The sequence below is a fragment of the Salinispora pacifica DSM 45544 genome (assembly GCF_000378845.1).
Taxonomy (GTDB): domain Bacteria; phylum Actinomycetota; class Actinomycetes; order Mycobacteriales; family Micromonosporaceae; genus Micromonospora; species Micromonospora pacifica.
This window is the reverse complement of the sequence record NZ_KB905359.1, coordinates 850,602-907,117: the sequence shown is the minus strand read 5'-3', so window position 1 is coordinate 907,117 and position 56,516 is coordinate 850,602. Positions and strand designations below refer to the sequence as shown.

The following is a 56,516-nucleotide window of genomic DNA, read 5'->3' as shown; positions in this document are numbered from 1 at the left end:
CAGAACCCCGATGTCGTCTGGCTCGGCTGGAACACCCAGGATCCCCGAGTGATGCAGAGTATCGACCGTGGTGTCACCCTCTCCTTGCTCGGTGTGACCGGCCCGGGGGCCGTCACGACCTTCCTGCAGTCGGGGAACTTCTCCGCACCCGAGCCGCTGTGGCGCTCGGTCGAGCCGAAGGCACAGCCGTTCTGGGCCGAGGTCAATACCCACACCCACGCCAACTGGGTCTTCACCGAACCGGGTGTCTACCTGATCGCCGTGCAGATCTCCGCCGATCTGATCAGCGGTGAGACAGTGTCGGCGACCCGCGCGTTGCGCTTCGCGGTGGGCGACGCCACCAGCGTCAACGAGGCGTACGCCGCCACCGCGGATATCCCCGGGTCGGTGGAGCAGGCGTCGCCGGTCAGCGACCGCGCCGGGGCTGGCAAGGCGACTGATGAGCCCGGGACTCTACTCCTCGCGGTGCTGGTGGCGCTGGCGGTCCTGCTCGCCACCGGACTGGTGCTTCTGCTGCTGCGGGGACGCAGTGCCAAGCGGCAGGCCGAGCGAGCAGGCGGGACCCCGCTGCCCGGAGGTGACCGTTGAGCGAGCTCAAGGTTGACCAGCTGGAGGTGGACCTCGGTGGCCGACCGGTGCTGCGGGACATCCACCTCTGCCTGGACCGAGGGGAGTTGGTCGGGCTCCTTGGCCCCAACGGTGCCGGTAAGACCACCCTGCTCCGGGCGATCCTGGGGTTGACCGGTATTCGTGCCGGCCGGGTGCTGGTCGGGGGCAGGCCGTCACGTCCCGGCCGCTGCGAGATCGGCTATGTCCCCCAACGTCACGAGTTCACCTGGGATTTTCCCATCTCGGTCGAGCAGGCCGTGATGAGTGGCCGGACCGGCCGCCTGGGCCTGTTCCGCCGCCCTGGCGTCAGCGACTGGCAGGCGGTCAATGAGGCCCTGGACCGGGTACAGCTCGTTGAGCTGCGTCGTCGACCGGTTGGTGAGTTGTCGGGTGGCCAACGCCAACGCGTTCTGGTCGCTCGCGCGCTCGCGCTCGCGCCACGGATCCTCCTGCTCGACGAGCCGTTTACCGGGCTGGACATGCCCACCCAAGAACTACTGGGTGAGTTGTTCACGAGGTTGGCCGATGAGGAGCACGCGGTACTGATGACCACCCACGACCTCGTAGCCGCGGTGGACACCTGCAGCCGCCTGGTCTTGCTCAATGGACGGATCATCGCCGACGGACACCCGACAGACCTACAGGACGCCACGTTGTGGACGACAACGTTCGGCGTGAGTGACACCTCCCCGCTACTGAAGCTCGTGAAGGCGATCTGATGTCGATCACCGATTTCCTCACCGACCTGTTCAACCCCAACCTCGCGTTCCTGCCGAAGGCGCTGGCGATCGCGGTCATGTCGAGCATTGTCTGCGGCGTCGTGGGCTGCTACGTCGTCCTGCGGGGCATGGCCTTCATCGGTGACGCTGTGGCCCACGCGGTCTTCCCGGGGATCGCGGTCGCCTTCGTTCTGCAGGGCAGTCTGGTCTTGGGCGGTGCCGTCGCCGGGGTCGCCACCGCCCTGCTGATCGCGATCTTTGCGCAGAATCGACGCGTCAAGGAGGACTCGATCATCGGTGTCTTCCTGGTTGGTGCGTTCGCCCTCGGCATTGTGATCATTTCACAGGCCCCGGGCTACGCCGGTTCCCTGCAGCAGTTCCTGTTCGGCTCGATCACCGGCATTCCCGACCGGGACCTCTACGTCGTCGGTGGTGCCGGCCTGGTCATCCTCGGCCTGGTGCTCGCCCTTCACAAGGAATTCGTCGCGGTCTGTCTTGACCGGGAGATGTCGCGCTCGATGGGGCTTCCGGTCTTCTGGCTCGACATCGTGCTCTACGTTCTGGTCACCCTCGCCGTGGTGATCTCTCTGCAGACGATCGGCAACATCCTCGTCCTCGCCCTGCTGATCACCCCTGCGGCGGCGGCTCGGCTACTCACCGACCGACTGGGCGCGATGATGCTGCTCTCTCCGGTGATCGGCGGTCTGGCGGCGGTCATTGGTCTGTATCTGTCGTGGAGCTACGACACGCCGGTGGGCGGCACCATCGTGCTGATTGCCACGGCCATCTTTCTCACGGCGTGGTTGCTCGCGCCTCGGCACGGGCTGTTGGCCAAACGATGGCGGCGGGTGGGTGGGCCGGGTCGCACTGATGTCGCCCGCCGTTCATCACTGTCCACTCCCGCCTCCGCACCGGCACCGTAAACGGCTCGCCGGTAGATCGTCGTGACCGACCCCACCCGACAGCCCCTTCCTCCAGTTAACTGAAACGACTATCATTTCCAATAACCACGGTCCAAGGGGGACCGCGGGGAAGGAGTTCCTACGTGCGCAAGCCCATCCGCCTGCTGCTCGCCTCCGGAGCGGTCACCACGGCGCTGCTCGCAGCTGCGCCACCAGCGCAGGCATCACTGGTGACGTTCAAGTCCGGGCACATCGACCTGGTTGACATCGCCTACGAAGCCGGCGAACTGGAGCTCGGCGTCCACGACGAGGACAACGACGTCGAGTACGCCGCCAACGAGGTCAAGATCGTCGTCGGGCAGCAGGCTGAGGTCACGGTCCCCAACGACCCCGCCTTCGGATTCCTCGGCACCCCCGGGATATCGACGGTCTGGGTCCTGCCCGAGATCCAGAACACCGACCTCGTGTGGCCGGGCATCGCCACCGAAGAGGTCGAGGATGGCATCTTCACCGCCGATGAGCTCACCCTCACGATGCAGTCCGTCCACGGGCCCGGGGAACTCGCGATCTACACCGAGAACGCGGTCGGACAACCCAACGTGCTCATGGACAGCGGTGACGCCCTGCCCGACACCATGGCCCTGACCGCTGGCCAGCACCAGCACGCCAACTGGGCCTTCGACCGTGCCGGCACCTACTGCGTGACCTTCCGCGCCACCGGAACCCTCGCGGCCACCGGGCAGCAGGTCACCAGTGACGCGGCCACCCTGCGCGTCGTGGTGGAGGGATGATCACCATGCCCGTCCGGCGCCGATTCTTCACCGGCCTCGCCCTCGCCGCCGCGCTGCTCGCCAGTACCGCCGCTCCCGCTGCCGCAACGCCGGTGGTGATCTCCAGCGGCCACGTTGACGTCCTCGACGTCGACTACGCCGGGGGCGCCCTGACCGTCAACCTGCTCGACGACGCGTCGGTGGAGCGCGACCCCGCCGATGTGATCCTGCGCGTTCCCCATACCGCCAAGGTCACCGTGCCCAGCGGTGGTGAATGGTCGTTCCTCGGCACCGACAACCAAGCGTGGGTGCTACCGCAGGCCAGCAGCTCCGAACTGCTGTGGGCCGGCTGGAACACTGCCGAGGTGCCCAGTGGCGTCTTCCAGAACAATCGGGTCACCTTCAAGCTCACCAACGTCACCGGGCCGGCCGGCTTCAGTGCCTATACCGTTTCCGGCGGCACCCCAACGGTGCTCTTCGACAGCGGCGACGGCCTCCCCGACAGTCTGAATGTCAACCACAACACCCACGCCCACGTCAACTGGGGCTTCGACGCCGCCGGAACCTACGGCGTCACCTTCGAGGTCACCGGCGTGCTTGCCGCCAACGGCACCACCATCAGCTCCGGTGCCAAGACCTGGACCTTCGAAGTCCTTCCCTGATGCCCTTCCCCGAAGGAGCCAACCCGGACGCCCACAAACGGGGAGTCGGTAGCGGCTGAACCGGCCGGCGCGAGACCACCACCCAGGCCTCGCGCCGGCCACTGCATCCCAGTGAGCCCGTCTGGCCGACGGGGACAAAGGGGCTCAGCGCCCTCAGAGCGGTCTGCCCGTACTGCTCGGCGTGGGCCCGCCGTGGCGGGAATACCGGTCAGGGGCGTTCGACCCGCACCGGATCGCCGCGGACCAGTTCGTCGTGGCTACGCCTTCGGGCGGCCACCAGCACCCGCCCGGCCGCCTCGTCGTCGGCCGTGAGCCGTTGCCGTAGCAGCCGCAGCGCGAGGCTGCGGTTGAGGCTGAACCGTCGTTCGGTGTCGACCACAATGACGGTGCCGGTCGGGCGGTGTGTGGCCCGTACCGCGGTACTGGCCTTGTTGCGGTGCTGACCGCCCGGCCCACCCGTGCGTACGGCAAGCACCTCCACGTCCGCCTCGGCGAACGGGGTGACCGGGGCGTCCACCTCGCATCGTCGGGCTGCGACGTACCAGTTCTTCCTGCCCTGGACGGCGCGGTATGGGCTGGGCGCCTGCCAGCACAACGTCCCGGTCCAGCCGTCGGCGAACGCCTCCACACCGGTGCCGGTGAGTCGGAGTAGCACGGACCGGTAGGTGCCGGGTTTGTCGCCGACGACGCTGTCCAGCCGTACCACGTCCACGTTGTTGCGGCCGGCGTCGGCCTCCAGCCGGCGCAGCAGCCGGGCCAGCGCCCACGCGCACTCCTGGGGACCCCGGCCAGCCGACAGCAGTAGGTGCAGGTTCACCGCTGCCCCCGGCGCCGGCGCTCGGGTCGTCGCTCGCCGTGCGGGGTGACCCCCACGTCCGGGGTCTTGTAGGTGACCAGTGGGACCGTGGTCGTCACCGGGGTGGCGAGCCCGTGGGCGACCAGGTCACCCACCACCTGCTCGATCCGCTTGTACGCGGTCGGCGCCTCCTCGAAGAGCAGTTGCCGGTCGCCGCAGACCACCAGCGAACCCAGCGGGGTACGGCGTAGCTCCCTGACCGTGTGCTTGGCCCGGCCCCGGCGTAGCGCGTCCGCCCGGGACATCTTGCGGCCCGCCCCGTGCGCCACCGAGTGATTGGCCTGGGTGCCCGCGTCTGCGGCCACCAGGTACGACGGGGTGCCGCGGGTGCCGGCGACGAGCACGTCCCGGCCGTCGCCCGGCGCCGCGCCCTTCCGGTGCAGGTAGTGTCCGTCGCGTACCTCGACCAGGTTGTGGCACTGGTCCACGATCGGCTCCGTCGGCTCGGCGCCCAGCGCGATCGCGGCCCGGGCGGCCAGCAGCCGCCGGTTCAGCGAGCCCCAGCGCACGGCGTCGTCGTGTCGCGCCAGGTACGCGGCCGGGTCCTCGGCGGGCCCGGCGCCGTGCTGCTCGGTGTGCGTACGCAGAATCCGCTCGCCGAGGCCGCGGGACCCGCTGTGAACGACGAGGACCGTGTCGCCGGCGGTGAGCCGGAGTCGCGCGGCGTGGTCCGGGTCGAGGACCTCGCCGACGCGGGCGAGCTCAACGAAGTGGTTGCCCCGTCCGACGGTACCGAGACCGTCGAGGTGGCCGGCGGGGATGTCACCGTCCAGCACGGACCAGGCCGGGTCGTCGGCGTCTCGGTCCGGGGCGAGCGGGCGGTCCAGGTTGGGGAAGCGGGCGGCGAGCCGCTCGGGTACGACCCGCTTCAGCGCGATCGGGAAGACGGCGATGCCACAGCCGATGTCCGAGCCCACCAGGTGGGGGTAGAGCACGGTCGAGGTCATCGCGGCGCCGATCGGGGCGCCCTTGCCGGGGTGCAGGTCCGGCATGCCGGCGACGTGGACCATGCCGTCCAGGGCGGCGACCTGGTGGCACTGGTCAACGGCGTCGGACTCGACCCAGCTGGTCGGGGAGGCGAAAACGGTAACGGTGGCAGGGGCGGGTGCCGGCCGGGATTCCGACTGGGCCGGTGGAACAGACAAGGACGCTCACTTCTCGCCAGGGGTTGGTGGACGGCCGCCGGTCGCGATGGCGTGGCGGCGACGAAGGTGCTGCCCTCACAACGACATGCGGCCAAGCCTCCCGGACTGCGCTGTCGCCGACAACCGACTTTTGGAACTCGCCGGCGCCGGCGGATCCCCCGCCGCCGGAGTAGGGCAGCAAGAACGTCTCGGCGTGGGCCGACGCATCCGGGTAGACCCGCGACGGCTAGTTGAATGGGGTAGGTCGCGGGCATACCATTTTCCTAGGATGCTCTACGGTGCGCGGCGTACGTTACCCGTATCGACGGACACCGGGTGCGATGACGGATAAACCGCCGATCCGCGGATGCTGGAGTCGCTCAGCGTCGCTCGCCCTGCTGTGCAGCGGTGCCCATCGGCGTACAGCAGGGGGCTGGTAGGGCCATCTCCGGTGGGATTGTGGTCACCAATGGCGGTTTCATGCCGGTTTGGGGTGTGGTCGGGGGCACGGTGGTGGCGGAATCCCGGCGGCCGTCGGGGCGTTACACCCTGTGTACGGCCGTGGAGGTGCCCCGCGTGGGCGGGTGACACCGGGTGTGGGTTGCCGGGAATGACGGTGGCCGGCCGGTCGTTACATCTGGACCCGGCGCCGTGCGTGTCCCCCTTGTGAGACCCGCGGTCGCCGAACCCCCTTTTCTTCTCTGTTTTGTTGAGCGCCGGACGGTGCTTGCACCCGCCTTTTGCCGCCTGAAGGCCCCCCTTTTCCTTCGGGCGTGCGTGTGGGTGTCGACCCCCGAATGGAGCAACCCCCATGATGAACACGATTCTGCGTCGTAGCGTCCTTGGTATCGCTGGTCTGGCCCTGTCCACCGGTGTCGTCGCCGGCCCCCTGGCCACCCTCACCACCCCCACCCCGGCCGCTGCGGCCGTTCAGGTCGCGAAGCCGGACATGGACACGCTGATCCCGCACGGCACCCAGGGCAAGCAGTCGCGTATCGACCTGGGTGATGAGCAGACCGCGAACGTGAAGGCCATCATTGAGGCCACGAAGAAGGCCGGTATGGACGAACGTGCCGCCGTGGTGGCGATCGGCACCAGCCTGCAGGAGTCGAAGCTGGAGAACCTGGGTCACCTGGGTGCGCGTAACGACCACGACTCGCAGGGCCTGTTCCAGCAGCGCCCGTCGTCTGGTTGGGGCACGGTGGAGCAGATCACCGACCCCGCCTACTCCACCACCGCCTTCCTNNANGGNNTNNAGCAGGTCGAGGGCTGGCAGGACATGCCGTTGACCGAGGCCGCGCAGAAGGTGCAGGTGTCGGCGTATCCGTTCCACTACGCCCAGTGGGAGACCCAGGCCGCTGACCTGGTGGCCGAGCACTGGACCAGCTGACCCCACCCACACCACCCACAAACAAACCCCCACAGACCTGACCCACACAAAGGGGGAAAGAAACTGTTGGCCGGCACCCGAACCGGGTGCCGGCCAACAGCCATGTCCGGGCCTCCCGGCCCCTTCGGTGGCTACCAGTGCCTTCGGATCAACCGATGGCGAGCTTTGCGCGGGTGCTCATCAGCGCGAATCCGAGGAGGTTAGAACCGCGCCATCGGGCGGGATCAGCCGCGCGCGGGTCCGCGGCGGGTAGGCCGATACCCCAGACCCGATCCACCGGGCTGGCTTCCACCAGGACCCGGCTTCTTGTGCGCGACAGGTACTGCCCGAGGTCACGGTGCTGGCTGAATTTGGCCACGTTGCCCGCGACGACCAGGTCGAAGCAGTGGGTATCCCAGGTGGCCTGGTCGAAGTCACGGACCCGCCGGCCCAGGGCCTTGACTGCGCCCGGATGCGACGTGGTAAGCATCTGCGTGGCGACCTTGTCGTCGCCGAACAGGCGAGCCTTGCCGATCATCATGTAGTGCTCGGCCGTGGCGTATCGGACTCCGTCAACGATGAAGGGAGCGGGCCACCACTGGCTGAGGCACCCCGCTCCGATGCTGTCGTCTGGCTGGGGTTGGTGTCCCCAGAAAAACAGGTACTTGAGCCGCCTGCCCGCATTGGCGAGTGCCCGCAGCTCGGGCAGGCTAAGCGGCAGCGAGGCGGTCTCCGGCATATCCAGCAGGATGTCAGAAGCGGACGGTGGCACACCAATGGGTTTGGCAACCCTGCTGCCCCGAGTCCTGGGTCTCGAACCATCCACTCAGTCTCTGGACGGGGTGCCAGGTGCGTACGGCGCGGCCGGCTGTGATGCCCCAGGGCAGGGTGAGAGCAACGGCGATGAGTGGGCGGTGGTGATCGCCTCAGTCATCATGTTGGCGGCGTCGCGATATCGAGCCGTACGAGATCGAAACGGACACCCGGGGGATGCCACTATGTCCTGCCGATTACTGCCATGGGAATGGAGGCGAATCCTGACTGCACCTAGGATCGCGATATGTCTAGCATTCCTCGGGCGTTGAAGATCGTAATTGCCGGTGCGACGTTGGCAGCCGCCGCCTTTGTGGTGCCCACATCTGCTGCCGCGCTACCCACTCAGACAGCTGGGGGAAGCTCCTCCGGCGGGCTGGATCGGGGTGAGTTGCGCACCGCGCTCGCCGCGGTACCCGAGGCTGGCGTTCCGGGTGCGTTGGCAGCCGTGCGCGATGGCCGGCACGACTGGCGCGGCAGTGCCGGTCAGGCGTACCTGACCAGCCCCCGACCGATGCAGCCACAGCTGCGGCACCGCATCGGCAGCATCACCAAGACGTTCGTCGCGACCACCGTGCTGCAGCTTGTTGACGAGGGCCGGCTGGGCCTCGACGACCCGATCGGGGAGCTGCTGCCGGAGATTGTGCCGGGTGAGCGCGGTGCCGAAGTCACCGTCAGGATGCTGCTGAACCACACCAGCGGCATCGGGAACTACACCAACGCGATGCTCGACTCGTGGGCGGCGATCGACCAGATGCAGGTCACGACGTACGCTCCGGTGGACCTGGTTGCGATGGGCCTGGCTATGCCGCCGACCAACGCGCCCGGGGCTGGGTTCAGCTATTCGAACACGAACTACATCCTGGCCGGCTTACTGATTGAGTCGATCACTGGTAACCCGGCGGCGGCCGAGGTGCAGCGGCGCATTCTGCGGCCGCTGAAGCTCACCGGGACGTCGTTCCCGGGCACTGATCCGACTATTCACGGCCCACACAGCGGTGCCTACTTCGCCCCGTTCGGGGTTCGTGACCTCAGCGAGTTCAACATGAGCTGGGGGTGGACGGCGGGCGAGATGATTGGGACCACGGCGGACCTGAACACGTTCTTCCGGGCCCTGCTCGGCGGTGATCTGCTCAGCCCGGCCACCCTCGATGAGATGCTCGCCGGGGTGCCGATGTTCCCGGATGTGCCCGAAGCCGGTAGCTATGGTCTGGGTATTTACTCGCTTCCTACCCCGTGCGGTGAGTTCTTCGGCCATGACGGTTTGGTGATCGGTCACCAGATGTTCTCGTTGCACAGCCGGGATGGCGGGCGTCAGGTATCCTCCGGGATCAACCTCAGCCACCATCAGATCGGCCTGCCCGAGGCGCATCCGATCGACCTGGCCTGGCAGTCGTTTCTGCTGATGGCGATGTGCCCGACCAGCGAGACGAGCGGCCGCTCGGCAGCGGACGTGCTGCAGCTGCCCAGCGTGACCCGGATGCCGGGCAATGATGCGGCAGTTGCGGGGCTCTGACAAGCACGCAGGGGCGAGGCCGACTGCCCGATGGCAGCCGGCCCTGCTGCTGAGAAGGTGAGGAGGACATCCCTGATTCGGGCGGCAAGACAGTCGGAGCTCGATGATCTGGCTCGGCTTGAGGTCCAGGCTGGCCAGCTCTTCCATACGGTTGGCATGTCAGAGATAGCTGATCATGCCGTGGATCGACAGGCCCTGAGGCGACGCCAGTGGCAGGGGCTGATCTGGGTTGTCGAGGAAGGCGACCGGACGGTCGGTTACGTCACTGCGGCGGTGCTGGATGGCAACGCCCACATCGAGCAGGTGTCGGTGGCGCCCACGCACGCTCGGCGCGGGCTTGGTCGGCGGCTCATCGCACACGTCGAGGGATGGGGGAGGCGTCACGGTCGTCCGGCGACGACCCTGACCACCTTCCGCGATGTGCCCTGGAACGGCCCCTACTACCGGAGGCTTGGGTATCGGGAGCTGCCCAACGCGGAGCGTGGCCGCGAGTTGACCGCCACCATGCGACACGAAGCCGCGCTGCCGGGCATGGACTCCTCGCTCCGGTGCGCGATGATCAAAGCTAACGGGGGAGCACCTTGACCTGGCGGACCTGCCGCTGACCGAGCAAGCAGGGACGGTGTACCACACGCCGGTTGGTGGGTGGCGGACGGCGAGGCCGCCGCGGTGACGGTGGTATGACCGGGCTGGGCAGCGGCGGGTGCGCCGCTGCCCAGCCCCAGCACTGGAGGACAGCTGTCTGCCCGGGCCGTCCGCGTCAGAGGTCGGCCGCGACCGGATAGTGATCCGCGTAGTCGGTGTAGCAGTAGCGGACGAACCAGCTCGTCACGCACCACTTCGGTGCCTCGACGGCTAGGGTCTCGTTGTCGCCGGCACCGTTCCGCACGTGGCCGTTGCGTTGCAGGATGTAGTCGAGTTGCTGGCGGCTGCCCTGGTCGTCGTTGTAGGCGGCCATGTCATTGCGCTGGGTGTCCCACGAGTACGGATGGCCGGTGAACGTGGCATCGCTGACATCGAGCCGGGCCAGCATGCTGTTGTACTCGGTGGTGTAGCGATCAACGTTGAGGTCGCCGGCGACGACGACCTGTTCGTCCGCTGGGATTTGGCGAGCGTCCAGGAAGGCGCCGAGTTCGTCGAACTGGGCTGCCCGTACCCGGGCCCCGGTGTCGTCGGCGCAGCCGGTGTCGGCCGCCTGCGCATGAGTGCCCACCACATGTACGGGTTCGCTGTTGACGTTGAGCCGCGCGTAGACGAAGCCCTTGTTGGAGAACCAGTCTGCCCCGCAGCCGTCCGCGTAGACGTACTGGATCTCTTCCAGGATGGGTCACCGGCTCAGGATGGTGACTCCGCCATCCTCTGGGGTCGCGCTGGAGTATGAGCCCAGAGTGGCGTCCCAGCCGGACCTCGACCGGCCGAGAACCGGGGTTTGGTGGGGATACTCCGCAGCGAGCTGGTCTTTGAGCCGGTCGGATGCCTCGTTGTCGAACAGTTCCTGCAGGATGACGACATCCCGACCGGTGATGTGGTCGGCCTCGGCGATCAGGTCGGCGCGGGTGACCTGCCCCCAGTTCGGGAAGAGTAGCTGGGGCAGGAACATGACGTTGTGGGTCAGGACCTTCAGCGGCGCCGGGGCGGCGGCGGCAGGGGCGGTGGGCGTGAGCAACCCGGTCGCGGTGAGCACAACGGCGAGCAGCAGACTCAGCGGTCTCTTCATGGTCATCGATGATGGCCGTTCCGGCCGGCCCTTCAATTTCTCGAAGGTGTTCAATGGGTGAACATGTTTGTCGTCGTGCGGCTACTGGCCCGGGTTGGGTCAGCGGTATCCGGTCGGGTCGGCGGGCTTGCCGACGTCCTGCACCTCGACCAGGTATCGCCAGGCGTCGGGCTGACTCCCATCAAGGTCGGTGAAGCCGTAGACCTGCGCCAACTCCCCGCTGGACAGCGACCTGCCGTGCCAGCGGGACACCTCCGGGTCTTGTGCCAGGGCCGCCACGGCGCGGCCAACATAGGCCGGGCTTTCGGAGATGGCGAAGTGGGGCTCGACCGTGAGTGCGTCGCGCCAGTTCTGCTCGGTCACACCGAAGCTGTCCAGCATGTCCTCGGACCGCAACCATCCGGGCGTGAGCAGCACCGACGTCGTGTCATGCGATCGGAGTTCGTGCGCCAGGGCGAACGCCATCCGGCTCACGGCGCCCTTGGCGAGATCGTAGAAGAACGAGTTGCGGTAGGTGGCCGCGTTGTACTCGTCTGTCCCGTCGGTCATCTCGACAACCAGCCCGCCCGGGTTCCTGATGAGCAGGGGTAGCGCGAAGTGACTGGTGATGGCGTGGGTTTCCACGGCGAGACGCAGCGTGTGTAGCCCGGCGTCCAGGTCTGACTCCCAGACCGTTTTGTTCCACTCCACCTGGGAGGTGCCCCAGATGTCATTGACGACTACGTGGAGGGCGCCCTGCTCGGTTTCGATCCGGGCGATCAGCTCGCGTACCTCGTCGGGGACAAGGTGGTCGACCTGCACCGCGATGCCGACCCCACCGGCGGCGCTGACCAATTCGGAGGTTTCCTCAATGGTCTCCGGTCGGTTCATCTCCGACCGCTGGGCGCGGGTTGACCTGCCGGTCACGTAGACCGTGGCCCCGGCCGCTCCGAGCTGGATGGCGGTTCCTCGCCCGGCGCCTCGGGTCCCTCCGGCGACGAGCGCCACTCTCCCGGTCAGCAGCTTGGTCATGCGTCGCACCCTAGCGACGAACCGAGGCTCCCTGCTCGGTCTTTTTCCGGCCCAGGTAGTAGGTCCGCTGCTCCCTGTCGAGGTGCTCGATGGCTGCGCGCAGTAGTGTCCGGGGCAGGGTGGCCGCGTGTCGGTCGAGGAAGTCGAGCAGCCGCGCCCGGTCCTGGTCCCCGGCGCTGCGCAGCAGCCAGCCGGTGGCCTTGTGGATCAGATCATGTGGATCAGCAACGAACATCTCGGCGATCCGGAACGTGTCGTCGAGGTCACCGGCGCGTACGAACGCCATGGTGCTGACGATCGCGGTTCGTCGCTGCCACGGGTCGTCCGAGCGGGCCAACTCGTACAGCACGTCGCGGGGCTTGTCGACCAGATACGCCCCCACCACGTTTGCGGCACCGAGGTCGACCAGGTCCCAGTTGTCGATCCGGTCGTGCCGGCGCAGGTAGAGGTCGTACAGCTCCGCCCGGCGCGCGTCGGTGGTCCTCTTCCGCGCGGCCTGCTTGGACATGATGCTTACCGCGCCGGCGCGTACCTCGTGGATCGGGCTGTCGAGTAGGGTTTCGATCTCGCCGGGCGCCAGGTCGATGAATTCTTTGGCCAGTGCGAATACCTGCCCCATCCGGACGCCCAGGAACGTGTCGCCCTCGGCGTGCCTGAAGTAGCGCTGGATCTTGCGGAGCTCCTCATCCGACTGGTACGTCTGCAATTTTTCGACGAACTGCTCGGCGCTGACATCCGGCATGGTGGCCCTCCGATCGATAGGCGATCGTATCGACCCCTGCGCCACCCGGTGCCGCTCGACCACGCGTGTCCCGGGGAGCCGGACTGCCGCGTACCTGCAGAACGGGTGCGCTTGTTGGGCGGCCGTTCAGCTCGCGTCACCTCGCCGGAGCGCCCTTTACCTGCGAAGACATGCCGGGATCGGGCTTGACGGGGCAGTAGAGGAAGGATATAACCAACTCGTTATGAAACAAGTTGGCTATGCACTCGATGAGTCCGAGCGCCTCGACGCCACCTTCGCGGCCTTGGCGGACCCGATCCGGCGAGCGATCCTCGCCCGGCTCGCGCAGGGCGACGCGACGGTGAAGGAGATCGCCGCCCCGTTCCCGGTGAGTCAACCAGCGATCTCTCGGCACCTGAAGGTCTTGGAGAGCGCGGGGCTGATCTCCCGCGGACGGGTCGCCCAGCGTCGACCGTGTCACCTTGAGGGGCGCCAGCTCAGGTTGGTCGTGGACTGGCTGGAGACCTATCGCGGCTACTGGGCGGAGGCGTACGGGCGCCTGGACGAACTGCTCGACGAACTTCAAGCCGGTGACGATGTCCGCCAGTCGAGCGGCGGCCGGGAGGGGCAGGGGACATGACGGCGAAGACCCTGCGAGTGACCACACCGACGCCGACTGACATTGTCCTGACCCGGGTGTTCAACGCACCACGGCACCTCGTGTTCGACACGTTGACCAAGCCTGAGTTGCTCAGGCGGTGGTTCGGCGCTCGCGGTTGGCGCCTGGTCGAATGCGAGGTGGAGCTACGGGTCGGTGGTAGCTGGCGCTTCGTCTCGGTGGGGCCGGATGGCCTGAGGATGGGCCAGGGCGGGGTGTACCGCGAGATCCAGGCGCCGGACCGGCTCGTCTACACCGAGTCCTACGACGACCAGTGGGTGCCGGGCGAGTCCCTCGTCACCACCGTCCTCACGGAGCGCGCCGGGTTGACCACGCTCCAGACCACCCTGCGCTACTCGTCGCCGGAGGTGCGTGACCTGGTGCTGGCTACTCCGATGGAGCGGGGTGTGGGGGAGAGCTACGACCGGCTCGACGAGGTGCTCGCGTCACGGTGATGTGGGCCCCGGGGTCACCAGGAATATGTCGGCGGCCGGCGAAACGCGTCCGGCCAAGCAAGGGATAGCGTAAGCGAGAGCGGGAGTAATGAACTGGACTCTGGAAGTGGTGCTGGTGCCGGTGGCGGACGTGGACCGCGCCAAGGATTTCTTCACCGAGAAGCTGGGTTTCCACCTGGATTTTGATTCTCGTGGCGACGGCGGGTTCGGTCCGGTGCAGCTGACCCCACCGGGTTCCGGGTGCTCGATCATCATCGGGAAGGGCATCAGTTCCATGGAGCCGGGCTCGCTGAAGGGGGTGCAGTTCGTGGTCGCGGACGTGCGGAAGGCCCATCAGCAGTTGGTGGAGCGGGGGGTCGAGGTCAGCGAGGTTCATGTGGCCGGGTCGGAGGGCTTTCGCCCGGCTCAGGACGGCGACAGCCTGGACAATGTCGGTTTCGTCGTTTTTGACGACCCGGACGGCAACCAATGGACAGTGCAACAGATCTCATCCCGCGGATAGTGCGGTGGGGCATGGGCGGTTCAGGTTGGGGCTCGGGCCTGGCATCGTAGAGCCATGTGTCGGAACATTCGCGTGCTCCACAACTTTGAACCGCCCGCCACCGACGACGAGATCGAGGCCGCTGCGATCCAGTACGTGCGCAAGGTAAGTGGGGCGACCAGACCGTCTGCGGCCAACGAGGAGGCGTTCAACGAAGCCGTTCGGGCGGTCGCCGCGGCCACCCAGACCCTCCTGGGTGACCTGGTGACCAAGGCGCCGCCCCGGGACCGCGCAGTGGAGGCCGCGAAGGCCAGGGCGCGTGCGGCCGAGCGGTACGGGGACCGCGCAGCAGCGGGGCCGGCCTGACCAAGCCGTGGTCAGGCCGGGTTGTCACCTGCCTGTTCAGCGAAGAGCCGCGAGGACCGGTAGGAGTTGCGCCTCCTCGTAGTCGAGATGTGCCTCGACCGCGGCGGTGAGCCGGTCGACCTCGGTACGCACGCTCGCCCGGTCCACGTCGGCTGCCCCGACCACCTGCTGCAGTTGCTGGAGCAGCGCGTCCATCGCCGCGTGTTCCTCCCGCAGCCGCCGTACCGCGTCGGCGAGTTCGGGATGGTGCCGGGCAACTACCGGGAGTAGCTGGTCGTCCTCGCTGCGATGATGATGACCGAGGCCGCCGCAGAGGGCGAGGCAGTTGATGCGCAACTGCGCACCGAGGCGCGCCCCCGGCCGTGCCAGCTCGTTGCGGAGGATCGCCAACTCGCGGCGGAAGGCGTCGTGAATCAGCTTCAGGCTGCTGCTCCAGGTGGCCCCGACCGGCCGGCCGTGGACCGGGTTCAGCGCCACAACCGGTGGCGGTTCCGGGGCGCGGGAACGCTCCCGCCGCAGTACGGGGTCCAGCTCCGCCGCCCGGTCGAGCGCGGCGTCTCGTTCGCTCTCCCCGAGCCGCACCGCGTGTGCCTCGATCGTGAAGGCGTCGTTCTCCAGGGTCACCTGCGGCTCGGCGAGCAGGTCGTTATACCAGCCCGGCTTGTTGCGACTGCCGTCGGGCAGCGCGACGACCAGGATGCGTCGGTCTTCGTCGAGGAAGAACTCCACCCAGGTGGTACGCGGTGCCCCGGTTTCTCGGTTTACGGTGGTGAGCAGGATGCTCCGCCGGTCTTCGGGAATCTTCGAGGCATGTCCCTGTTGGGTGTGGAAATTCTTGATCTGGGTAGCGTGGTTGGACGGCAAAGGGTGTACTCCAATCCTTCGGTGGGGTGTCGTTCTTTGTCAGCGGCTACCAGCCCAGCCCGGGACGATGGCGGTCGGCCAGCGAATTGGTGCGGGCACGACAAATCACCGACTCGGGGCCGGGTGTGCCTGAGGAGGTGGCGCGGCGAGACGCGGGGAGAAGAAAAGCGCGGGCGACAGCAAGCAGAAGTACGGTTACTGTGCTGGTAAATAGCTGACCGCGGAGGGGTGGGGCTCGGCCCCACCAGGCGATCATGCCCAGGCCGGGAACCCTATTCGCTTCTGGCGTGTAGCCGACCCGGCAGTCATAGCGCGACGATAGCATAGGTAGATATTTCTGTCTCACCCCAAAGCTGTTAGCTCTTCGGCTCTGTTGGCTCTACCGGCTCGGTCGGCTCCGTGGGCCACGTGGCCGCTGCGTCCGTTCGCCGACGAGGGAGCGGGCAGCAGGCGGTGGCCCGGACGTCAGGATCTGCTGATCGAGGTGAGGTGCCCAGGCACCCGAATCAGGGGACCCATGCAACATTTCCAGGGGGATGCGGGGTAGTCATAGTGTGAAGGCGACTGCACTCCCACCGGACGGGTCCGGGTTCGACGCGTTCGTGCGACAGAGCGCCGCCGGGCTGCTGCGCTTGGGCAACATTCTGACGCTGGACCGAGCCGCCGCGGAAGATCTCGCCCAGGAGACCCTGATCCGCGTCGGGCTGGCCTGGTCACGGGTGCGCGCGGACGGAAATCCAGTTGGCTATGCCCAGCGCACCATGACCAACCTCTTCCTCAACGAACGCCGACGTCGCCGGCCGACGCCGACCGACACCATTCCGGAAGCCGGGTACGAGGACACCGCACTGGCCGCGGTGGAGTCGACCGCCGGGGTTCGGCGGATCCTCGCGAGCCTGCCACCGAAACAGCGGGCGGCGATCGCCCTACGCTACGTCGCTGATCTACCGGACGACGAGATCGGTCGCCTCCTGAACTGCACCCCGGCGACGGTGCGGTCGCAACTCTCCCGAGGTTTGTCCCGCCTCCGTACGACGCTGTCAGCAGAAGGGTGAATTCGGTGTCCGAGAATCTCGCCGACAAGCTAACCGAATTGGATAGAGAAGACTTCGCGCTCCCGGTCACGGACGCTTTCGTCACCCGGGTGCATCGCGGCGTACGCCGACGTCGAATGCTGCGCGCGGGTGTGGCCGGCGGCGCGGTAGCCGCCACGGCCATCGCTGTCACTGTCGCGGTTTCCCTGACCGGGATCACCCAATCGGCTCCGCTTCCGAACTCGTCCACCGGTCCGTCGGTGGCCGCCCCGCCAACCTTCGTTGCGTACCCGCTTTACCAGCCACTGGACGGCTACCGGATCACCTCCGTTCCGGAAGGGCTGCGGGCCAATGTTGCGCAGTTTGGACCTGTTAGCTATGCCGTGTCGAAGAACCAACTGCACAACGACCGCGGCGTGCCCACCTCGCCAGGTGGCGGAGCGGTCGCCGGCTCCGACCATCCGACCGCCACGACAACTTACCGTAACTATGTGCGACCCAACGGGTCGAATTGGCTCTGGATTTCGGTGTTGCGCCCGGAACGGACGACGGCGGAGGTTGATCGGGCGCAGGTCACCGAGTGGCTGGTCGGCTGGGCCATCAAAGGCACGGAGGTGATTGACAGCTTCCCGGTTCCGGCCGGTCAGGCCCAGCTCACCAGAACTATCGGCTCCGAGGTCACCGTCCACGCGGTGGTGATCACGACGTCCAGCGGTACGGTGATCGACGTTAGCGGGAATGGAGCGGTGCCCGTTGCGGACCTGAGGGCGGTGGCCGCCGGCATCCTGCCACCGTGACGAGTCGGCGCTCGCCAGGAGTGCGGCTGACTACCGAGTGGAGGGCTGATGGCCAACGAGGTGGCGGTACGGATCGCGCGCCCGTGCACGGATCTGGCGGCTGCGGAACGGTTCTACGTCGAGGGTCTCGGCCTGGCCCTGCTGCACCGGATCGCGGCGAACCGACCCGGTGAGCACGACCTGCTGATCCTCGGGCGACGGGAGGCAAACTGGCACCTGGAGTTGGTCGGCGGCGCCGATCTTTCGGTGCGGCCGGCGCCCACCGCCCAGGACCTACTGGTGCTCTACCTGGGCCGGCCGATCGACGACGCGACCATCGACGGCCTGAAGCAGGCCGGCGGTCGGGTGGTCGCCCAGGGGCCCTACTGGGATCGTTGGGGCGTCACTGTCGAGGACCCGGATGGCTACCGGGTGGTCCTGTCCAGCCGATCCTGGTCGAACGCGGGCTGACCCAGCGGGACCAGTTCGCCCGTCGCGCCCAGGTCGCCCCGGTGCGCCGGGGGCACGTCGGCAGTTGACCTCAACCTCACTTCAACTTCTACCGTTCCCGAATGGATCAAATCGACGAGGCCCTTCAACGGATCCGGTGCTTCGGACCGGAACGGGATGGGTGGCTCTCCAACCACGCGCCCATGGCTGTTGAGGCGCTCGCCCGGCGCGGCCACGCCGCAGTCATCCACCGATGGCTGGACGGGTACGCGGACCGGCTGGAGGAGCGACCACGGGGAATCGAGCCGATCACCGCCGACGAGTGGCGGGATCCGCTCGGCGACGCCGTACGCACCGGTGATTGGCTCAACTACTTCGACCGGGAACTGGCCGATGAGCCGTGGCGGCAGGTGCTCGCGCGATGGTGGCCCCGCCTGCTGCCCGGCATCGCGGCCGGTGCCACCCACGGCGTGATCCGGGTCGGCCACGCCGTTCGCGCCCTGCTGGACGAGGAGACCGTCCCGCGGGTCGGTGAACTCGGGCAGGGGCTGGCCTACTGGGCGGCCCGGTGGCAGCCCCTCGCGCCGCCCGGAGCTGGGCCGTATCCCGCCATCGATCCCCGCGCTGCGCTCGACGCGGTGCCCCGCGTACCCGACCAGCGGTTCGGTATCCGGGCCCGGCTCGCTCAACTGGCTGACCTGCCCGGCTGGTCGGCGGTGGCCGGCGCGGTGCCCGGCCGCGGAGCAGGTAGCGGGAAGGTCGCCGACGGGCCGGAGGCCGTGCCAGCCCGGCTGGCGGGAATCGTGTACGCGGCGATTACCCGGCACGGCACCCACGGCTACGCCAAGCCGGTCATGTTGGTGCACGCCGCCACCGCCCCGAACGCGGTCCTGCGCACCCTGCCCGCCCTGCCCCGGGAGATCTGGCCGGCCAGCCTCGCCGCCGGCTGGGCCGCCACCGCGGCCATCACCGCTGCGTACGCCCCGGCGATCGGAGAACCCCGGCCGCTGCTCGTGGCCGAACAGGAGGCAGCCGAGGCCATGCGGCTCGCGGTGGAGTCCGCGGATCCGCACGCCATCAAGTTCGCCGATACCGTGTTCGACGCGTACGCCGGCACCGGTGACGCTGCCCTGCTCGCCGCATCGGTACGCGCGACAGAACAGATCGGGCCGGGGTGAACCGGAGCGCCCCGGTTCCTGGGCTGTTCGGGGCAACGTCGTCGTCCTGGGCGAGGAGGTTCTCGACCTGTGCTGGCCGGTCGGACTCGTCGGGGCGGCTGGTCCACCCGCACTCCGCCCGTCGTAAAACTTGATTCATTCCAGAAGACTGGCTATCGTCGTCGCGTGACGCCCGACTTCGAGACGCAGCTGCGGGCGGTCTCGTTGCGCGTGACCCGACCTCGGATGGCGGTGCTCGCCGCGCTGCGGGACCACCCGCATGTCGACACCGATGAGGTTATCGCCCTGGTTCGGGTGGATAACCCCACCGTGTCGCATCAGACGGTGTATGACGTGCTCCGCGCGCTCACCACCGCCGGCCTGGTGCGACGCATTCAACCGACCGGCGCCCCCGCTCGGTATGAGTCCCGGGTGGGGGACAACCATCACCATGTCGTGTGCCGGTCCTGCGGAGCGATCGCCGATGTCGACTGCGCGGTTGGTCGCGCTCCCTGCCTCACCGCCTCCGACGACCACGGTTTCGTGGTGGATGAGGCGGAGGTTGTCTACCGGGGCACCTGCCCCAACTGCAAGAAATCGGACGCGCCTTCCGCGCTCCACCACGTGAAGGGAAGTAGATGAGCGACACTCAGGACAACGCCCCCGTCAGCGCGCAGGGCGTGGATCAGAAGGCGGCGGCCGGCTGTCCGGTCGCGCACGACTCCGTCACCGCGCACGGCAGCGAGAGCGAGAGCCCGGCGATCGACTCTCCCACCGCGGTCGCTGGTGGCCGTCCGCGTACCAACCGGGACTGGTGGCCCAACCAGCTTGACCTGTCGGTGCTTTCCACCAACTCGGCGAAGGTCAACCCGTTGGGCGAGGATTTCTCCTACGCCAAGGAGTTCGCCAAGCTCGACGTCGAAGCCCTCAAGCGGGACATCACCGAGGTGCTCACCACCTCGCAGGACTGGTGGCCGGCCGACTTCGGCCACTACGGCGGTCTGATGATCCGGCTGAGCTGGCACGCCGCCGGCACCTACCGCATCCACGACGGCCGCGGTGGCGCTGGTGACGGCGGCCAGCGGTTCGCGCCGCTGAACAGCTGGCCGGACAACGTCAACCTGGACAAGGCCCGGCGGCTGCTGTGGCCGGTCAAGCAGAAGTACGGTCAGAAGATCTCCTGGGCCGACCTGCTCGTGCTCGCCGGCAACGTGGCCCTGGAGTCGATGGGCTTCAAGACGTTCGGGTTCGGTTTCGGCCGGGAGGATGTCTGGGAGCCGGAGGAGATCTTCTGGGGCTCGGAGGACACCTGGGTCGGCGACGAGCGCTACGTCTCCGAGAAGGAGTTCGTGGCCGGCGTCGGGTCGACCGAGATGGGTCTGATCTACGTCAACCCGGAGGGGCCCCGCGGCAACGCGGACCCGGCCGCGGCGGCGTACTTCATCCGGGAGACCTTCCGCCGGATGGCGATGAACGACGAGGAGACCGTGGCCCTCATCGCCGGCGGCCACACCTTCGGCAAGACGCACGGTGCCGGGGTCGCCGACGACCACGTGGGCCCTGAGCCCGAGGGCGCCCCCCTGGAGGCGCAGGGCCTGGGCTGGCTGAGCAGCCACGCCAGCGGCGCGGGCGCCGACACGATCTCCAGCGGCCTCGAGGTGACCTGGACCGACCGGCCGACGCAGTGGAGTAACCGCTTCTTCGAGATCCTGTTCGGCTACGAGTGGGAACTCACCACCAGCCCCGGTGGTGCGAAGCAGTGGGTCGCCAAGGACGCCGAGGCGATCATTCCCGACGCGTACGACTCGACCAAGAAGCACAAGCCGACGATGCTCACGACCGACCTGTCGCTGCGCGTTGACCCGGCGTACGAGCGGATCTCGCGTCGTTTCCTGGAGAACCCGGACGAGTTTGCGCTGGCCTTCGCCAAGGCCTGGTACAAGCTGCTACACCGCGACATGGGCCCGGTCAGCCGGTTCCTCGGGCCGTGGGTGGCGCAGCCGCAGCTGTGGCAGGACCCGGTACCCGCCGTTGACCACGAGCTCGTCGGCGCAGCCGACATCGCCGCCCTCAAGGCGAAGGTGCTTGGGTCTGGCCTGACGACCGCCCAGCTGGTCTCCACCGCGTGGGCCTCCGCGGCCAGCTTCCGCTACACCGACAAGCGCGGTGGCGCCAACGGTGCCCGGATCCGCCTCGAGCCGCAGCGCAGCTGGGAGGTCAACCAGCCCGAGCAACTCGCCAGCGTCCTGGCGGCGCTGGAGGAGATCCAGCGGGAGTTCAACGCCGCTGGTGGCGCCAAGATCTCGCTCGCGGACCTGATCGTGCTGGCCGGCTCGGCCGCGGTCGAGAAGGCGGCGCGGGACGCCGGCGTCGAGGTGACTGTGCCGTTCCGGCCGGGTCGCACCGACGCCACCCAGGAGCAGACCGACGTTGAGTCCTTCCGGGTGCTCGAACCGCGGGCCGACGCGTTCCGGAACTACCTGCGTCCCGGTGAGAAGACCCAGCCGGAGGTGCTGCTCGTTGACCGCGCCTACCTGCTCAACCTGACCGCACCCGAGATGACCGTCCTCATCGGCGGCCTGCGGGCGCTCGAGGCCAATGCTGGCGGCAGCCGGCACGGCGTGCTCACCGACCGTCCCGGTGTGCTCACCAACGACTTCTTCACCAACCTGCTCGCCTCGGGCGCGCAGTGGAAGGCGTCGGAGTCCACTGAGCACGGGTACGAGATTCGGGATCTGGCCACCGGCAACGTGAAGTGGACCGCCAGCGCGGTTGACCTCATCTTCGGCTCCAACTCGCAGCTGCGGGCCCTCGCCGAGGTGTACGCCAGCGAGGACGCGCGGGAGAAGTTCGTGCAGGACTTCGTCGCGGCCTGGACCAAGGTCATGGAGCTCGACCGGTTCGACCTAGCCTGATCGGACCCCACGACGAGCCGGTCGACCCGAGGAGGGTCGACCGGCTCGTCGCTGTCCGACCCAGCGTCGGCGGCGGTGTCTGACCAGGGCGACCGGCGGCTGTGGCAGGTGTCAACCGTCCCGCCCGGCTGGCATGATCTGCGGGCGGTCGAACACCGTGTTGTCGATGATCACGTCAACCAGCCGCAGGGGGCTCACCTCGGTCAGGTAGAGCCGCATGGCCACCAAGTAGCGCTCGCGGTGTATCGCTTCAGCTTCCGCGCCGGCCCAGGTCTGGTCCCGGTAGGTGCCGCGATGCACGGAAGTCTGCTCGTCGACGTCCAGCCAGATCCGATAGTTCCAGTAGTCGTTGATCTCTGGGCGAAACGCGAACACGCCGTCGACGATCAGTACCGCATCCGCCGCCGCTTGGTTGACCACCTCACGGTGGTCACGTTGAGTTAGTGGGTCGATGCTGCACAACACGCATGCGCCAGATCCCTCGGGGGCGACCGGCCGCAGCAACAGCCGCGCGACGGCTTCGTAGTCGTACGCGTTGCGGTAGTAGCCCTCGCCCGATTCCCGGTCATAACGGTGTCGATCCCGCCACGGCCTCTTGAAGTCGTCCAGAGTGGCCCGTAACACGGGTCGGCCCCGGGCGCTGATCTGCTGCGCCAGTTCATGGCCGAAGCTGGTCTTACCTGCAGCGGTCAACCCGTCGATGCCCACCCGCAGCCGTCTGTCGCCGCACGCCAACACCCGCTCGGCGACCTCGGCGACCAACGCCGAGCGCACCGCCGACCCGACGGCCGGTAGCGGCTGCTGCCACGTCGACACCGACATCTGCACCACGCCATGACGCTCCATGATCGGAATCTAACCCAGAGGCCACCAAGGACGACAGGCCTTAGCAGCCGATCTGTATCGCTGCCATATTTTTATTGTCATCGAAGCCACAGTCATCACTCTCTGGTGGCGATGATGGCCGTCTGCGTAGGCTCACCAGTGCGAGTGGAACGAGTTCTCGCTCGATTCTGACTTGGGGCGATCCCGCGCAACGGAGTGTGGAGGTGGCTGATCCGATGGACGAAACCACGTACGATGTCGTGATTGTCGGAGCCGGACCAACCGGGCTGCTGCTCGCCGGTGATCTCGCGGCGGCCGGGGTTCGGGTCGCTGTTCTGGAGAAGCGCCGCGACGAGTCGAACCTGACCCGAGCTTTCGGGGTGCACGCCCGGACGCTCGAACAGTTCGACGCCCGTGGGCTCGCCGACCAACTGGTCGACACCGGCAAGGCGCTGGGCCGGCTCCGGTTGTTCGGCACGGTGTCGGTGTCCCTCGCGTCGCTGCCGACCCGCTTCCCGTTCCTGCTCGTCACCCCCCAGTACCAGGTGGAGCGCCTGTTGCTGGAGCGCGCCGTAGCAGGTGGGGTCGATCTGATCCGCGGCGCCCGGGTAATCAAGATCGAGTCAGGCCAGGATGAGGTGCAGCTGACCGTTGACCGCGATGGGGACGTCCACACGTTGACGGGCCGGTACGTCGTCGGCGCCGACGGACGCCACTCCACGGTGCGGGAGCAGCTCGGCCTGGACTTCCCGGGCCACTCCGTACTCCGTTCACTGATCTTGGCTGACGTCCAGCTCACCGAGTCGCCGCCGGAGGTGCTCACGGTCCAGGGTAACCAGCATGGCTTTTGCCTGATCGTCCCGTTCGGCGACGGTTGGTACCGGGTCATGGCGCGGGACCCGAACTGGGAGCCGCCCGACAGCACGCCGGTCACCCTTGCGGAGATCGCCACACTGGTACGCCGGATCGCCGGAACTGACTACGGCATGCACAGTCCACGCTGGATGTCCCGGTTCCACAGCGACGAGCGGCAGGCCACCGCCTACCGGCAGGGGCGGGTGCTGCTCGCCGGTGACGCCGCCCACGTTCACTCGCCAGCCGGTGGCATGGGTATGAACACCGGTCTGCAGGACGCGGCCAACCTGGGGTGGAAGCTCGCTGCCGTGGTGCAGGGTCGGGCTGGTGACAGCCTGCTCGACACGTACGAGGCGGAGCGCCGGCCGGTCGGTCGAATGGTGCTGCGTACGAGTGGAGGACTGATCCGGGCGGTGATCCTCCGTTCCTCGCTCGCGCGGGCGGCCCGAAACGGACTCTTCCGCGCCGGCATTGCCGTACGCCCCCTGGGCGACCAGCTGCGAATGCGGCTCAGCGGGATCGGCGTACGCTATCCGGCCGCCCGCGGTGCGCATCCGCTGGTCGGGCAGCGCGCCCCCGACCTCACGGCCCAGGACGGGAGTCGGCTGTACACGGCGCTGCGGGGTGGCGGCTTCGTCCTGGTGGATCCGGATCCGAGCGGCCCCGGCTACGACCACCTGGTGACGTTCCGGCCGGCGGAGCCGACCACACCGATGTTGGTGCGACCCGATGGGTATGTCGCCTGGGCCGGTTCCACCGGGCCCGACCTGGATCAGGCCCTGTCCGCCTGGGGCGCCGCTCGGCCCGCGTCGTGACCTGGTGTACGTAGTCCCACTCTGCTGCTGCCAGCGGGGGTTTGCGCGGAGGTCGTGGGCTCAGCGGGTCGCTCCGGGAGTCGTGGTCCCGTCGGGGCCGCCGAACGCGGGTCGGCGGTCGCCGCCGGGGCCTCCCGACCTCACGCTGCTGATCTACTCCGGCCCCTTCGCCGAGTCGGGTGGGAAGGGGTCGCCGCGGGATTCAGCCGACACAGCTGAGCGTGTTGCCGCCCGAGGGAGCCAGCTCGACTCAGTCTCCCCAGACCAGGTAGGCCGGGGCCGGCCGACCGGGCAGTAGCCGCAGCGGCGCGTGGTCCAGCCCGAGCACTTCCCGTACGGCGACGTTTTCGCCGGGCCACTTCGGGTTGTCCACCTCGTCGAAGGCGACAATGCTACCCCTGGTCAGGCGCGGCAGAATGGCCTCCAGGGCCGCCCTCGTCGGTTCGTACAGATCCAGGTCGAGGTAGGCCAGGGCGACGACGGTCTGCGGGTTCTCCTCCAGGTAACGCGGCACGGTCTCTCGTACGTCGCCTTGGACCAGCACGCTGCGCTGGGTGACGTGACCGAAGAATTCACTGTGTTCGTGTGCGTCCAAGATTTCCCGTAGGTACGTCGGGTAGCCCTGCGGGGTGGCGAAGCGACCCTCGTACGCGGTCGGGCCCACCCGGTCGACGTCGTTGAGGTCGGGAAAGCCGGTGAAGGTGTCGAAGCCAACGATGCGTCGCAGCGGGTTGTACGGCTCGTAGACGCCGCGAAGGGCGGCGAAGGTGGCGAGGTGCCGGCCGTACCGGACCCCGAACTCCATGATCACCCCGGGGACGTCGAGGACCTTCCGGTACAGCGCGTCCATGGAGAGTAGGTCGGTCAGCTGATGCCGGCGGAGGAAGAGCGGCAGATTGTTGATCATCTCCTCGGGTGGAATCGGCGAGGTGGCCAAGAGTTTGGTCAGCCGTAGCGCCGTCTCCGTCTCGGTAGGTGAGTCGTGTGCGAATGACCGCAGATCCTGGCTATCGCTTCTGTCCATTATCGACCTCCCACTGCGAGGGGGTGACATGATGGGCGAAAGAGTAGGGGAGGGCGGTCGGGGGCACAACGGCACTGGTGTCGGCGTCGGTCTGGAAGGGGATGGGTTGGTGCTGGCCCAGCGGTACTTCCCGAGGTGAGCCTGCATGCCGATGGTGAATTTGCGGGTGCGCGGACTCCGGGCTGTTCAACTGCAGCACCTCGGTCAGTTGGCTGCGGCCTTCTGGTACCAGAGGGAATTTATGCGCTGGCCACCGTGCTGGGCATACTGGCCAGTGGGGGCGAGTCCGGCCATCGCGGCGGTTCGGAGAGGCAGGCGAACGTCTCAATGATTCGGCCGACCGGGCCGATCGCCAGCACCGGTGGATCGGTGGGCCGTCGCGGTCCGATCAGGATTCGGCCCACGGTCGCGCCGCGCTGGGTCAGCTCCACCTCGGCCGTGCCGACCAGATAGCTCGCCGGATCCTCGTCGACCAGGGCGCTGATCAGCGTGCGGTGTGCCCGCGCCAGCACGATCTGGGCGTGGTAGGAGCTGGGTCGGGCGACGACCGGAACGGCCGAACCGCCGGCGGCCACCGTCCACGCGGTCGGTACGTCGGTGCTCCGCCCCTTCCCGCGCAGGCCCACCAGCACCAGATCGCCGGGTTCGCTGTCGGGCACGAGCAGGGTGAGTCGGGGGCGGGTGACCACTGCGGCCGTACGGTGGAGTCGGTCTGCCAGGATGTGGCAGCAGTGACCATCGAGCAGACGGGCCACCTGCCGGAAGTACCCCGGCGTGGTACCGACCAGCCGCGAGAATTGGGTGGTGAAGGTTGCGGTGCTGGTGTAGCCGACGCGCCGGCTGATCGCGGTGACGGTCCGATCCGTGTGCAGCAGCAACCGCCGTGCCTCCGCCATACGTAGGGCGGCGAGGAAACGGGCCGGAGTCATCGTGGTCACGTCTCGGAACAGGCGATGGAAGTAGAAGGGGCTGAACGGCGCTACCCGAGCCAGGTCGGCCAGTTGCAGCGGCTCCGCCAGGTGCTGGCGCATGTAGTCGATCGCCTGTGCCGCGGCGGCCTTTCGGGCCTGGTCCGCCAGGTGGGGCGAGACGCCTGAGGTTGAAATCATGTGCGCCCCCGGTACGGTTGTTCGGGCACCCACCGAAATTCTGCTGAGACCTCCTTGAACTTTTCTTGAAGCCGCCGCCACCACGCATCTCCCCGTGCGGTGTAGATGGCGTCGCTCCGCTTGAAAAATGCTCGTCAGGATAGCGGACGAGAGTTCCGAAAGATTTACGACTCTCCCGGACTTAATCGCCGAGGTGGCAGCGGCAGGTGCACCGTGCCGAGGGCGGTGCCACCGCGTAGCCGCCCTCCTGAAACAGCTGCCGGGCCAATGCGTGCACCGTGCCGAGCATGTGGTAGCTCCGGCCGGCGGGACCGTGTCGAACCTCCAGCACCGATTTGTCGACCAATCGATCCAGGAGTACCTGCACGGCGTGGAGATCACCGATCAGCGCCGCACCGGCACCCGTGCCCGCGCCGGCACCCGCACCGGCCGCCAGGTCGAAGTCGGCGGGCATCGCCCCGAGCCCGGTGAAGCAGCGCAGCTCCGCCGCGTCGAGCAACTCGATGCTGCGCCACACAGCGGCGTGTAGCGACCGATGATGACTCGGCACCCCTCGTCGCGGCGGCCCGAGCCAATGCAGCGGATCGGCGACGACCTCAACCAGGGCGTCCAGCTGTTGCGTCCGTAGACACGCTGCGGCCAACTCGATGGCGAGCGGAAGGCCGTCCAGGGCCCGGCACACCGCGGTGACCCCCGGCACGGTGGCCTCGTCGAGTCGGAAGTTCGGCTGCACCTGGATGGCCCGTCGGGCGAACAACTGTTGCGCGGGTGGAGGTGCCGACGACCCCGGCTCCGGATCGGTGCGCAACGGCCGGACCGAATACACCGCCTCGTACCGCATCCCGAGCAACTCGCGCGAGGTCAACAGGACGGTGACGCCGGGACAGCCCCGGAGCAGCTCGTCCGCCAGGTCGGCCGTCGCATCGGTAACCAACTCGGCGTTGTCGATCACGAGCAGTAGCCGTCGGTCGGTCAGCTGACGTACCAGGGGCACGGGTGGTCCCGTCGATGCCCGCGGCGAAGAGGCGACCACGGCGGTCACCGCCCGCTCGAGAGCGGGACCGGTGCGTACGTTCGTCACGTCGACCACCGCCACCCCATCGGCGTGCCGCGCCCGCTGCTGCTCGGCGACGGCCAGGCCGAGCGCGGACTTGCCCACCCCGGCCGGACCGGTGAGGCTCACCAGGCGATATCCGTCGAGCAGGTCGTTGACTGCCGCAAGATCGGCTGATCGTCCGGTCAGCTCGTCGATCAGGGGCGCCGCCCAGCGCCACGGTGGGGCGTGCGCCGGGCTCGGGCGTTGGGTGGCCGACGCGGTCAGCCTGGCGTCCAACACCTCGCGGTATGCCGCGGACAGTTCGGGCCCCGGGTCCACCCCGAGGTCAAGCCGAAGCCGCCGGCGGACCTCGGCGTACCGTTCGATGGCCCGAGCCCGCTGGCCGATTCGGGCCAGCGTCTGCAACAGTCGGGCCTGCACCCGCTCGTTGAGTGGCTCGGTCAAAGCCAGTTGTTCGGCGACGGGCAGGACCGCCTCCGGTCGGTCCAGCTCCAGCCCGAGGCCGACATAGTTGAGCGCCGCGGCCAGGAACTCCTGCCGTAGCGGACGGATGTCGTCCTGCTCGATCAGGAGCGCGGCCAGCTCGCTGACCTGGGGATCTCGCCACCGGCCAAGGCTCTCGCCGAAGCGGGCGAAGGCGCCGGTGAGCTGGCCGTGCTCGTGGAGGGACACCGCCTCCCGGACTTCGGCACGAAAGGCGTGTAGGTCGAGTTGCCCGACGCCGACAGCCAGCCGGTACCCGCCGGGTACCGAGGCGATGACGTTGGTTCGCCGATGGCGTGGTGTCTCTGGTTCCAGCACCTGGCGTAGCCGGGCGACGTAGGTGTGTACGAGGTTGGCGGCCCGCGTCGGTGACTGTCCCGCCCAGAGCGTGGCGATCACCTCATCGAGTGGTACGTGTCGTCCGGCCCGGAGCGCCAGCAGGGCGAGAATTGCTCGTTGTTTCGGGGGTCCCAGGTCGATCTCAATACCGCAGCTCGTCGCCTGGACGGGACCGAGGATCTGAATATGGGGGTCGGTCTCGATCCGCTTCATGGTTCCCCCCAAGCTGTTGTGTCGCTGCGCTCGGTTCGTGTTTAGTTTATGTTAGGTTTCGCGGTGCCCTGAGCGGCTGTTCGGTTTGCTGAAGCGGTAGGGTCTTCGGCCGCGCCTGTCCGTCTTCGGTTTTGGCTTCTCTGGAACGAATGATCGATTTCGGCTTTGCGCCGGCCGCATGGCGGCGAATTTCGACGTTGTTCACGATGGGGAGTCCACGAGGAGGACGATCTTTCCCCGCCCGTGCCCGGTCTCGATCGAACGGTGTGCCGCGGCGGCCTGCGCGAGCGGGAGTGCCTGTCGGATGTGCAGCTTGAGCTTGCCCTGTGCATGGAGCTCGGCCAACTCGGCGAGTTGGGCGTTGGACCGTTTCGGTGTCACGGTCGGAACGCCGAGTTCTGCGGCGAGTTCGTCGGAGACCATGGTGCGGACCCGGTTCTTGTCCGTGACCAGTTCTACCGACGCGCGCAGCGCGTGGTCGCCGGCGATGTCCAGGGCGGCGTCCACCCCGTCGGGCGCCAGGGCGCGTACCCGCTCGATCAGTCCCTCGCCGTAGGTCACCGGGACCGCACCCACCGACCGCAGGTGAGCATGGTTGGCCTCGCTCGCCGTACCGATAACGGTGCGTGCTCCCCAGGCCCGGGCCAGTTGGACCGCGAAGGTGCCCAGGGCGCCCGCCGCCGCGTGGATCAGGACCGTGTCGCCGGGACCGATCTTCAACTCGCGCAGGCACAGGTGTGCGCCGACTCCGTTGGCGGAGAAGCCGCCAGCGATATCCCAGGGCATGCGCTCCGGCTTGGCCGCTACCTGCTCGGGGGAGACCACCACGTACTCGGCGTAGGCGCCCAGTGTGCAGTAGCCGAGGACGGTGTCCCCCACCGAGTGTCCGGTGACGCCTTCGCCCACCTGGTCGACGACGCCCGCGTACTCGTTGCCGGGGACGACCGGGAAGGAGTTGTCCACCGTCGGTGGTGCCCAACCCTTCCTGATGGCGGTGTCGAAGTGGTTGACCCCGGCCGACCGTACGCGGACGCGCAACTGGCCGGGGCCTGCCTGCGGGCTGGCGACCTCCGTCAGCGTCAGAACCTCCGGCCCGCCGAAGGAGGTCAGGGCGGCAGCTTTCACAAGAATCACTTCTCGCGTCTCGGGGTCCTAGATCTGGGCGCTTCGACTCGGGCGATGCCAGGCGTTCGGACCCAGGTGTCCCGCCGACCCGGCGGCTGGGGGAAGTATCAAACCTCAAGTCCGCTGCAGGTCAAGGTCGATCCAGCCATTCAGGTAGCAATGACGGGACGCCCTGTGTCGTGCGGCTGACCGATCTCGCCCAGCGGTTCGGCTAGCGCGTGTCTGCGCGACCGGGTGAGTGAGCAGAGCCTAGTGCCGGGTGACCGCCGGGCCAATGACGGCACGAATGTTCATTCGGCGGAGGCGGTAGTAGAGACATCCAAAGAAGACGATCACCCGGTCGGCCCATTCGCCGAGCGCGGTCACAGCGTCAGGCAGGGCCGCCACTTGGGCCGGGTTGGCTACCACGCGGCGGTCGACGGCGGTGACCTCGAGTCCGATCCACTGGATGCGGTCGATGGGGTTGGCGTCCAGACGGCCGAGTCCGACGGCGTAACCAAGCGCGTTGTAGTGGACCGCCCGCTTCCGGCGGATGGTGCTGGCGGCAGCCGGCTTGCCGTCGAGCCTGATGCGGAGACCGTCGAGGACCCGGCGCACCGTGGCGGCGTTATCCAGTTCGACCCCGTTAGCGCCTCCACGATGTCGCCGTCAGCTTCGGCATACCGGTACGCGACCGGCTTGAGCGCGTTGAGTTCGGTGCCGTTGGGGTTGACCACGTGGAGACGGACCAGGCCGTCTCGGATCAGCGGAGCACACGCCCGAAGCGCCATCCAGGTGACCGAGTTTTTGCCGGAGCCAGTGGCGCCGGAGACGAGCCAGTGCTGCCCGATTAACGGCGCGTGCCAGTCGGTGCCGTACCCGGTCTCCGGTCTCCTCCCCCCAGGTACACCAGGGCCAGACTGGTCGCGTCCGCATCACCGGGAAGGTCCGGTGGGATGATCACCCGATCGAACGGCTCCAAGCGTGGCACGACCAGGGCGATGTGGGCCATAGATATCGTCGGAGATACTGAGGCATGGCACGGGATGGATGGGTCGCGGAAAGAGCTCGGGAGTTTGACCAGCTTCGCGGCCAGAAGATCGCAGCTTGGACGGGCGTTGAGATGGCGCTGCGGGAGGAAACTGCCGCCGGTGGCCCGCAGTTCGAGGATCCCGCCGTGCCATGTTTGCAACTACTTATCCTAGGTGCCTCACTCGATGACGGGACCTTCGTGACCATCGACACTTACCAGGACGACATTACATGGGGCCTGTGGCGGCGCCGAGCAGCTAGCGACTACTCGGCGGACTGGGCAGGTATGACGGGGATATATCGCATGCGGACCCTGTCGGGGTTGCCCACCGGCGAGGTCGACGGTGTCTCGACGTTCCTGGACGAAGGCGTCCTGGCCGAGGTGGTCTTGCACATTCAGGGCCAATCGCTGCTGTTGATGGCGGGCGAACTGTACGAGTATCCGCAGGAGCGATTGGTGTTCAAACGCTGCGACGAGTCCGTCCTGGTGTTCACTGAGCCCTCGGCGGCCGAATCGGTGGACTGGGTTCCCGAACGGCGAGAGCTAGCCCAAGGCTAAACCTGGTGAGGCCATGATTTCTCCGCGGCGCGCTGTGGAAGCGCATTCCTTCTGCCGCTGTCCGCTCGGGATAGGGCTTGGCACGCCCGTAACGGCGAGGCGTACCCGGACTCGGCCCGGCTCGAACGGGCTGCCACCCTCTTCTGATGCATCAAGGGCGCGGTCCTCCGCACCCACCGCATCTTGGGCGAGGACGAAAAGAGTTTTCAACCCCTTCAACTTCTAGCTAGCGGCACTACGACGCCCGAACATGCGATTCCAGAACCGCGACCACTACCTCTGCCCGGACCTGACCGGGCCGGTCTCGTACGCCGTGATCACGACCCGCACCCGATCGCGTAGGCCGAGCTTGGTGGGCACGTTACCGACGTGCGCCTTCGCGGTGTGTTGCCATCATCGCGGCCGCGATCTTTGGATTCGACCCTGCTTCCGCGAGCATCCGCAGGGTTGTCCGCTCTCGGTTGGTCAACCCGGCCAGCCGCTCGATGGGCAGTAGGCGGGTGGCACTACGGCGAAGCCGACTCGTACCAGTTCCTGGTCGGCGACCCACCGCCCTGATCACAGTGGTAGCCGTGTCTCGAACTTCGATCGTCAGTTCCTGCTTCCGCCAGCTCATCCAGGGCGACGCCGGAATGGTGACGCCCCGGATGGCTGCTTCGCCGACCGTGCGGTTGCTGCGCGCTCAGCTGGCGGTGGGCTCCTTGTCGAGGAAGCCGTACACCGCGGAGAGCCGTCCGTCGTCGTCGGCCTTGACCACGTCGAAGCCCACGGCCACCGGCTCGGCTGCCCCGGCTGGGGCGAGGTGCCAGGTGAAGCGGGCAATGTCGTGATGGGTGTCGACCGGCCCGGCCAGGGTGAAGGTCATGCCCGGGAGCTGCGCCTGGACGGCACTGATAAACGCGTTGATCGCCTCGTGTCCCATGAGGCCTATCTTTGGATCCGTATAGGTCGCATTTTCGGTGCAGATATCGCGAACCTTATCGATCCGACGCAGGGGATCAGTCTCATTCCACATGTCGATGTAGTGCTGGACGGTGTTGGCAAGGTCGCTCATGGCTGCGGATCCTCTCGTCTCGGAGGCCACCTGGTGTTCCCCGTGGTTCCTGGAGGTTCGCACCGCCGGCGGTGGAGTGTCCATTATCCGCCAGGTAATGGTTGGTCCCGGTGACCTGGTTGGGTTCCCCGTAGCCACGACGATCCGCGTCGCTCTCGGATTGATCGGGTCGGGTTCGCCCGGGGCGTGCGGATGTTGGTTCACGTCGACCGAGACTCGACATTGGGGTGACGTACGGGGTCACCCGGACCGGCGCGGACCCGAGGGGGTGGTCCACCGCCGAGTGCCACGTCTACGGTACGCCGGCGCTGGACCGTGGCGGCTGGACCGTCTCGACGTCAGCCGCCGAAAGCGGCAGCCCGGCGAGGAACGCTGTTGACCCGAGCCAGACCACCCGGTGGAGCGCGGTGGCGGGACAAGCCCCCCGGGCAGCACTTCCCGGTCGACCTGGGCGCGGCAACCTTTCACCCGGCTGCTGCTCGACAGCAGCGGCTCCTCGGGGACGGCCCGCGCGGGTACCAGGTTCAGGTGTCATCCACGACCATCGCCACCGGATTCGGACCGGCCAGGAGACCACCGTCAACGTCTCCAGCACCCAAGCCCGGTACCTGCGGCTCCGGCTGACGGGTGGGACGCCAAACTGGTGGTCCCTGGTCGGCTACTGCTCGTCGAGGAGGGCGCGCAGCTCACGCAACGCCTCGCGGAGCCGGTCGGCGAACGTGTGCATCATCTCGGCGACCGGACGTGGAGTGCTGAGGTACAGCTGGAACCGGTCCGGCAGCAGCACGTAGGCGATTCCGATGCAACGGCTGCTGGTGGCCCCGAATCCGAAGTAGCGGATCTTCGTCGACGGCGCCGAGCTGGTGCTCAGGTAGTCGTCGCGCATCGTGCGCCACCCCGACGTTTCGTAGAGTCGGGGCGACTCCGGCACGCCGAGTTCGGCCCCCCGCCGCTGCTGGATGAGCTGTAGCTCCCAGAGGTGCTGCTCCGGTGCGGCACCGGCCTGGCACTGCTTCGCCCGTTCGACATGTTTGTCGGCCGCGGCACGAAACGCCGCCCGGCGCTCCTCCCGGGCTGCGGCGGGATCGTCCATGACCGCGACGAACCGCAGCACTTCGGGCGTGACGACGCGCATCGCCTCGGTTCGTCCCCGCGAGTACTGGCGGGTGGCGATGGACTCGTACGTGGCACCGGTGAACCCCTTGGCGCGTTTGTGCGCGAGCTGGTATCCCAGCTGTACGAAGGCGTCCGGTGACATTCGGAGCCGCTTAACCTCGTCCACCCCGAACTCGTCGATGGGTAGGGTCACGGTGGCGGTGTCCGCGCCGAACTGGGCGAAGGATTGTGCCGCGGTGCCGATCTCGGCTTGCAGCCCGTCATCGAGCACGAAGGTGACCGGCTCGATCGCTGGCACGCCCTGTGCCACCGCACCGGACTGCGCGGCGTGCTCCTCCGGTGTTCCGGCGAGGATCGTGTCGACGAAGCTGAGGATGGTGGTGCCGTCCAGCTCGCAGTGTTCGACGTTGATGCCGGCGGTGCCATCCGCGAAGACTATGAGCGACACCGCCTTGTCGAACCACCGGTTGCCGCTGTCGCCGTGCAGGAGTTGGTCGCAGGCCGCCAGATCGTCGGCGGGGGTCAGGTCCTCCAGGCAGACGCAGAACAGCGCCGTCTCGATGGTCTCCAGCGCCGCGGCGTTGCTGGGATCGAGCGCGACCAGTCGCTGTCGGGCGGCCGCCCACTCGGCCCGGGCCATGGTGGTGAGGTGGCCGGTCGCGGTGGTCATCGCCGCCGGCACGAGGCCGGCCTTCTGCAGCTCCCGCAGGCCCGCCGTCAGGTCATCGAGGGAGTAGGGGCGCCCGTCCGGACCGAGTACGTCCATCCGGAAGGCGTTGCCGTGGCAGAACACCACGATGTGCCGTGCGGTTGCGGGGCCCGGCATCTCGGCGCTGTACGGTGCTCGGACGCTGTCCTGCGTCGGCCCCGGGATACGGGTGGTGGAGAAGAGAAATTTGTTCTGTTCCATCGACAGCGGCTGCCCGCGGGTCACGGCAGGTGGGATGCGCTCCGCGTCGAGCTGGACCTTGTAGTTGACGGTGGCGGCGATGAGCCGCACCGCGCGCTCCACCTGTGGATCGGTGAACCCGCGCAGCGGCGTGTCACGAAACAGGAAGAAGAAGTTGGCGTTCAACGCGATGCGGTCGCGCCGGCCGAGGTAGCGGGCCGGCCAGAAGTAGTCCAGCCAGCTGTGGGTAGTGGTGTCCTCGTTGTACCGCACCAGGTCGGCGTGGAGCTTCGGACCCGGACCGTCGGCCTGCTCGAACTCCCGCACCGCGGCCTCGGTGTCGGCGAACTCCTGCGCTGTCAGCAGCGGCCCGGACCACTCGAGGAAGCGGGCACAAGTCTCCTCCAGCGTGGGTAGCGGTACCGAGGGCAGCTTGCCCTCGTTCTCGAACGTACTCACTCGGCCTCCTGGAATGTGCTGCTCGTCGGGCCGCCTTCTGGGCCAGTGGTTGCGGTCAAAGGGTATGCCGTCGGAAGTCCGCCGGGCTGGTTGAAACGCATGGGGTTATCTTCGTAAGCGCTAGTCCAGCAGCTGGTCGACTCGGGTGGCATGACGTTCGGCATCGCGGTGCGTGGGTAGGACCCGGCCGAAGAGCTGCTGCGTACGGGTGACACTGCCCGTCACGCCGGGGCGTTGGGAGTAGGCGAAGATCGCTGTGTGCCGGGCGGTGTCCCCGTGCACGGCACTCACCCGGTGTAGCGCGTACCGCCCCTTGAACAGTTGGAGGTCACCGGGACGCAGAGTCTGGGCTCGTACCGGTGCTCGATCGGCACCGGTGAGCACCGCACGGACCGCGTCGAAGTTCTCCGCACCCGCAGAACGGATGTTCGGGCAGTACTCGAATACGCCCCCGTCCTCCGGCTCCTGAGTCAGTAGGCTGACGGTGAACTCGTTGAGGTCGAAGTGCCACGGATGGTCCATACCGGGCTGCACGACATTGAGTACCAGGCCGGAGAGCGGGTCGGCGAGTTCGTGGAGTGCGGGGAGTTCGAAACAGGCGGCGACGAAGCGTACGAACGACGGGTCGCGGTAGAGCCGGTGGATGACACTGTCGGCGGGGATCAGATCGCGCGGGACGAACGCGTTGCCGCGGCGCATGAGGATGCGACCCGGGTGCTCCGCCGGTAGGTCGGCATCGAGTTTCATGTTGTAGACGTTGGTTTCCGTAACGTCGTAGTATGCCGACGGGGCAACTGTGGCGCCTTCTCGTCGTAGCGTCTCCCAGCTGGTCGGTCGAATGAACTCCGGCAGCACACTGCAACCGTGGTCCCGCAGTTCGGCGCGGGTTTTTGTGACGACGCGTTCCCATGCGTCGCTTCCTGGAGCGGCCAGTGGATAACGCACGGTGTCCACGTCATGCATTCAGATGGTTCCCTTCTTCAATGGCGGCGACATGAAGAATTGCGGAATCCTAACAGGAGTTACCGACCGGCAGCCTCATGTTGGTTACCTTTTTCACAGCCGCACGTGCCGGGCTTCACCGCACCCCGGATCCTGCTGCGCCGGCGGCCATGAGCTCGTTGCTGGGGCGGGCGAAGGCGCCCGCGCGGGCGGCGACGCTCACCTGGTGGGCCGAGCGTGCGGCGAGGCCGCTGTCGGCGGGAGACCGGAGTAGGACGAGGGTGTGGTACAGCGGTGCGGTCGCCGCGATGATCACGGCGCGTGGGTCGGTGTCGGCTGGGACCTCGCCGCGGTCAATGGCGCGTCGCACGATGGCAGCACAGCGCGCGTAGCGATCGGCCCAAAAGGTCCGCAGCGCCTCCGCTGCCTGGGGGGAGCGAAACGAGGCGGCGATCAGCGCGGTGCTGATCGATGAGTCGGCGGTCAGCGCCGCGTGGACCTCACAGTTGACTGCGGCGAGGTCTGTCTCCAGCGAACCGGTCTGTGGCGGGCGCCAGTCGTCGCCGGTCGCGTCGGTCAGGACATCAGCCAGTAGGCCGCCGACGTCCCGCCAGCGCCGGTAGACCGTGGTCCGGTGTACGCCCGACCGGTCGGCCACGGCGTCCATGGTCAGTAGGTCGAAGCCGCCCTCAACCAGCTGCGCGCGGACGGCGTCAAGCACCTTGCGGCGGACGCGCGCACTGCGTCCATTGGGGCGGCGGGGGGATTTATCGGTTGGCGGCGGGGGCTGGGCCATGTCAGCATCTTATCGCTACATCCATAGCTTTAGGGAGGCGTGATGCTCCGCTGAGTGTTCCCCGTGTCCGACCTCCCGCCCCGGCGGGTTCCCGACCTTGACACTTCGGAGCATCCACATGCCCACCCAGATCAGCGTCCAGAGCGTGACCAAGGCGTACGGTGATCGACTTCTGCTTGACGGCGTCACCTTCGCCGTCACCCCGAACCGGCGTACGGGGATCATCGGCGAGAACGGCTCCGGCAAGTCGACGCTGCTGCGCCTGCTCGCCGGCCGAGAGGAGCCGGACGATGGGCAGGTGATTGTCACCGCGGACGGCGGTGTCGGGTACCTCGCCCAGGACATGTACCTGCCGGGGCAGCTGACCGTTCAGCAGGCGATCGATGCCGCCCTGGCCGACCTGCGCGCGATGGAGGCGCGGTTACGGGAACTGGAGCCACGGCTCGCCGGCGGCAACCAGAACGACCTGACCGAGTACGGGAATCTGGCGACCACCTTCGAGCTGCGGGGAGGGTACGAGGCCGACGCCCGGGTCGAGCAGGCGTTGCACGGGCTGGGGCTGACCGCGGTGGAGCGGCACCGTCCGCTTGGCGGCCTCTCCGGCGGGGAGCAGGCGCGCGTGCACCTGGCCTCGGTGCTGGCCGCCAACAGTGAGGTGCTGCTGCTCGACGAACCGACCAACCATCTTGACGACACCGCGTTGAGCTGGCTGGAGGGGTACCTCGGCTCCCGGCGTGGCACCACGGTCGTGGTCTCCCATGACCGGGTCTTCCTGGAGCAGGTTGCCACCGGCCTGATCGAGGTGGACGCGGATCGGCGCACCCTGGTCCGCTACGGCACCGGGTTCGCGGGTTACCTGGTCGAGCGGGCGGCGGCCCGGCAACGCTGGCAGCAGGCGTACGAACAGTGGCAGGCGGAGTCGGACCGGCTGCGGGAGGTCGCGGCGACCACGGCCCGACAGGTGGCGCCCGGCCGGGCGATGAAGGATCGCAACAAGATCGCCTATGACCGCAACGCCGGCCGGGTGCAGCAGTCGGTCGCGAGCCGCGTCCGCAATGCGGAGCTACGACTGCGCCGCCTCCAGGCGGATCCGGTGCCGCCGCCGCCCGACCCGCTTCGGTTCGAGCCGCCCAGGCATCCGGCAGCCGTCGCCGGGGTGCTACTGGCCGCCCGGGAGGTGACGTTCGCCGGTCGGCTCAAGCCCACCACGCTGACCGTCGCGACGGGACAACGCCTGCTGATCCGGGGGCCGAACGGCGCCGGGAAGAGCACGCTGTTGCGGATCCTCGCCGGTGACCTCGCCCCGGACGGTGGTCAGGTGACCCGTTCTGGCCGGATCGGGTACCTCCCACAGGAGGTTTCCACCGCCGAGCCGGAGCGGACCCTGCTGGCCGCCTTCGCGCACGGACGGCCCGGTCCGGCCGAGGAGTACATCTCCAGTCTGCTTTCGCTCGGGCTGTTCACCCCGGAGAGCCTCACCGTGCCGATCGGCCGGCTCTCCACCGGGCAACGCCAACGGCTGGCGGTGGCCCGGCTGTTCAGCGAGCCCGTCGACCTACTGCTGCTGGATGAGCCCACCAACCATCTCTCGCTGGGCCTGGTCGAGGAGTTGGAGGCCGCTCTGGCGGAATACCAGGGTGCCGTCGTGGTGGTCAGTCACGACCGCCGGCTGTGCCGGCGCTGGTCCGGCGAGGCCCGGGAGGTGGCCTGAGGGCACCCCCGGCTGGTAGGGCGAGCGCCACGACGGCGACGAGGGCCAGGATGAGGGCGGTGAACGCGAACGCCTGCGCGTAGCCGTCGACGAGCTCGGCTTTGGTGGACGAATGCTGGCTGGTCAGCGCGATGAGTGCGGTCAGGCCCAGGACGCCACCAAACTGTTTGGCGGCGTTCGCCAACCCGGAGACCGCCCCGGCGTCGGGGCCGGAGACACCGGAGGTCACCACGGCGGTCAGCGGCACGATGAGTAGCCCGCCGCCGACCGACATCACGACGGCCGGACCGAGCACGCCGGACAGGTAGGTGCTGTGGACGGTGAGCTGACTCTGCCACCAGAACCCGGCCGCGGCGATGGCGGTTCCGACGATGACCAGGCTCCGCGCGGCTACGTGTCGCATCAGCCACGGGGTCACGCGCATTCCGACCAGCATCATCAGCAGGGTGTGTGGTAGGAACCCGGCGCCGGCCTGCAATGGGGTGAGTTCGAGTACCTGCTGCAGGTACAGGGTCAGGAAATACCACAGCGGAATCTGGAAGCCCGCCCCGACCAGCAGCATCAGCAGGTTGCCCAGCCAGACTGCCCTGGTTCGCAGCAGCCGCGGTGGCAGGAGTCGTGGCTCCGCGCCGCGTGCCTCGACCACGACGAAGGCGGCCAGGCAGATCAGGCCGACGACCAACGCCACGGCGGCGGTTGGCCCTCGCTGGCTGTGCGGGTAGCTGGCCGTGACGGCGTAGGTCACCGCGATCAGGGCGGTGGTGATCAGGGCAGCACCCTTGACGTCGAGCTGGACCAGTCGGTCGCGTGGTCGCCCTCCGGCCAGCGTGACAGCTGCCAGGGCGATGCAGAACGCGCCGATCGGTACGTTGATCAGCAAGGTTGACCGCCAGGTCAGGTACGCGGTGAGGGCGCCGCTGAGGAGGTTGCCGGCCGCGCCGCCAGCCAGGCTGACCGCGGTCCAGACAGCCAATGCGCGGTTGCGCGCGGAACCAGGCGGAAATGTCGTGGTGAGGATCGTCAGGGTGGCGGGTGCCAGCGTGGCGGCACCCAGGCCCTGGAACGCGCGGGCCCCGATGAGCGCACCGGCGGTGGTGGCGAGCCCGCCGACGAGGCTCGCGGCCGTGAACAGCCCCAGCCCGGAGATCAAGACCAGCTTGCGGCCATACACATCGGCCAGTCGGCCGCCCAGGAGGAGGAAGCCTCCGAACACCAGCGCGTAGGCGTTGGCGACCCAGGGTAGGCCGGACGGAGAAAGGGAGAGGGCCCGTTGGATGGACGGAAGTGCGACGTTGACCACGGATACATCGAGCACCACCAGGAACTGTGCGGTGCAGGCCAGCAGGAGCGCGGCCCGGCCGGAGGGCGCGTCCGAGGTGCGGCGCCGGGCGCGCCGCGTGCCCGGCTTGTCCCCATCCCACCACCTCACGACGTCCCCGATCAAATCAGTGTAACCACATTGCTATACCGCAGACCGTAGTCATCAAGTAGCGTCTGGGCAACCTGGATGGGGAGGGGGGAAGGGGTTGGCGACCGGTCGAACCCGCGGAGTGGGCTTCGAGCATGAGCATCGGCGCAACGAGATCGCCGATGCGGTACTGGCTGTTGTCGCCGAACGTGGTCTGGCGGCCGTGTCCCTGGTCGTGGTGGCCGCGCAGGCCGGCGTGTCGCCCGGCCGGGTGCAGCACTACTTTCCCACCAAGCGAGAACTGGTCGAGGCTGCCTTCGAGCGGGGCAACGCCCTCTCCAGCGATCGGATAGCCGCCAAGGCCAAACCCGATGACCAGGACGTCAGCCGACGACGCCTACTTACCGTGGTGCTCACCGAGCTGATTCCGTACGACGCCGTCACCCGTGCCCACCTGCGGGTACGCCAGTCATTCACCGCGGTGGCGTTGGCCGATGAGGCCATCGCCGCCCGCCTCCGCGTCGACTACGCCAAACTCCACGGCCAACTCGCCGAACTGCTCCGCTGCGACCAGGCCGCTGGCCACCTTCGCGCCGGGACCGATCCCGCGGAGGTGGCCGTAACCCTGGTGGCGCTCGCTGAGGGGCTGGCCTACTACGTGCTTATCGGTGTCTGTCCGGCCGCGGCCGCTCGGGATCAGGTGCTCGCTGCGATCTCTGGGGTCTACGCCGTGGGGTGAGGCGCGGGCACCAGGTCAGTCCGACTCGGGGTGAGTGGAACGCGCGACGCGGAAACCCACGTCGTCCACACGAAACGTCGGGTGGCTCCGGCGCCGTACGGAGGCCCGGCAACTCCAGTGCTCGTCGAACCAGCCGCCACCACGGAGGACCCGGTAGCTGCCGTAGACCTCCGGGTCGTAGTGATCCCAGCACCAGTCCCAGACGTTGCCCAGCATGTCGTGCAGGCCCCAGGCGTTCGGTTGCCGGCCGCCCACCGGGTGGATTCGTTCCCGCGAGTTGCCGCGGTACCAGGCGATCTCGTCCAGCGGTCCGTAGCGGGGGCCGGTCGTACCGGCGCGGCACGCGTGCTCCCACTCGGCTTCGGTCGGCAACCGGTACCCGTCGGCGGAGTGGTCCCACTCGATCTTCCCGTCACCGGAGATCCGATAGGCGGGCAGTAGCCCGTCCCGTCGAGACCAGGCGTTGCAGCACCGGACGGCATCCCACCAGGAGACCCCCTCGACCGGCAGTTGACCTCCGCGAGCCGTGCTCGGATGGGCGCCGGTGATCGCGGCATACTGCGCCTGTGTGACCGGGAAGCGGGCGAGCTCGTACGGCTTCAGGTCGACTGACCATCGGCGCTGTGTGCGGCGGTCGGAGAGCATAACCTGCCCCGCCGGGACAGCGATCATCAGTTTCTGCTGGCTTCCGTCCACGGGGCGTGGATCGTACCTGCGGTCAAGGCTGCTGTCGTCGGGTTTCCGGCACGGCCGGAGCCCATCCCGCTGACGTCCGGTCCCGTCCCGTTGGCAGGGCCGCTAGGCTGGGCGGCGCGTGGGACCCATCGGCGGTTGCGCGCTTCGGGTGTTGGTGGTTGGTCTTTGTTGGGGGATTGTGGTGGAAAAAGGGACAATTGTTCGGTTCGATGACGTTCGCGGCTACGGGTTCATCGCACCGTTCGGTGGCGGCGACGACGTCTTCGTGCACGCCAATGACTTCGGTGATCAGCGGCATCAGGTCACCGCCGGCATGCGGGTGAGCTACGAGGTGGTGCAGTCCGAACGGGGCCTGAAGGTCGCGAGCGTGGTGCTGGAGGCGGCCCCGGCGGTGTCGAGCCGTAGTGTGCCGAGTCGCCCGCAGCCGCTGTCCGACGAGGACGGTGAGTGCGATGTGTTGGCGGTCGAGCAGTTCGACAGCGCCGTGACCGAGCTGCTGCTGGCGAACGTGCCCACGATGACCGGTGCGCAGATCGTCGAGGCCCGTCGGGCGCTGGTCGCCATGGCGCGCCAGTACGGCTGGGTCGAGGACTGACCGCTCCGCGCGTGGCAACCCGGGGCCCGCGTCCTCCGACCCTGAGGGCGGGCCCCGGCATGTCGCCGCGCTCTCCGGGGGGCGGGTAGCGGCTCGCCGCGCGCGGCGAGGTAGTCGTCTGGTGATCGATTGGCTGGGACAATCCAGGGATGGATGACAGCGATCAGGGCATCGATCGTGCCGTTGCGGGCGCTGACTTCGTGGAGTGGAACTTCTCGATCATGGCGGATGGTTCGCCGTGGCGCATCGAGGAGGGGATGACGCAGCTGCTCGCCCATCAGGGTGCGGAGGGAGTCGGGCCATCCCTGGCTGTCGCCGCGCGCGAGGATGCCCGGGTCATTCAGGAGTTGGGTCGGCGGGAGACGCCGACGGCGGTGGCGGCGCTGCGGGCGTTCCAGGCGATGAGCCCGGTCGACACGCAGCGGGAACTGGCCGGGCTACACGCCGACCGGCTCATCCGGCAGGGCGTTCCCGACGCCTCCTGGGCGTCCACGATCGGTCGGGTGCGGGTGGAGGGCTGCTGGTGGGCGCACGACCCCTTCGACGAGACCGCCTTCCTGCTGTGCGTCTTCTCCTACGACGGAGACGATGAGCACGGCCTCCTGGCCATGATTGACCTTGCCGTCGATGGTGGCCTGTTTCGGGAGCTGACCCTCGGCATGGACGTGGAGGTGTTGCAGGATGTCCTGCGCCGTGCCGACGGAGTCGATGGTCTGGTCACCGAGCCGGTCGACCCGGCGTATGCCCGGCGGCTGTTCGAGGACGCCGTCGTCACCTCGGATGAGGTGCTGGAAGATCGGGACTACCAGCCGAACCCGGCACCGGCTGCGTACCGGAAGATGCGGGCGCTGACCCTGGCCCGGGCCCGGGCCCTGAGCGTCGCCGCCGCACCACCGGACCCGCTGCCCGACAGCGTGGATGTCGAACTCATGAAGCGGGCGTTCCTCGCCTCCAGCATCGGCTCCAAGCTGCCCGGGGGCGGTGCGACGAGCCAGGCGGTGGACCTCTTCGTGGAGCAGCTCACCGAGCGGGCCTGCTGCCATCCGATGCGGGTCGGCCCGCGCCGGATGATGGCTGCCCTGGGTCTGCCAGGTCTGACCCGGGACGCCATCGGTGATCCGGAGGTGAGTGACGTCCTCCCGGACGTTGTGCAGGCCTGGGCGTCCTGGACCGCAGCCGAACGTGGCCTGTCCCGCGACGCCACGGAACGACTTGAACGGGCGTGCGAGCAGGCGTGTGCGCGCCTTCGCTCCACTGATTCGGAGGGTCCGCCGCCCACCTGACCTGTGCTGGGTGGCTGGCCGCGACCGCCGTTCAGCGCTGACGTACGCCCAGGCTACGCGTTGCCGTCGCGAAGGTCGCTAGGGCGAGCAGGAGCGACGAGTACAGCAGCACGGTCGGGACGGCATCGAGCCACTGGACGAGGACGCCGGCGAGCGCGGGGGCTATCGGTAGCAGGCTTCCGCCGAGGAGGTGCACGGCGGCACTCACCCGTCCCTGGAGGGCGGGCTCGGCGCGGGTGAGGATGTAGCCGATGATCGCGGCGTTGGCCGCGGGGCCGAGAAAGAAGACCAGCGCACCGAGGACACCGATGAGATACGCGGAGTGGGCCACCGCCAACAGCGGAGTCACCATCGCCGCGACCCACCCGAACGCCATGATCAGCGTCCGGGGCGAGAAGCGCGCGACCAGCCGGGGCGCCGCCAACGCGCCCACCAACCCACCGGTGCTGGTAATCGAGAACAGCAGCCCCGTGGCGACCGGCCCGGCGCCGTGGCGCTCGGCCAGGAGGACGCAGACCAGCCCGATCGACTGAAAAACGAAGGTGACACCGGCGAACCAGAGCACCGCGCCCCGGGCGAACTGCTCCTGCCACAGCCACCGCAGACCCGCGTTGACGAAACCGCGGCCTCGGCGCGGCCAGTGCTCCCGGGTGTGGTTGTGCAGGGGGCGCCGGATCAGGGCCAGTCCCATCGCGGAGATGAGGTAGGAGACGGCATCCACCAGGAACGGCGCCATCCGGCCGGCGCTGAAGAGTATCCCGCCGAGGGCAGGTCCGACCAGCGTCGCAAGCTGCGTACGGGATTCGTTTCGGGCGGCGGCCTGGGTCACCTGCGCTCGCGCCACGACAAACCGAAGGGCTGCCGTCTCCGCGGGTTGGAAGCAACTGGCCAGGGCTGCCTCCGTGGCTACCACCACCGCGATGTGGACGAATGTGATCTCGTCGATGATGATTGCGATGACCAGGCTGCCCAGCGCCAGCGCGCGTCCCAGATCTGCCGCGATCATGAGAAGTCGCCGGTCGTGTCGGTCCGCCAGGGAGCCCGCCGGGAGTCGACACACCACAGCGGTGATGGCGGCGATTGACGCGACGGCTCCCGCGTGCACTGCCGATCCGGTGATGGCCAGAGTCAGCAGGACGAAGCTAACCGAGGAGACGGCGCTACCCAGCGCGGAAATTGACTGGCTCACCCAGAGGATGACGAAGTCACGGTTCTGGGAGAGTGGGCGTACCGGCGGCCCGGAGGTCGGCGGTGCTTGACTTTCGATCGACGGATCAGCCACGTCCCCCGACGCTAGGCACGGTTTTGATCGGAAGCATGCGTGATCTGCGTCACTGGACCCGCGAGCCAGTCCGATGTGGAGCTGCCATAGACTGCGCGCGATGATCAAGACGAGACGATTGGCGGTAGCCCTCGTCGGGCTGCTGGCGACGAGCGTGATGATTGGTCCGGCACCGGCCCTCGCGGATCGCGATACCCCGGTCGAGCCACCCAAGGTCGAGCTGGTCCTTGATGTCAGCGGGTCGATGCGGGCCACCGACATCGACGGGCGAAGCCGAATCTCGGTTGCCCAGCAGGCGTTCAACGAGGTGGTGGACGCGCTGCCGGACGAGACTGAACTGGGCATCCGGGTCCTCGGTGCCACCTATCCCGGTGATGACAAGGAGCAGGGCTGCCAGGACACCCAGCAGATCGTGCCGGTCGGACCGGTCGACCGGGTGCAGGCGAAGGCGGCGGTGGCGACGCTTCGGCCGACCGGGTACACCCCGGTCGGGCTGGCGCTGCGCTTGGCCGCCGAGGATCTCGGCACCGGTAGCACCGCCCGGCGGATCGTGCTGATCACCGACGGGGAGGACACCTGCGCCCCACCGGACCCCTGTGAGGTGGCCCGAGAGTTGGCTGCGCAGGGGACGAAGCTGGTCGTGGACACCCTCGGTCTGGCCCCGGACGAGAAGGTACGCCAGCAGCTACTCTGCATCGCCGCGGCCACTGGTGGCACGTACACCGCGGCGCAGAGCGCGGACGAATTGACCGGGCGGATCAAGCAACTGGTCGACCGGGCGCAGGACACGCACACGGTCACGCCGGCCGTGGTCGCCGGCACCTCGGCCTGCGCCGACGCCCCGCTGCTCGGCGCCGGCGTCTACAGCGATCGGGAGAAGTTCTCGGAGCACCGTTGGTATCGGGTACCGGTGCATCCCGGGCAGGAGCTGCGTGCCTCGGTCAGCGTCGCGTTGGACCGGCCGGTCAACCCCGACCATGCGGTGCTGCTGCGGGCGGTGGCCATCGACGGTCGGGAACTGGTGCGTGGCGTGGACGCCGGTAGCGGCCGGACCGACGTCGTCTCCGCCGGTCTGCGCTGGTCGGCCGGGGAGGAGCCGGAGGATGGGCCCTCCCCAACCCCGTCCACCACGATCGAGGCCGAAGCCACCATCGTCTGTCTCGTGGTGAGTAACGCCTTCGCACCCCAGCCGGGGACCCAGACCACGCCGGGGATGCCGGTCGAGTTGACCGTGGACATGGTCGCCTCCTCGCCCGCTCCGGCTGCTCCGGATCTCGGTCGTGGCGTGGTGCTGCTCGTCCTGCTGACGGTGACTGGTCTGCTGGCCGGACTGGCGTCCGGGGTACTCACCCGGTGGTGGGTGGCGACCTGGAGGGAGAAGTGATGCCGGTCCGTTCAATGCGGGGCGGAGCCGTCCTGGCCGCTGTCGGCCTGGCCCTGCTGGTCTCGCCCGGGGCGGCCCGGGCGACCCCGACACCGTCACCGGGGGCGGCCCCGGTGACCCGGGCGGGGACCTCCTTCCTGACCGCCACCGAAATCACCGCCGGGCAGCCGGTGCAGGTGGACGCCGCCACCGGTGACTACCTGTACTGGTCGTTCCCGGCGGTGGCCGGCGAGCGCCACGAGGTCACCGCGACCGTGTCGTTCCCCAAGCAGCGCAGTGGCGAGTCGACGTGGACCGTGGAGGTCTTCGACGGGCTGCGGCGGCGTCAGGCCTGCACCGCTGGTGCCCAGGCCCCGACGGCTACCGCCGAGGCTGAGAGCGTCTCGCTCGGGTGCGCCCTGCGGCAGGTGCGCTCCTGGGCGGAGCCATGGTCGGCCGATCCGCTGCCGGGGACCTACTACGTCCGGCTCTCCGTGGCCGACCTGCCGGAAGAGGACCTTGGCCTGCCGATCGAGGTTGACCTACTGGTCGGCGCGCTGGGTGAGGGGTCCCACGACGACGGCGTGCTGGCGGAGCCCCTGGTGTTGCCCACCGAGGCCGGCACGATACTCGATGCGGCTCCGACGGAGCCGGTCGAGGGCGACGACGACGGCTTCTTCGGTTGGCTGCCCGAGCTCGGTTCGCGCTGGGCCTGGAGCACGGTCGGCGGCATCCTCGCTGCGGTGGCTGGAGTCGTCGGCTTCGGTCTGACCCGGCGGCCCCGTCGTCGCTGACGGTGCGGGTGTAGGCCGGGAGGGCGCCCGCGGACGCGGGCGCCCTCCCGGCCGGTTGGTCACAACGGGCCGGCCCAAGACCCGTACGGGCTGGGCAGGGCGAGCCGGTGGCGAGGGACCACCCCGGTCAGTCCTGCGGCAGCAGCTCGTTGATCCGCGCGCGGGGTGGGAAGGCGAGCGCCAGGGTCAGGTCGAGCACGGTGGCGGCGTCAGTGAGCCGCTCCCCGTACAGTTCGCGCAGCTGGCCCATTCGGTAGCGCACGGTCTGCGGGTGCACGAAGAGGTCGGCGGCGACATCGTCGCGGCGGCCGTGGTGCAGCAGCCAGGAGCGCAGCGTCTCGGTCAGTCGTTCGGCGGTGGTGGGTGGCAGCGCCGTCAGCGGCGCCAGCACCCGTGCCCGCAGGTCCGCCAGGCCTTCCGGGTCGTGGCTGAGTAACAGCTCGGCCAGGTGCGCCTCGGTGTCCAGTGGTGCGCCGGCGTCGTCCGGACGCAGCCCCAGGGCGAGCGCCCGGGCGGTCCGCTGCCAGGAGTGGGCGACCTGGGTCCACGGCCGGGGCGGACCGAGCACCGCCCGCCGGTCCTGTAGCAGTCGGGCGAGCTGCCGTCGCCGGTCGCCGTGGGCATCCGGGACGAGTAGTCCGGCGGTCTCGTCGCCGGGCCCATTGCCGGGCAGGTCGTCGGCGCTCTCCAGCGTCTGGCCGGGCAGCAGCTTGAGCACCGGGCGCAGGTTCGACCGGGGCAGCAGCACGGCGGTGAGGGTCTGCGGCGGTGGCCAGTCGGCCCGCTCCGCGCTGCGCAGCAGTACCTCCTCGTCGGCTCCGGTGAGCAGTTGCTGGGTGAGTCGTTCCAGGTTTCGGCGGCGGATGAGGCCGGTACTGGCCAACTCGTCGGCGTGCCCGGCGACGCTGGCGGCGGAGAGCTCGTCGATGTAGGCGAACATCAGCTCGGCGAACTCGGCGACCGTGGCCGCCGGCAGCTGTCCGCGTACGGCGATGGCGGACATCTCCCGCCAGGAAACCCGGGCGCCCACCCGGTACGCGGCGAGCAACGCGTCCACGCTGCGGCCGGAGCGGGCCTCTCCGCTGCCGAGCGCGTACGCGGCCTCAACGGCGGGGGCGAGTGGGGTGCTGGGGTCGGCTCCGTGGGAGCGTTCGACGAGTTGCAGGAAGGTGCCGAGGGCGATCCGTACGGCATTCTCGATCTTGTCCCGCATCTGCCCGGTGAGGGTGCCGGAGTAGCTGGGTACCTCGGCGGTGATCGCGGTGACGGTGTGCTCGGCGAGTAGGGCGAGCCGGTTGCGGAGCTCCACGGCAACCCGGTCATCCAGGTCCAGCCGGGCCGCCCGCCGGGTTGCCTCGGACCGTTCGGCCACAACCTTGTTCCCTTCGTATAAATTTCTGGGTCGGGTTCACCTTCCCAGGTCAAGATTTTATGCCAGTGTGCCGCCACGATCGGGAGATGACCACCACCGTCCAGCGCCCGTCCGCGCCGGCGTCCCTGCGTCGCGGGCTGCTGCGACTCGCCGCGGCGGTCACCACCCCGCTGCTGCCCGACGACTACCTTGACCTGGTCGCCCCGCTGCGTGCCGGCGCCGACCTACGGGGCCGGATCGTCGAGGTGCGTCCGGAGACCCCGGACGCCGCCACCGTCGTGATCCAGCCGGGGCGAGACTGGCAGGGGCACCGCCCCGGGCAGTACGTCCGGCTCGGCGTGGATGTCAACGGCGTGCGGCAGTGGCGGGCCTACTCGGTGACCTCCGCTCCCGGCGACCGCCACGACCCGATCACGATCACCGTCAAGGCGATACCGGACGGCCTGGTCAGCAACCATCTGGTGCGGCACGCTCATCCCGGCATGATTGTGCAGCTTGACCAGGCGCAGGGCGACTTCGTGCCACCGGCCACCCCGCCGGCGCGGGTACTGCTGGTGACCGCGGGCAGCGGAATCACCCCCGTTATGGGGATGCTGCGCAGCGGGGCCCTCACCGGGGCGGACGTCACGCTGGTGCACTCGGCGCCCACCGCGGCGGACGTGATCTTCGGTGCGGCGCTGCGGGACCTCGCCGCCGCCGGCTCGCTCCGGCTGGTGGAGCGGCACACCCGGGATGTCGGCCAGCTCAGCCTCGCCGACCTGGCCGCGCTGGTGCCGGACCATCTCGAGCGGGAGACGTGGGCGTGCGGCCCGGCCGGGCTCCTCGACGCCCTTACCGCGCACTGGACCGCTGCCGGCTTCGGCGAACGACTGCACACCGAGCAGTTCCGCCCGACCATCATCGCGCCGGGCGAGGGCGGCACCGTCACCTTCGGTCGCAGCGGGGTGACCGTCGCCGCCGACGGCAGCACCCCGCTGCTGGAGGCGGGGGAAGCGGCCGGTGTGCTGATGCCGTCCGGCTGCCGCATGGGCATCTGCTACGGCTGCGTCCTGCCGCTGCGCCAGGGTGCCGTCCGTGACCTACGTAACGGGTCGCTCACCACGGCGGTTCCCGGTGACGGTGTCCTCGTCCAAACCTGCGTGTCGGCCGCTGCCGGCCCCTGCGACCTCGAACACTGATTCCGGAGTACCGACGTGACCGTCATGCAACGCAAGCCCGTCAACCCGATCGATCACCTCAGTGCCGAAGACATTGAGGTGATCGGAAAGGAACTGGACGCGATCCGGGACCGGGTGCTGGCCGATCTGGGGGAACGGGACGCCCGCTACATCCGCCGGCTGATCCGGACGCAGCGGCGCCTGGAGTTGGGCAGTCGGGCGGTGCTGCTCTTCTCGCTGTTCCCGCCGGCGTGGATCATCGGCACGGCCGGTCTGTCGGTCGCCAAGATCCTGGAGAACATGGAGATCGGGCACAACATCCTGCACGGCCAGTGGGACTGGATGCGGGACCCGAAGATCCATTCCACGACCTGGGAGTGGGACCACGTCTCTCCGGCCGAGCAGTGGAAGCACTCCCACAACGAGCTGCACCACCGCTACACCAACGTGATCGGCAAGGACAACGACCTCGGGTACGGCATCATGCGCGTTGACGAGGACCAGCGGTGGCACCCGCTCCACCTGGGGCAGCCGGTGTGGAACCTGATCAACGCCTGCTTCTTCGAGTACGGCATCGCCGCGTACGACCTGGAGCTGGGGCGTAACCTGAAGAAGGGCCGGCACCGGGATCCGGCGTTCCGGGCTCGGGCCCGAGCCGTCGGCCGTAAGATCCGCCGTCAGGTCCTGAAGGACTACGTGCTGCACCCACTGCTGTCCGGGCCATCGTTTCTGAGCACGCTCGCCGCGACCTTCACCGCGAACCTGGTCCGGAACCTGTGGAGCCACTCCGTGATCATGTGCGGGCACTTCCCGGAGGGCGTGGAGACCTTCGAGAAGACCTCGATCGAGGGGGAGACCCGCGGCGAGTGGTACCTGCGGCAGATGCTCGGCTCGGCGAACATCAGTGGTAGCCGGTTGCTACACATCATGTCCGGCAACCTCTCCCACCAGATCGAGCACCACCTCTTCCCGGACCTGCCGAGCAACCGCTACCGGGAGGTCGCTCCGGAGGTCCGGGCGCTGTTCGACCGGTACGGCCTGAAGTACACCACCGGATCGCTGCCCCGGCAGGTCTTCTCCGCCTGGAAGAAGGTCATCCGGCTGTCGCTGCCCAACCGTCGGCCCCGCGACCGGGCCAGCAACCGGCCGGCGCCGGCGCTGCGTACCTCTGGTGCCTGAACTGGCGTAGGTGAGTGAGCCCCGGGCCGCCAAGGCGGCCCGGGCTCACCTGTTCCCCACTGGCCCGGGAGTCCCGCTGGCCGACGGCCCCGGGTCGGCCGAGCTCCCGCGACCTGGGCGTGGCTCGGCCCGGGGCTCCGGTCAGGTGGCGAGCAGCCGGTCGCGGACCTCCCGGCGCAGCACCTTGCCAATCTGGGAGCGGGGCAGGTCGTCAACCACCACCACCCGGCGCGGCACCTTGTACGCGGTCAGCTGCTCCCGGCACCTTGCCCGGATGCCCGCCTCGTCGGTGGTGCAGTCGGCGTGCAGCACCACCACGGCGACAACCTCCTCGCCGCCAGCGGCACCGGGCAGGCCGACCGCGGCGGCGTCGCGGATCCCGGGGATCTGCCGCAGCGCCTCCTCCACCTCGGACGGGTAGACGTTGAACCCACCAGTGATGATCAGTTCTTTGATCCGGTCAACGACCCGTACGAAGCCGTCCGAGTTCATCTCCACGATGTCCCCGGTTCGGAGCCAACCGCCGGGCAGCAGCACCGCCGCCGTCTCCTCCGGCCGGCACCAGTACCCGGCGAAGACCTGCGGCCCGCTGATCAGCAACTCGCCCGCCTCGCCGGGGGCACGGTCCTGGGTCGGGTCCTCCGGGTCAACGATGCGGATGTTGGTGGCGGGGAACGGAATGCCCACGGTGCCGGGCTGCCGGGCCGTCGACACCGGATTCCCCAAGGCCACCGGGGAGGTCTCGGTCATCCCGTACCCCTCGACCAGCAGCCCGCCGGTCACCGACTCCCACAGGCCCACGGTGGCCGGGGGCAGCGACATCGCCCCGGAGATGGCATACCGGACGGAGGTCAGGTCGACGCCGCGTTCCCGGGCGGCGACGGCGAGCTTCTCGTAGATCGGCGGTACTGCCGGCAGGAACGTCGGCGGGCGGCGACGTATCGCCTGGAGGGTCTCGTTCACGTCGAAGCGGGGCAGCAGTACCAGGGTCGCGCCGATGCTGACCGAGAAGGTCAGGCAGAGCGTCAGCCCGTAGGCGTGGAACAGGGGTAGCACGCCGTACACGGTCTCGGCGCCGTCGCGGAGTCCCGGCACCCACGCGCGGCCCTGCGCGGCGTTGACACGCAGGTTGCGGTGGGTGAGGATCGCTCCCTTCGGGGTCCCGGTGGTGCCGCCGGTGTACTGCAACAGCGCGGTGTCGTCCGGCTCCGGCGCGGGATGGTCGGCGGCCAACGGTCCGCTGCTGGCCAGCAGGCGTTCCCAGGCCAGGGCGCCCGGTGCGGGGGCGGTGATCGCGGCGCGGGCGGTCCGGGCTCGGGACACCGGTAGCCGCAGCGCCCAGCGCTTGAGCGGGGGTAGGGCCGCGCTGAGATCGACTGCGATGACCGTTTCGACCTTGGTGGTGCCGGCGGTGCGTTGCACCAGTGGCGCGACCTTGTTCCAGACCACGGCGACTCGGGCGCCGTGGTCGGCGAGTTGGTGGGCGAGTTCCTGCTCGGTATAGAGCGGGTTGTGCTCGACCACGATCGCACCGAGTCGCAGCACCGCGTAGAAGGCCACCACGTGTTGCGGGCAGTTTGGCAGGACCAGTGCGACCCGGTCGCCTTGGCCGACGCCGAGGCGGCGGAGCGCCTCAGCGGCCCGTTCCACCTGTGCCGCCAGCTCACGGTAGCTGGTGGTGGCGCCGAAGAAGTCCAGGGCGGTCCGGTCACCGAACCGGTGAACGGCCTCCCGCAGCAGGTCGACCAGGGACTCGTCGGTCGGGGTGATGGTCGTCGGCACCCCCGGTGCGTAGCTACGAAGCCACGGCCGTTCGGCGCTCAGGTTCATGGTGGCCATCCTCCCCACGGTCGTCTACCGGACCGTAACCTACGGTCTGGTAGGAAACCCGGCGAGGTACCTGTCGTCGCACCGCCGATCGAGTGCCCGTGGTCAGTGTCGTCGTTGCGATTGCCGAGTCATCTGGCGCACCTTGACCACCGCCATGATGATCACGACCACCAGCGCGATCGCACCGATAACCATCAGCCATTGGGCCGCCTGCCAGAGCAGTCCCAGCAGGATGAGTGCGGCAGCGACGATGCCGATGACCCAAAGTACTACCCGCATGTCGACCTCCGTCCCGCCCCCGTTGGCGGGGGACGCTCCGCCGCCTTCCCGGCCTGGCCGGCAACATGCCGGGTGGGAACCGGCGAGTTCCTGCCCGCGTGGTCAGCGCTCCGTCTGGTGATCCTGCGCGGCACCGTGCGCTGACCCGGTCGTCCCGGCGGGTCTGCGGCGGCGGCCGGCGACCAGCAGCGCCACCGCCGCGAGGGCGCCGGTGAGGGCGGCTACCAGGATTTTGACCCGGCCATCTCCGGGCACCTGCTGGACCAGGACGAACACGCCCGCGACCACCACGAATCCGCCGAAGGTCCGGCGGAGCACGACCTCGGGCACGCGGCCGGCCAGTCGGGCACCGGCGAGGCTGCCGGCGACGGCGGCGGTGGTGACCGCGGCGGCCAGGCCCCAGTCGATGCTGACGCTGGACAGGTATCCGGTCAGACCCGCGAACGACTTCATCGCTATCACGACCAGTGAGGTGCCGGCCGCGACCGGCATCGGCAGACCACCGAGCAGCGTGAGTGCGGGCACCACCAGGAAGCCGCCACCCGCGCCGACCATGCCGGTTACCAGGCCGACCACGACGCCGTCCAGCAGGACCCGCCGCACCGGGAGCTCGCGTGGCACCATACGGCCGTCGGCGCCACGACGACCGCGGATCATCGCGGCCGCCGTGGCGAGCATCATCACCGCGAAGCCGGTGAGCAGGATCGTCGCCGGGACGAACGCGGCCAGCCGGCCACCGACGTAGGCCCCGGCCATGCCGGCGGCCCCGAAGAGCAGGCCGCTACGCCAGCGGATCCGTCCGGCACGGGCATGCGGTAGTACACCGACCGCGCTGGTCACGCCGACCACCAGCAGCGAGGTGGCGATCGCCTCCTTCGGCGGCAGGTCGGCGACGTAGACCAACAGTGGTACGGCGAGGATGGAGCCACCCCCGCCGAGCAGGCCGAGGCTGAGCCCGATCAGGACGGCCAGCCCGACGGTCAGGGCCAGGGTGAGGCTGATGGTCACGACCGCCGTCCGGTTGGTGTGGCGTCGCGGGTGGGGCTGCTCATGCTCTCCTCGTTCCTGGGCACGCCGATGGGGTGGGCGGGGTCGCCGCTCGTCGCCGGGCGGGGCGGCCGGCTCAGGTACGGGTGGTTTCCGCGCCGATCAGGGGGATTCCGGCCGCCTCGGCCGCTGCGAATCGGTCGTCGATGACGACCACGTCGCGGCCGGCGTTCGCCAACAGCGACCCGGCGACGGTGGCCCGATAGCCGGAGCCGCAGTGCACCCAGACCGCACCGGTGGGCAGGTCGGCGAGGCGCCGGGGCAGCTCGGGTAGGGGCAGGTGTACGGCGTCGGCGATGTGCCCTGCGGTCCACTCGTTGGCCATTCGCACGTCGAGCACCACGTCGGGGGTGGGCAGCCCGGTGGGGAGCCGCCCGGCACGGGCGGCAGCCAGCGCGGCGAAGTCGGCCAGCGGTAGCTTCCGTAGCTGTTCGCGGTCGGCGGCCCACCGCTCGGCCTCGCCGGTGGCCTGGCCGGCCGGCCGGTCGATGCCGATGCGGGCCAGTTCGCGCTGTGCCTCGGCGATCTGCGCGGAGGTCTCGGCGAGCAGGGTGACCGGTGAGCCCCAGCTAATGAGCCAGCCGAGCCAGGTGGACATCGCTCCGTCCAGGCCGAGGCTGACCGTACCGGCCAGATGGGAGGCGGCGTACGCCCTGCGGTGACGTAGGTCAACAACCCACTCCCCGGCATTGACCCGCCGACGCAACGCGGCGGCGTCGGCGCGGGCGACCGGGGTGAGGTTCACCGGTGCCGGACCGTTGAGGTTGGTGACGCCCATGTGGGCGTAGTAGGCGGGGTAGGCGTCCAACCCGGAGAGGGCCTCGGTAATGAAGTCGTCGGCGGCCAGCCGGAGTACCGGGTTAACCCCCTTCTCCCGGCCGATGGTCGATTCTGGGGCGTCGGTTTGGCTGGCGGAGCAGAAGCTGCCGAACCCGTGGGTCGGCCACACCTCGGCGCCGTCGGGCAGTAGGTCTGCCAGCCGTCGGGCCGAGGTGTGCTGGTGGTGGGCCAGTTCGTGGGCGTGTTGCTGGCCGAGCAGGTCGGTGCGGCCGGTGGTGCCGAAGAGGAGCGAGCCGCCGGTGAAGACTCCCGCCGGTCGCCAGTCGCCGTCGTTCGCGTGGTCCAGAATGTAGGACAGGTGGTGGAAGGTGTGGCCGGGGGTGGCGGTCACCCGTAGGCGCATCGTGTCGGAGACCGTCAGGGTGTCGCCGTCGGTGACCGGCAGGTGTTCGAATTCGGCCCGCTCGGCCGCGGCGACCAGGTAGTGGGCACCGGTGACCCGAGCCAGATCGAGCCCACCGGAGACGTAGTCGTTGTGAATATGCGTCTCGACCACGTGGGTGATTCGGACCTTCGCCGCTCCGGCAAGGTACAGGATTCGGTCGATGTCACGCTGTGGGTCAACGACGACCGCTACCTGACCGTCGGAAGCCAGGTAACTGCGGTCACCCAGTGATGAGGTCGCGAGGACCGACACGTTGAACGTCACCGTCGTGCTCCTTCCAGGGCAGAAACCTATACCGCCGGGGGGTATGTGGCGGGCAGGTCGGTGCCTTTCAATTGGCGTGCGGTTACCCCCTCCGGCCGCCGGGATGCGGCCGGAGGGTTGGTTCTTCGGTTGACTCAGGCCAGGGCCAGGAAGAGCTTCTCCAACTCCTTCTCGGTCATCTCGGGTGTCTCGCCCTGTTGCCGGGCGCTGGTGCAGTGCCGCATGCCCGACGCGATGATTTTGTAGCCAGCCCGGTCGACGGCCTTCGACACCGCGGCGAGCTGGGTCAGCACCTCCCGGCAGTCCTGACCGTCTTCCATCATGTCGATCACGGCGTTTAGTTGGCCTCGGGCTCGCTTGAGCCGGGTCAGCGCGTCACCAGTCATCTCGGGTCGAAGCTTCACCTGGCACCTCCGGTACCCACAATACCCCCGGGGGTATCTCGCGTGCTGTGGTCTTCGTCAAGCTGCCGAGGCCCCCGCTGGGTGTGGCGGAGGATTCCTGAGGCCGTACCGGGTCCACCGATCTCGGCCAGGGCCGTACCCCCGGTTCGCCGAACCTGGCGCGATGGGTGCTGGTCCAGAACGAGACAGTGAACCCGACCGGTTGCCACAGGATCGGTTCGTGGCGATGGCGGTGACCCACGCGAAGGCATCGGGCTACGAACGCGTCATCGCCGGCTCCTCCGGCAACGCTGGGTTGGCCGTTGCGGCCGTCGCCGGCGCCGTCGGGCTTCCGGCCGTGGTGGCGGGCTGCACCTGGCTGCCGGAAACGCCTGCGGGGCCGCTGCGGAAGCTCGGCGCCGACCTGCGAACCCTCGACACCGGCCCGGAGCGCGTACGGTTCGTTTACCTGGGTTTGGCCGAGCGGGTGTTGGTCGGTTCGAGGGGCTCATCTTGGTGGCCGTCGTGTTGCTGGCCCGTCGCCGGGCCATCCGACGACCGGTCGCATGAGGACCACCGGGTGGGGTGGCTGGTGTGGTCAGCGGTCGCCGCTACTCGCGGTGTCGAGGAGCTCGCGGAGGTGGGGCGAGTCGATGCTCTTCGCCCGGTACATCGCGGCGTCGGCCCGGTCCAACGCCTCGGAGAGCTGGGCGGGGCAGGTGACCGGCGCCAATCCGACGGAGGCTGTCACCCGCACGCTTGCGGAGTGCAGCCGGATTGGTGCGGCGAGGACATCGTGCAACCGGCGGGTGGCGTGCTCAAGCCACCGCCGCTCGACCTCGGGGGCGGTCAGCAGCCCGGCGAATTCATCCCCACCGAGTCGGGCGACCGGATCGCCTCCCGCAAAGTCGGCGAGCCGCTGGGCGACGTTGACCAGTACCTGGTCGCCGGCGGCGTGTCCGTACCGATCGTTGATCTGTTTGAAGTCGTCGAGATCGAGGACGACGGCGATCAGCGGTCGTCCGTCGGCTCGGGTCAGCAGGGCGGCGGCCAGCCGATGAAAGGCTCGTCGGTTGGGCAGGCCGGTGAGCGGGTCGTGGCTGGCGGCGTGGCGTTCGGCGGCGAGCTCGGCCTGGAGGACGGCGATCTCCGTCTCGGCCTGCACCGCTCGGCGGTGCAGCTGCCAGGAGGAGATGAGGGCGCCCGCGGCGCAGACGCCGGACGCGATCGTCAGCGGATCCGGCATGAGTCCTCCCGTCATGCCGATGCCCCGGCATTGCCGACGGTCACCGA

54 protein-coding genes and 2 pseudogenes (1 of these 56 only partly in view) are annotated in these 56,516 nt (G+C 68.7%); 28 read left to right on the top strand and 28 right to left on the bottom strand.

Annotated elements, in window-relative coordinates; translation table 11 throughout:
- From SALPAC3_RS0104190 to SALPAC3_RS0104170, 5 genes are all read left to right on the top strand, one after another.
- Positions 1-588 carry the 3' portion of a choice-of-anchor M domain-containing protein gene (locus SALPAC3_RS0104190; RefSeq protein WP_026185219.1) on the top strand. The gene continues 393 nt to the left of window position 1, outside the view, so the window shows 588 of its 981 coding nt (coding positions 394-981); its start codon lies beyond the left edge, outside the window; its stop codon occupies positions 586-588.
- The gene (locus SALPAC3_RS0104185) at positions 585-1,328 is read left to right on the top strand and encodes an anchored repeat-type ABC transporter ATP-binding subunit (protein ID WP_018220021.1); all 744 of its coding nucleotides are present in this window, start codon (positions 585-587) and stop codon (positions 1,326-1,328) included. The genes SALPAC3_RS0104190 and SALPAC3_RS0104185 overlap by 4 nt, the downstream gene beginning before the upstream one ends.
- Complete coding sequence (locus SALPAC3_RS0104180) at positions 1,328-2,251, top strand: anchored repeat-type ABC transporter permease subunit (RefSeq protein ID WP_018220020.1); 924 nt, start codon at positions 1,328-1,330, stop codon at positions 2,249-2,251. Before SALPAC3_RS0104185 ends, SALPAC3_RS0104180 begins: the two co-directional genes overlap by 1 nt.
- Positions 2,252-2,373: 122 nt before the next feature.
- A complete protein-coding gene (locus SALPAC3_RS0104175; protein WP_018220019.1) occupies positions 2,374-3,021 on the top strand; it encodes a choice-of-anchor M domain-containing protein in 648 nt (215 codons plus the stop codon).
- Complete coding sequence (locus SALPAC3_RS0104170) at positions 3,018-3,662, top strand: choice-of-anchor M domain-containing protein (RefSeq protein WP_018220018.1); 645 nt, start codon at positions 3,018-3,020, stop codon at positions 3,660-3,662. The genes SALPAC3_RS0104175 and SALPAC3_RS0104170 overlap by 4 nt, the downstream gene beginning before the upstream one ends.
- A gap of 208 nt (positions 3,663-3,870) precedes the next feature.
- Here the strand turns inward: SALPAC3_RS0104170 and prfH are convergent, their stop codons facing one another.
- The gene (gene prfH, locus SALPAC3_RS0104165; RefSeq protein WP_018220017.1) at positions 3,871-4,479 is read right to left on the bottom strand and encodes a peptide chain release factor H; all 609 of its coding nucleotides are present in this window, start codon (positions 4,477-4,479) and stop codon (positions 3,871-3,873) included.
- Positions 4,476-5,663: an RNA ligase RtcB family protein gene (locus SALPAC3_RS0104160; RefSeq protein ID WP_018220016.1), complete on the bottom strand. Its 1,188-nt coding sequence runs from the start codon at positions 5,661-5,663 to the stop codon at positions 4,476-4,478. Before SALPAC3_RS0104160 ends, prfH begins: the two co-directional genes overlap by 4 nt.
- Positions 5,664-6,456: 793 nt before the next feature.
- Between SALPAC3_RS0104160 and SALPAC3_RS0104155 the strand changes: the two genes are divergently transcribed.
- Positions 6,457-7,032 (top strand): hypothetical protein, encoded by a 576-nt coding sequence (locus SALPAC3_RS0104155; RefSeq protein ID WP_026185218.1) that lies wholly within the window; start codon positions 6,457-6,459, stop codon positions 7,030-7,032.
- Between the two features lie 148 nt (positions 7,033-7,180).
- Here SALPAC3_RS0104155 and SALPAC3_RS0104150 read toward each other — a convergent pair whose 3' ends face one another.
- Positions 7,181-7,750: a riboflavin biosynthesis intermediates N-glycosidase gene (locus SALPAC3_RS0104150; protein ID WP_018220014.1), complete on the bottom strand. Its 570-nt coding sequence runs from the start codon at positions 7,748-7,750 to the stop codon at positions 7,181-7,183.
- A gap of 465 nt (positions 7,751-8,215) precedes the next feature.
- Between SALPAC3_RS0104150 and SALPAC3_RS0104145 the strand changes: the two genes are divergently transcribed.
- On the top strand, positions 8,216-9,340 hold the full coding sequence (locus tag SALPAC3_RS0104145; protein ID WP_018220013.1) for a serine hydrolase domain-containing protein: 1,125 nt from the start codon (positions 8,216-8,218) through the stop codon (positions 9,338-9,340).
- A gap of 57 nt (positions 9,341-9,397) precedes the next feature.
- On the top strand, positions 9,398-9,925 hold the full coding sequence (locus SALPAC3_RS0104140; RefSeq protein ID WP_026185217.1) for a GNAT family N-acetyltransferase: 528 nt from the start codon (positions 9,398-9,400) through the stop codon (positions 9,923-9,925).
- A gap of 175 nt (positions 9,926-10,100) precedes the next feature.
- On the opposite strand, the pseudogene sph reads toward SALPAC3_RS0104140, so the two are convergent.
- The 3 genes and pseudogenes from sph to SALPAC3_RS0104125 all read right to left on the bottom strand — a co-directional run bounded on the left by sph (position 10,101) and on the right by SALPAC3_RS0104125 (position 12,810).
- Positions 10,101-11,057 (bottom strand): annotated as a pseudogene (gene sph / locus SALPAC3_RS25290) (sphingomyelin phosphodiesterase).
- Between the two features lie 99 nt (positions 11,058-11,156).
- The gene (locus tag SALPAC3_RS0104130) at positions 11,157-12,068 is read right to left on the bottom strand and encodes an SDR family oxidoreductase (RefSeq protein ID WP_018220009.1); all 912 of its coding nucleotides are present in this window, start codon (positions 12,066-12,068) and stop codon (positions 11,157-11,159) included.
- Between the two features lie 10 nt (positions 12,069-12,078).
- The gene (locus tag SALPAC3_RS0104125; RefSeq protein ID WP_018220008.1) at positions 12,079-12,810 is read right to left on the bottom strand and encodes a DNA alkylation repair protein; all 732 of its coding nucleotides are present in this window, start codon (positions 12,808-12,810) and stop codon (positions 12,079-12,081) included.
- A gap of 223 nt (positions 12,811-13,033) precedes the next feature.
- Between SALPAC3_RS0104125 and SALPAC3_RS0104120 the strand changes: the two genes are divergently transcribed.
- The 4 genes from SALPAC3_RS0104120 to SALPAC3_RS0104105 all read left to right on the top strand — a co-directional run bounded on the left by SALPAC3_RS0104120 (position 13,034) and on the right by SALPAC3_RS0104105 (position 14,749).
- Positions 13,034-13,429, top strand: coding sequence for an ArsR/SmtB family transcription factor (locus tag SALPAC3_RS0104120; RefSeq protein ID WP_018220007.1), 396 nt, complete (start codon positions 13,034-13,036; stop codon positions 13,427-13,429).
- The gene (locus SALPAC3_RS0104115; RefSeq protein WP_018220006.1) at positions 13,426-13,902 is read left to right on the top strand and encodes an SRPBCC family protein; all 477 of its coding nucleotides are present in this window, start codon (positions 13,426-13,428) and stop codon (positions 13,900-13,902) included. The genes SALPAC3_RS0104120 and SALPAC3_RS0104115 overlap by 4 nt, the downstream gene beginning before the upstream one ends.
- A gap of 88 nt (positions 13,903-13,990) precedes the next feature.
- Positions 13,991-14,404 (top strand): VOC family protein, encoded by a 414-nt coding sequence (locus SALPAC3_RS0104110; RefSeq protein ID WP_018220005.1) that lies wholly within the window; start codon positions 13,991-13,993, stop codon positions 14,402-14,404.
- A 54-nt stretch (positions 14,405-14,458) separates the two neighbouring features.
- A complete protein-coding gene (locus SALPAC3_RS0104105) occupies positions 14,459-14,749 on the top strand; it encodes a DUF2277 domain-containing protein (RefSeq protein WP_018220004.1) in 291 nt (96 codons plus the stop codon).
- 36 nt (positions 14,750-14,785) lie between these two features.
- Here SALPAC3_RS0104105 and SALPAC3_RS0104100 read toward each other — a convergent pair whose 3' ends face one another.
- On the bottom strand, positions 14,786-15,589 hold the full coding sequence (locus SALPAC3_RS0104100; RefSeq protein ID WP_408640408.1) for a nitroreductase family deazaflavin-dependent oxidoreductase: 804 nt from the start codon (positions 15,587-15,589) through the stop codon (positions 14,786-14,788).
- Positions 15,590-16,167: 578 nt separating this feature from the next.
- Between SALPAC3_RS0104100 and SALPAC3_RS0104095 the strand changes: the two genes are divergently transcribed.
- From SALPAC3_RS0104095 to katG, 6 genes are all read left to right on the top strand, one after another.
- The gene (locus SALPAC3_RS0104095) at positions 16,168-16,668 is read left to right on the top strand and encodes a SigE family RNA polymerase sigma factor (RefSeq protein ID WP_018220002.1); all 501 of its coding nucleotides are present in this window, start codon (positions 16,168-16,170) and stop codon (positions 16,666-16,668) included.
- Entirely contained in the window at positions 16,665-17,444 is a 780-nt protein-coding gene (locus SALPAC3_RS0104090; protein WP_018220001.1) for a hypothetical protein, read from the top strand. The genes SALPAC3_RS0104095 and SALPAC3_RS0104090 overlap by 4 nt, the downstream gene beginning before the upstream one ends.
- Before the next feature lie 48 nt (positions 17,445-17,492).
- Positions 17,493-17,894, top strand: coding sequence for a VOC family protein (locus SALPAC3_RS0104085; RefSeq protein ID WP_018220000.1), 402 nt, complete (start codon positions 17,493-17,495; stop codon positions 17,892-17,894).
- Between the two features lie 101 nt (positions 17,895-17,995).
- Positions 17,996-19,051, top strand: coding sequence for a questin oxidase family protein (locus SALPAC3_RS0104080; protein WP_018219999.1), 1,056 nt, complete (start codon positions 17,996-17,998; stop codon positions 19,049-19,051).
- Between the two features lie 165 nt (positions 19,052-19,216).
- Positions 19,217-19,672, top strand: a complete 456-nt coding sequence (locus SALPAC3_RS0104075; protein WP_018219998.1) for a Fur family transcriptional regulator — start codon at positions 19,217-19,219, stop codon at positions 19,670-19,672.
- A complete protein-coding gene (katG, locus tag SALPAC3_RS0104070) occupies positions 19,669-21,945 on the top strand; it encodes a catalase/peroxidase HPI (RefSeq protein WP_018219997.1) in 2,277 nt (758 codons plus the stop codon). Before SALPAC3_RS0104075 ends, katG begins: the two co-directional genes overlap by 4 nt.
- A gap of 111 nt (positions 21,946-22,056) precedes the next feature.
- On the opposite strand, the gene SALPAC3_RS0104065 is transcribed toward katG, so the two are convergent.
- Positions 22,057-22,767 (bottom strand): nucleoside/nucleotide kinase family protein, encoded by a 711-nt coding sequence (locus tag SALPAC3_RS0104065; RefSeq protein ID WP_033774943.1) that lies wholly within the window; start codon positions 22,765-22,767, stop codon positions 22,057-22,059.
- Positions 22,768-22,988: 221 nt separating this feature from the next.
- Between SALPAC3_RS0104065 and SALPAC3_RS0104060 the strand changes: the two genes are divergently transcribed.
- Positions 22,989-24,440, top strand: coding sequence for an FAD-dependent monooxygenase (locus SALPAC3_RS0104060; protein WP_018219995.1), 1,452 nt, complete (start codon positions 22,989-22,991; stop codon positions 24,438-24,440).
- A gap of 250 nt (positions 24,441-24,690) precedes the next feature.
- Here the strand turns inward: SALPAC3_RS0104060 and SALPAC3_RS0104055 are convergent, their stop codons facing one another.
- The 6 genes and pseudogenes from SALPAC3_RS0104055 to SALPAC3_RS28565 form a co-directional block, all read right to left on the bottom strand.
- Entirely contained in the window at positions 24,691-25,464 is a 774-nt protein-coding gene (locus tag SALPAC3_RS0104055; RefSeq protein ID WP_018219994.1) for a class I SAM-dependent methyltransferase, read from the bottom strand.
- A gap of 239 nt (positions 25,465-25,703) precedes the next feature.
- The gene (locus tag SALPAC3_RS0104050; protein WP_018219993.1) at positions 25,704-26,573 is read right to left on the bottom strand and encodes a helix-turn-helix domain-containing protein; all 870 of its coding nucleotides are present in this window, start codon (positions 26,571-26,573) and stop codon (positions 25,704-25,706) included.
- Between the two features lie 181 nt (positions 26,574-26,754).
- Complete coding sequence (locus SALPAC3_RS0104045; RefSeq protein WP_018219992.1) at positions 26,755-28,665, bottom strand: ATP-binding protein; 1,911 nt, start codon at positions 28,663-28,665, stop codon at positions 26,755-26,757.
- A 201-nt stretch (positions 28,666-28,866) separates the two neighbouring features.
- A complete protein-coding gene (locus tag SALPAC3_RS0104040) occupies positions 28,867-29,790 on the bottom strand; it encodes an NADP-dependent oxidoreductase (RefSeq protein ID WP_018219991.1) in 924 nt (307 codons plus the stop codon).
- 249 nt (positions 29,791-30,039) lie between these two features.
- Positions 30,040-30,387, bottom strand: a complete 348-nt coding sequence (locus SALPAC3_RS0104035) for a hypothetical protein (RefSeq protein WP_018219990.1) — start codon at positions 30,385-30,387, stop codon at positions 30,040-30,042.
- A 23-nt stretch (positions 30,388-30,410) separates the two neighbouring features.
- A pseudogene (locus tag SALPAC3_RS28565) lies at positions 30,411-30,772 on the bottom strand (FtsK/SpoIIIE domain-containing protein); the annotation flags it as partial.
- Positions 30,773-30,805: 33 nt separating this feature from the next.
- On the opposite strand from SALPAC3_RS28565, the gene SALPAC3_RS0104025 reads away from it, so the two are divergent.
- The gene (locus SALPAC3_RS0104025; RefSeq protein ID WP_018219988.1) at positions 30,806-31,360 is read left to right on the top strand and encodes a hypothetical protein; all 555 of its coding nucleotides are present in this window, start codon (positions 30,806-30,808) and stop codon (positions 31,358-31,360) included.
- A 682-nt stretch (positions 31,361-32,042) separates the two neighbouring features.
- Here the strand turns inward: SALPAC3_RS0104025 and SALPAC3_RS0104020 are convergent.
- From SALPAC3_RS0104020 to SALPAC3_RS0104005, 4 genes are all read right to left on the bottom strand, one after another.
- Positions 32,043-32,414 carry a nuclear transport factor 2 family protein gene (locus SALPAC3_RS0104020; RefSeq protein ID WP_018219987.1) on the bottom strand — a complete coding sequence of 124 codons (372 nt, stop codon included), beginning with the start codon at positions 32,412-32,414 and terminating at the stop codon, positions 32,043-32,045.
- Positions 32,415-33,072: 658 nt separating this feature from the next.
- Positions 33,073-34,878 (bottom strand): choline/carnitine O-acyltransferase, encoded by a 1,806-nt coding sequence (locus SALPAC3_RS0104015; RefSeq protein WP_018219986.1) that lies wholly within the window; start codon positions 34,876-34,878, stop codon positions 33,073-33,075.
- A 120-nt stretch (positions 34,879-34,998) separates the two neighbouring features.
- A complete protein-coding gene (locus SALPAC3_RS0104010; protein ID WP_026185215.1) occupies positions 34,999-35,841 on the bottom strand; it encodes a HalD/BesD family halogenase in 843 nt (280 codons plus the stop codon).
- Positions 35,842-35,956: 115 nt separating this feature from the next.
- A complete protein-coding gene (locus SALPAC3_RS0104005; protein ID WP_018219984.1) occupies positions 35,957-36,541 on the bottom strand; it encodes a TetR/AcrR family transcriptional regulator in 585 nt (194 codons plus the stop codon).
- 193 nt (positions 36,542-36,734) lie between these two features.
- Between SALPAC3_RS0104005 and abc-f the strand changes: the two genes are divergently transcribed.
- Entirely contained in the window at positions 36,735-38,327 is a 1,593-nt protein-coding gene (abc-f, locus tag SALPAC3_RS0104000; RefSeq protein WP_018219983.1) for a ribosomal protection-like ABC-F family protein, read from the top strand.
- On the opposite strand, the gene SALPAC3_RS0103995 is transcribed toward abc-f, so the two are convergent.
- Positions 38,269-39,756 carry an MFS transporter gene (locus tag SALPAC3_RS0103995; RefSeq protein ID WP_026185214.1) on the bottom strand — a complete coding sequence of 496 codons (1,488 nt, stop codon included), beginning with the start codon at positions 39,754-39,756 and terminating at the stop codon, positions 38,269-38,271. The two genes, abc-f and SALPAC3_RS0103995, sit on opposite strands and share 59 nt — an antisense overlap.
- A 121-nt stretch (positions 39,757-39,877) precedes the next feature.
- Here SALPAC3_RS0103995 and SALPAC3_RS0103990 point away from each other — a divergent pair, with 121 nt between their 5' ends.
- A complete protein-coding gene (locus SALPAC3_RS0103990) occupies positions 39,878-40,474 on the top strand; it encodes a TetR/AcrR family transcriptional regulator (RefSeq protein ID WP_018219981.1) in 597 nt (198 codons plus the stop codon).
- Positions 40,475-40,489: 15 nt separating this feature from the next.
- Here the strand turns inward: SALPAC3_RS0103990 and SALPAC3_RS0103985 are convergent, their stop codons facing one another.
- Entirely contained in the window at positions 40,490-41,170 is a 681-nt protein-coding gene (locus SALPAC3_RS0103985; RefSeq protein WP_018219980.1) for a formylglycine-generating enzyme family protein, read from the bottom strand.
- A 181-nt stretch (positions 41,171-41,351) separates the two neighbouring features.
- On the opposite strand from SALPAC3_RS0103985, the gene SALPAC3_RS0103980 reads away from it, so the two are divergent.
- Positions 41,352-41,765 carry a cold-shock protein gene (locus tag SALPAC3_RS0103980; protein WP_018820949.1) on the top strand — a complete coding sequence of 138 codons (414 nt, stop codon included), beginning with the start codon at positions 41,352-41,354 and terminating at the stop codon, positions 41,763-41,765.
- 149 nt (positions 41,766-41,914) lie between these two features.
- Positions 41,915-43,048, top strand: coding sequence for a beta clamp domain-containing protein (locus SALPAC3_RS0103975; protein WP_018219978.1), 1,134 nt, complete (start codon positions 41,915-41,917; stop codon positions 43,046-43,048).
- 31 nt (positions 43,049-43,079) lie between these two features.
- Here the strand turns inward: SALPAC3_RS0103975 and SALPAC3_RS0103970 are convergent, their stop codons facing one another.
- Positions 43,080-44,330 carry an MFS transporter gene (locus SALPAC3_RS0103970; protein WP_018219977.1) on the bottom strand — a complete coding sequence of 417 codons (1,251 nt, stop codon included), beginning with the start codon at positions 44,328-44,330 and terminating at the stop codon, positions 43,080-43,082.
- Between the two features lie 100 nt (positions 44,331-44,430).
- Between SALPAC3_RS0103970 and SALPAC3_RS0103965 the strand changes: the two genes are divergently transcribed.
- Together SALPAC3_RS0103965 and SALPAC3_RS0103960 are read left to right on the top strand one after the other, a co-directional pair.
- Positions 44,431-45,714, top strand: coding sequence for a VWA domain-containing protein (locus SALPAC3_RS0103965; RefSeq protein ID WP_018219976.1), 1,284 nt, complete (start codon positions 44,431-44,433; stop codon positions 45,712-45,714).
- The gene (locus tag SALPAC3_RS0103960; RefSeq protein WP_033774941.1) at positions 45,714-46,487 is read left to right on the top strand and encodes a hypothetical protein; all 774 of its coding nucleotides are present in this window, start codon (positions 45,714-45,716) and stop codon (positions 46,485-46,487) included. The genes SALPAC3_RS0103965 and SALPAC3_RS0103960 overlap by 1 nt, the downstream gene beginning before the upstream one ends.
- Positions 46,488-46,614: 127 nt before the next feature.
- Here the strand turns inward: SALPAC3_RS0103960 and SALPAC3_RS0103955 are convergent, their stop codons facing one another.
- On the bottom strand, positions 46,615-47,859 hold the full coding sequence (locus tag SALPAC3_RS0103955; protein ID WP_018219974.1) for a PucR family transcriptional regulator: 1,245 nt from the start codon (positions 47,857-47,859) through the stop codon (positions 46,615-46,617).
- Between the two features lie 86 nt (positions 47,860-47,945).
- Between SALPAC3_RS0103955 and SALPAC3_RS0103950 the strand changes: the two genes are divergently transcribed.
- The gene (locus tag SALPAC3_RS0103950; protein ID WP_018219973.1) at positions 47,946-49,037 is read left to right on the top strand and encodes a ferredoxin reductase; all 1,092 of its coding nucleotides are present in this window, start codon (positions 47,946-47,948) and stop codon (positions 49,035-49,037) included.
- A 15-nt stretch (positions 49,038-49,052) separates the two neighbouring features.
- On the top strand, positions 49,053-50,195 hold the full coding sequence (locus SALPAC3_RS0103945; protein WP_018219972.1) for a fatty acid desaturase family protein: 1,143 nt from the start codon (positions 49,053-49,055) through the stop codon (positions 50,193-50,195).
- 141 nt (positions 50,196-50,336) lie between these two features.
- Here SALPAC3_RS0103945 and SALPAC3_RS0103940 read toward each other — a convergent pair whose 3' ends face one another.
- From SALPAC3_RS0103940 to SALPAC3_RS0103915, 6 genes are all read right to left on the bottom strand, one after another.
- The gene (locus tag SALPAC3_RS0103940; RefSeq protein WP_026185212.1) at positions 50,337-52,025 is read right to left on the bottom strand and encodes a long-chain-fatty-acid--CoA ligase; all 1,689 of its coding nucleotides are present in this window, start codon (positions 52,023-52,025) and stop codon (positions 50,337-50,339) included.
- Between the two features lie 102 nt (positions 52,026-52,127).
- Positions 52,128-52,304, bottom strand: coding sequence for a hypothetical protein (locus tag SALPAC3_RS28245; protein WP_018219970.1), 177 nt, complete (start codon positions 52,302-52,304; stop codon positions 52,128-52,130).
- A 102-nt stretch (positions 52,305-52,406) separates the two neighbouring features.
- Complete coding sequence (locus SALPAC3_RS0103930; RefSeq protein ID WP_026185211.1) at positions 52,407-53,306, bottom strand: sulfite exporter TauE/SafE family protein; 900 nt, start codon at positions 53,304-53,306, stop codon at positions 52,407-52,409.
- A gap of 121 nt (positions 53,307-53,427) precedes the next feature.
- Positions 53,428-54,840, bottom strand: a complete 1,413-nt coding sequence (locus SALPAC3_RS0103925; RefSeq protein WP_018219968.1) for an MBL fold metallo-hydrolase — start codon at positions 54,838-54,840, stop codon at positions 53,428-53,430.
- Positions 54,841-54,974: 134 nt separating this feature from the next.
- The gene (locus SALPAC3_RS0103920; RefSeq protein ID WP_018219967.1) at positions 54,975-55,244 is read right to left on the bottom strand and encodes a metal-sensitive transcriptional regulator; all 270 of its coding nucleotides are present in this window, start codon (positions 55,242-55,244) and stop codon (positions 54,975-54,977) included.
- Positions 55,245-55,821: 577 nt separating this feature from the next.
- Positions 55,822-56,469, bottom strand: coding sequence for a GGDEF domain-containing protein (locus tag SALPAC3_RS0103915; RefSeq protein WP_018219966.1), 648 nt, complete (start codon positions 56,467-56,469; stop codon positions 55,822-55,824).
- Positions 56,470-56,516 lie beyond the last annotated feature (47 nt).

Excerpts from the sequence above, each read along its gene's own strand:
- SALPAC3_RS0104180 (WP_018220020.1), top strand. The coding sequence starts at position 1,328 with ATGTCGATCACCGATTTCCTCACCGACCTGTTCAACCCCAACCTCGCG.
- SALPAC3_RS0104170 (WP_018220018.1), top strand. The coding sequence starts at position 3,018 with ATGATCACCATGCCCGTCCGGCGCCGATTCTTCACCGGCCTCGCCCTC.
- SALPAC3_RS0104150 (WP_018220014.1), bottom strand. The coding sequence starts at position 7,750 with ATGCCGGAGACCGCCTCGCTGCCGCTTAGCCTGCCCGAGCTGCGGGCA.
- SALPAC3_RS0104130 (WP_018220009.1), bottom strand. The coding sequence starts at position 12,068 with ATGACCAAGCTGCTGACCGGGAGAGTGGCGCTCGTCGCCGGAGGGACC.
- SALPAC3_RS0104125 (WP_018220008.1), bottom strand. The coding sequence starts at position 12,810 with ATGCCGGATGTCAGCGCCGAGCAGTTCGTCGAAAAATTGCAGACGTAC.
- SALPAC3_RS0104120 (WP_018220007.1), top strand. The coding sequence starts at position 13,034 with ATGAAACAAGTTGGCTATGCACTCGATGAGTCCGAGCGCCTCGACGCC.
- SALPAC3_RS0104115 (WP_018220006.1), top strand. The coding sequence starts at position 13,426 with ATGACGGCGAAGACCCTGCGAGTGACCACACCGACGCCGACTGACATT.
- SALPAC3_RS0104110 (WP_018220005.1), top strand. The coding sequence starts at position 13,991 with ATGAACTGGACTCTGGAAGTGGTGCTGGTGCCGGTGGCGGACGTGGAC.
- SALPAC3_RS0104105 (WP_018220004.1), top strand. The coding sequence starts at position 14,459 with ATGTGTCGGAACATTCGCGTGCTCCACAACTTTGAACCGCCCGCCACC.
- SALPAC3_RS0104085 (WP_018220000.1), top strand. The coding sequence starts at position 17,493 with ATGGCCAACGAGGTGGCGGTACGGATCGCGCGCCCGTGCACGGATCTG.
- SALPAC3_RS0104080 (WP_018219999.1), top strand. The coding sequence starts at position 17,996 with ATGGATCAAATCGACGAGGCCCTTCAACGGATCCGGTGCTTCGGACCG.
- katG (WP_018219997.1), top strand. The coding sequence starts at position 19,669 with ATGAGCGACACTCAGGACAACGCCCCCGTCAGCGCGCAGGGCGTGGAT.
- SALPAC3_RS0104065 (WP_033774943.1), bottom strand. The coding sequence starts at position 22,767 with ATGTCGGTGTCGACGTGGCAGCAGCCGCTACCGGCCGTCGGGTCGGCG.
- SALPAC3_RS0104055 (WP_018219994.1), bottom strand. The coding sequence starts at position 25,464 with ATGGACAGAAGCGATAGCCAGGATCTGCGGTCATTCGCACACGACTCA.
- SALPAC3_RS0104050 (WP_018219993.1), bottom strand. The coding sequence starts at position 26,573 with ATGATTTCAACCTCAGGCGTCTCGCCCCACCTGGCGGACCAGGCCCGA.
- SALPAC3_RS0104045 (WP_018219992.1), bottom strand. The coding sequence starts at position 28,665 with ATGAAGCGGATCGAGACCGACCCCCATATTCAGATCCTCGGTCCCGTC.
- SALPAC3_RS0104025 (WP_018219988.1), top strand. The coding sequence starts at position 30,806 with ATGGCACGGGATGGATGGGTCGCGGAAAGAGCTCGGGAGTTTGACCAG.
- SALPAC3_RS0104020 (WP_018219987.1), bottom strand. The coding sequence starts at position 32,414 with ATGAGCGACCTTGCCAACACCGTCCAGCACTACATCGACATGTGGAAT.
- SALPAC3_RS0104010 (WP_026185215.1), bottom strand. The coding sequence starts at position 35,841 with ATGCATGACGTGGACACCGTGCGTTATCCACTGGCCGCTCCAGGAAGC.
- abc-f (WP_018219983.1), top strand. The coding sequence starts at position 36,735 with ATGCCCACCCAGATCAGCGTCCAGAGCGTGACCAAGGCGTACGGTGAT.
- SALPAC3_RS0103975 (WP_018219978.1), top strand. The coding sequence starts at position 41,915 with ATGGATGACAGCGATCAGGGCATCGATCGTGCCGTTGCGGGCGCTGAC.
- SALPAC3_RS0103965 (WP_018219976.1), top strand. The coding sequence starts at position 44,431 with ATGATCAAGACGAGACGATTGGCGGTAGCCCTCGTCGGGCTGCTGGCG.
- SALPAC3_RS0103960 (WP_033774941.1), top strand. The coding sequence starts at position 45,714 with ATGCCGGTCCGTTCAATGCGGGGCGGAGCCGTCCTGGCCGCTGTCGGC.
- SALPAC3_RS0103950 (WP_018219973.1), top strand. The coding sequence starts at position 47,946 with ATGACCACCACCGTCCAGCGCCCGTCCGCGCCGGCGTCCCTGCGTCGC.
- SALPAC3_RS0103940 (WP_026185212.1), bottom strand. The coding sequence starts at position 52,025 with ATGAACCTGAGCGCCGAACGGCCGTGGCTTCGTAGCTACGCACCGGGG.
- SALPAC3_RS28245 (WP_018219970.1), bottom strand. The coding sequence starts at position 52,304 with ATGCGGGTAGTACTTTGGGTCATCGGCATCGTCGCTGCCGCACTCATC.
- SALPAC3_RS0103915 (WP_018219966.1), bottom strand. The coding sequence starts at position 56,469 with ATGCCGGATCCGCTGACGATCGCGTCCGGCGTCTGCGCCGCGGGCGCC.